Origin of the sequence: Bradyrhizobium sp. Rc3b (assembly GCF_900114915.1) — a bacterium.
Taxonomy (GTDB): Bacteria; Pseudomonadota; Alphaproteobacteria; order Rhizobiales; family Xanthobacteraceae; genus Bradyrhizobium.
Genome location: NZ_FOUS01000022.1, coordinates 1 through 57671 on the forward strand (window position 1 = coordinate 1; position 57671 = coordinate 57671).

42 protein-coding genes and 1 pseudogene (1 of these 43 running past the window's edge) are annotated in these 57671 nt (G+C 57.7%); 25 read left to right on the top strand and 18 right to left on the bottom strand.

Annotation, left to right across the window (positions count from 1 at the left end; all coding sequences use genetic code 11):
• Nucleotides 1-300: 300 nt before the first annotated feature.
• From BM190_RS35555 to BM190_RS35595, 9 genes are all read right to left on the bottom strand, one after another.
• The gene (locus BM190_RS35555) at nucleotides 301-816 is read right to left on the bottom strand and encodes a tetratricopeptide repeat protein (protein WP_092262176.1); all 516 of its coding nucleotides are present in this window, start codon (nucleotides 814-816) and stop codon (nucleotides 301-303) included.
• 106 nt (nucleotides 817-922) lie between these two features.
• On the bottom strand, nucleotides 923-3040 hold the full coding sequence (gene sctV, locus BM190_RS35560; RefSeq protein WP_092262177.1) for a type III secretion system export apparatus subunit SctV: 2118 nt from the start codon (nucleotides 3038-3040) through the stop codon (nucleotides 923-925).
• 8 nt (nucleotides 3041-3048) lie between these two features.
• Nucleotides 3049-3477, bottom strand: a complete 429-nt coding sequence (gene sctY / locus BM190_RS35565; protein ID WP_092262178.1) for a type III secretion apparatus assembly chaperone SctY — start codon at nucleotides 3475-3477, stop codon at nucleotides 3049-3051.
• 2 nt (nucleotides 3478-3479) lie between these two features.
• Nucleotides 3480-4019, bottom strand: a complete 540-nt coding sequence (locus BM190_RS35570; protein WP_092262179.1) for a hypothetical protein — start codon at nucleotides 4017-4019, stop codon at nucleotides 3480-3482.
• 33 nt (nucleotides 4020-4052) lie between these two features.
• Nucleotides 4053-4943 (bottom strand): SctD/MshK family protein, encoded by an 891-nt coding sequence (locus tag BM190_RS35575; RefSeq protein WP_092262180.1) that lies wholly within the window; start codon nucleotides 4941-4943, stop codon nucleotides 4053-4055.
• Nucleotides 4944-5057: 114 nt separating this feature from the next.
• Nucleotides 5058-5291, bottom strand: a complete 234-nt coding sequence (locus tag BM190_RS35580) for a nodulation protein NopA (protein WP_092262181.1) — start codon at nucleotides 5289-5291, stop codon at nucleotides 5058-5060.
• Nucleotides 5292-5514: 223 nt separating this feature from the next.
• Entirely contained in the window at nucleotides 5515-5784 is a 270-nt protein-coding gene (locus BM190_RS35585) for a hypothetical protein (RefSeq protein ID WP_092262182.1), read from the bottom strand.
• Between the two features lie 767 nt (nucleotides 5785-6551).
• Nucleotides 6552-8351: an HrpF/NolX family T3SS translocon protein gene (locus BM190_RS35590; protein ID WP_502687018.1), complete on the bottom strand. Its 1800-nt coding sequence runs from the start codon at nucleotides 8349-8351 to the stop codon at nucleotides 6552-6554.
• A gap of 652 nt (nucleotides 8352-9003) precedes the next feature.
• Complete coding sequence (locus BM190_RS35595; RefSeq protein ID WP_092262184.1) at nucleotides 9004-9705, bottom strand: secretin N-terminal domain-containing protein; 702 nt, start codon at nucleotides 9703-9705, stop codon at nucleotides 9004-9006.
• A gap of 190 nt (nucleotides 9706-9895) precedes the next feature.
• Between BM190_RS35595 and BM190_RS35600 the strand changes: the two genes are divergently transcribed.
• The 11 genes from BM190_RS35600 to BM190_RS35650 all read left to right on the top strand — a co-directional run bounded on the left by BM190_RS35600 (nucleotide 9896) and on the right by BM190_RS35650 (nucleotide 18969).
• Complete coding sequence (locus BM190_RS35600) at nucleotides 9896-10417, top strand: nodulation protein NolB (protein ID WP_092262185.1); 522 nt, start codon at nucleotides 9896-9898, stop codon at nucleotides 10415-10417.
• 32 nt (nucleotides 10418-10449) lie between these two features.
• Nucleotides 10450-11289 carry a type III secretion system inner membrane ring lipoprotein SctJ gene (gene sctJ / locus BM190_RS35605; protein ID WP_092262273.1) on the top strand — a complete coding sequence of 280 codons (840 nt, stop codon included), beginning with the start codon at nucleotides 10450-10452 and terminating at the stop codon, nucleotides 11287-11289.
• A gap of 18 nt (nucleotides 11290-11307) precedes the next feature.
• Nucleotides 11308-11928 (top strand): nodulation protein NolU, encoded by a 621-nt coding sequence (locus BM190_RS35610; RefSeq protein WP_092262186.1) that lies wholly within the window; start codon nucleotides 11308-11310, stop codon nucleotides 11926-11928.
• Complete coding sequence (sctL, locus tag BM190_RS35615) at nucleotides 11925-12569, top strand: type III secretion system stator protein SctL (RefSeq protein WP_092262187.1); 645 nt, start codon at nucleotides 11925-11927, stop codon at nucleotides 12567-12569. The genes BM190_RS35610 and sctL overlap by 4 nt, the downstream gene beginning before the upstream one ends.
• A gap of 34 nt (nucleotides 12570-12603) precedes the next feature.
• Nucleotides 12604-13899 carry a type III secretion system ATPase SctN gene (gene sctN / locus BM190_RS35620; protein ID WP_092262188.1) on the top strand — a complete coding sequence of 432 codons (1296 nt, stop codon included), beginning with the start codon at nucleotides 12604-12606 and terminating at the stop codon, nucleotides 13897-13899.
• On the top strand, nucleotides 13875-14411 hold the full coding sequence (locus BM190_RS35625) for a hypothetical protein (protein WP_092262189.1): 537 nt from the start codon (nucleotides 13875-13877) through the stop codon (nucleotides 14409-14411). Before sctN ends, BM190_RS35625 begins: the two co-directional genes overlap by 25 nt.
• Nucleotides 14412-14515: 104 nt before the next feature.
• Entirely contained in the window at nucleotides 14516-15523 is a 1008-nt protein-coding gene (gene sctQ, locus BM190_RS35630; protein ID WP_177237495.1) for a type III secretion system cytoplasmic ring protein SctQ, read from the top strand.
• Nucleotides 15516-16181, top strand: coding sequence for a type III secretion system export apparatus subunit SctR (sctR, locus tag BM190_RS35635; RefSeq protein ID WP_092262191.1), 666 nt, complete (start codon nucleotides 15516-15518; stop codon nucleotides 16179-16181). The genes sctQ and sctR overlap by 8 nt, the downstream gene beginning before the upstream one ends.
• A gap of 1 nt (nucleotide 16182) precedes the next feature.
• Entirely contained in the window at nucleotides 16183-16458 is a 276-nt protein-coding gene (locus tag BM190_RS35640) for an EscS/YscS/HrcS family type III secretion system export apparatus protein (RefSeq protein WP_092262192.1), read from the top strand.
• A gap of 661 nt (nucleotides 16459-17119) precedes the next feature.
• Complete coding sequence (sctT, locus tag BM190_RS35645; protein ID WP_092262193.1) at nucleotides 17120-17935, top strand: type III secretion system export apparatus subunit SctT; 816 nt, start codon at nucleotides 17120-17122, stop codon at nucleotides 17933-17935.
• Nucleotides 17932-18969, top strand: coding sequence for an EscU/YscU/HrcU family type III secretion system export apparatus switch protein (locus BM190_RS35650; protein ID WP_092262194.1), 1038 nt, complete (start codon nucleotides 17932-17934; stop codon nucleotides 18967-18969). Before sctT ends, BM190_RS35650 begins: the two co-directional genes overlap by 4 nt.
• A gap of 198 nt (nucleotides 18970-19167) precedes the next feature.
• Here BM190_RS35650 and BM190_RS35655 read toward each other — a convergent pair whose 3' ends face one another.
• The 3 genes from BM190_RS35655 to BM190_RS35665 are packed head-to-tail and all read right to left on the bottom strand — an operon-like array spanning nucleotide 19168 to nucleotide 21976.
• Nucleotides 19168-19800 carry a CpaD family pilus assembly lipoprotein gene (locus tag BM190_RS35655; RefSeq protein WP_092262195.1) on the bottom strand — a complete coding sequence of 211 codons (633 nt, stop codon included), beginning with the start codon at nucleotides 19798-19800 and terminating at the stop codon, nucleotides 19168-19170.
• Between the two features lie 10 nt (nucleotides 19801-19810).
• Nucleotides 19811-21259 carry a type II and III secretion system protein family protein gene (locus tag BM190_RS35660; RefSeq protein ID WP_092262196.1) on the bottom strand — a complete coding sequence of 483 codons (1449 nt, stop codon included), beginning with the start codon at nucleotides 21257-21259 and terminating at the stop codon, nucleotides 19811-19813.
• Nucleotides 21260-21286: 27 nt separating this feature from the next.
• Entirely contained in the window at nucleotides 21287-21976 is a 690-nt protein-coding gene (locus BM190_RS35665; protein WP_092262197.1) for a response regulator, read from the bottom strand.
• A gap of 3400 nt (nucleotides 21977-25376) precedes the next feature.
• On the opposite strand from BM190_RS35665, the gene BM190_RS35680 reads away from it, so the two are divergent.
• Entirely contained in the window at nucleotides 25377-25817 is a 441-nt protein-coding gene (locus tag BM190_RS35680; RefSeq protein WP_092262198.1) for a VirK family protein, read from the top strand.
• Nucleotides 25818-26452: 635 nt separating this feature from the next.
• Here BM190_RS35680 and BM190_RS35685 read toward each other — a convergent pair.
• Both BM190_RS35685 and BM190_RS41390 read right to left on the bottom strand, forming a co-directional pair.
• Nucleotides 26453-28894 (bottom strand): hypothetical protein, encoded by a 2442-nt coding sequence (locus BM190_RS35685; protein WP_244550842.1) that lies wholly within the window; start codon nucleotides 28892-28894, stop codon nucleotides 26453-26455.
• A 349-nt stretch (nucleotides 28895-29243) separates the two neighbouring features.
• On the bottom strand, nucleotides 29244-29438 hold the full coding sequence (locus BM190_RS41390; RefSeq protein ID WP_244550843.1) for a hypothetical protein: 195 nt from the start codon (nucleotides 29436-29438) through the stop codon (nucleotides 29244-29246).
• A 2637-nt stretch (nucleotides 29439-32075) separates the two neighbouring features.
• Here BM190_RS41390 and BM190_RS35700 point away from each other — a divergent pair.
• The 11 genes and pseudogenes from BM190_RS35700 (at nucleotide 32076) to BM190_RS35765 (ending at nucleotide 51937) form a co-directional block, all read left to right on the top strand.
• Nucleotides 32076-33416, top strand: coding sequence for an NtaA/DmoA family FMN-dependent monooxygenase (locus BM190_RS35700; protein WP_092262201.1), 1341 nt, complete (start codon nucleotides 32076-32078; stop codon nucleotides 33414-33416).
• Between the two features lie 35 nt (nucleotides 33417-33451).
• Nucleotides 33452-35140 (top strand): ABC transporter substrate-binding protein, encoded by a 1689-nt coding sequence (locus BM190_RS35705; protein WP_244550844.1) that lies wholly within the window; start codon nucleotides 33452-33454, stop codon nucleotides 35138-35140.
• Nucleotides 35141-35144: 4 nt separating this feature from the next.
• Nucleotides 35145-36101 (top strand): ABC transporter permease, encoded by a 957-nt coding sequence (locus tag BM190_RS35710; protein ID WP_244550845.1) that lies wholly within the window; start codon nucleotides 35145-35147, stop codon nucleotides 36099-36101.
• Entirely contained in the window at nucleotides 36098-36961 is an 864-nt protein-coding gene (locus BM190_RS35715) for an ABC transporter permease (RefSeq protein ID WP_092262203.1), read from the top strand. Before BM190_RS35710 ends, BM190_RS35715 begins: the two co-directional genes overlap by 4 nt.
• Nucleotides 36962-38686, top strand: a complete 1725-nt coding sequence (locus BM190_RS35720) for a dipeptide ABC transporter ATP-binding protein (RefSeq protein ID WP_092262204.1) — start codon at nucleotides 36962-36964, stop codon at nucleotides 38684-38686.
• Between the two features lie 897 nt (nucleotides 38687-39583).
• Nucleotides 39584-41065, top strand: a complete 1482-nt coding sequence (locus tag BM190_RS35725; protein WP_092262205.1) for a pentapeptide repeat-containing protein — start codon at nucleotides 39584-39586, stop codon at nucleotides 41063-41065.
• Nucleotides 41066-41270: 205 nt separating this feature from the next.
• Nucleotides 41271-42152: a pantoate--beta-alanine ligase gene (locus tag BM190_RS35730; RefSeq protein ID WP_092262206.1), complete on the top strand. Its 882-nt coding sequence runs from the start codon at nucleotides 41271-41273 to the stop codon at nucleotides 42150-42152.
• 323 nt (nucleotides 42153-42475) lie between these two features.
• Nucleotides 42476-43717, top strand: coding sequence for a cytochrome P450 (locus tag BM190_RS35735; protein WP_092262275.1), 1242 nt, complete (start codon nucleotides 42476-42478; stop codon nucleotides 43715-43717).
• Nucleotides 43718-44000: 283 nt separating this feature from the next.
• Entirely contained in the window at nucleotides 44001-44354 is a 354-nt protein-coding gene (locus tag BM190_RS35740; RefSeq protein WP_092262207.1) for a hypothetical protein, read from the top strand.
• A gap of 559 nt (nucleotides 44355-44913) precedes the next feature.
• Entirely contained in the window at nucleotides 44914-47154 is a 2241-nt protein-coding gene (locus BM190_RS35745) for a T3SS effector XopP-like protein (RefSeq protein ID WP_092262276.1), read from the top strand.
• 4517 nt (nucleotides 47155-51671) lie between these two features.
• Nucleotides 51672-51937: pseudogene (locus BM190_RS35765) on the top strand (DUF3551 domain-containing protein).
• 602 nt (nucleotides 51938-52539) lie between these two features.
• Here the strand turns inward: BM190_RS35765 and BM190_RS35770 are convergent.
• The 3 genes from BM190_RS35770 to BM190_RS35780 all read right to left on the bottom strand — a co-directional run bounded on the left by BM190_RS35770 (nucleotide 52540) and on the right by BM190_RS35780 (nucleotide 55127).
• The gene (locus BM190_RS35770; protein WP_092262210.1) at nucleotides 52540-53031 is read right to left on the bottom strand and encodes a hypothetical protein; all 492 of its coding nucleotides are present in this window, start codon (nucleotides 53029-53031) and stop codon (nucleotides 52540-52542) included.
• A 694-nt stretch (nucleotides 53032-53725) separates the two neighbouring features.
• Complete coding sequence (locus BM190_RS35775) at nucleotides 53726-54277, bottom strand: MarR family transcriptional regulator (protein ID WP_244550846.1); 552 nt, start codon at nucleotides 54275-54277, stop codon at nucleotides 53726-53728.
• Nucleotides 54278-54683: 406 nt separating this feature from the next.
• Nucleotides 54684-55127 (bottom strand): SET domain-containing protein, encoded by a 444-nt coding sequence (locus BM190_RS35780; protein ID WP_092262212.1) that lies wholly within the window; start codon nucleotides 55125-55127, stop codon nucleotides 54684-54686.
• Nucleotides 55128-55364: 237 nt separating this feature from the next.
• Here BM190_RS35780 and BM190_RS40005 point away from each other — a divergent pair, with 237 nt between their 5' ends.
• A complete protein-coding gene (locus BM190_RS40005; protein ID WP_143109150.1) occupies nucleotides 55365-55637 on the top strand; it encodes a hypothetical protein in 273 nt (90 codons plus the stop codon).
• A gap of 193 nt (nucleotides 55638-55830) precedes the next feature.
• Here the strand turns inward: BM190_RS40005 and BM190_RS35785 are convergent, their stop codons facing one another.
• Nucleotides 55831-56943: a hypothetical protein gene (locus BM190_RS35785; protein ID WP_092262213.1), complete on the bottom strand. Its 1113-nt coding sequence runs from the start codon at nucleotides 56941-56943 to the stop codon at nucleotides 55831-55833.
• Between the two features lie 384 nt (nucleotides 56944-57327).
• On the opposite strand from BM190_RS35785, the gene BM190_RS40010 reads away from it, so the two are divergent.
• Nucleotides 57328-57671, top strand: partial view of a hypothetical protein gene (locus tag BM190_RS40010; RefSeq protein ID WP_143109151.1) — the 5' portion only. It continues 103 nt past the right edge of the window; the window shows 344 of its 447 coding nt (coding positions 1-344); the start codon lies at nucleotides 57328-57330; its stop codon lies off the right edge, out of view.

The following is a 57671-nucleotide window of genomic DNA, read 5'->3' on the forward strand; positions in this document are numbered from 1 at the left end:
AGGTGCAGACATAGAAGCTCACATCGGCTCACAGACTCCGCAGCCGATAGCCGATCGCTCACCACTCCGCCAGATGGGATCTCTTTGCCGCTTACAAACGTTTGACTGTCAGAGCCATTGTTCGTGGGTCGGCCGCGGATGCGTGCGGTTGGGTTGCCGATCTGGCTTGTACATGTGATCGTACGAACTGTCGCTTCGCCGGGAATTTGACTCTTGAGCCTCCACGGCGGCTGATAATCGGCTAGCTCTCAGTAAGCTGACAGAGAGGCACCGAGCGGCTGCGATCCGCTCTTGTTCGGCCTACCTCTGACGGTACGGTGCGTGCCGGCCGTCCGCTTGCAGTGGTGGGCCTGGATTGCCGTTCTGCGTCGTCCCTTCAAGGACGAGCGACAGCCTGAGATTGTTCCTCAACATCGGATTTTCTGGGTCAATTGCCAGAGCTTGGCGGTATAGCGTTTGCGCCTCGTGATGGCGGCCCTCGTGATCGAGCACAACACCTTTGGCATTCAACGCGCGCAGGTCGCCCGGTGCTGCAAGCAAGATGTTGTCGAGCACCTCAAGCGCCTCATCAGGGCTTTCACGCATCAGCAGGGCTCGTGCAAGAGGAATCGCCGCATCGACATTGTCCGGTCGTTGCTTCAGCGCGTCGCGCAAAGCCTTCTCGTCAGCATCGCGACTGAGGGCGTGAGAGATGCGCTCGCGCATCGCTGGATCGACCTCCTTGGCCCCAACCAGCTCTGCCGTAGACGTCGGCTGCTCTGAAAGACCGGACTTGTGCGAGTTAGCGCAACCCGCGAGCAGCATGATGGCCAGCATGGGGAGAAAGCCCGAGCACGAATGACGACGAAAGTTACGGCAGCGCCGCAGATCATTAAGCTTACATGAATTCATACGCGGCCTCACGACCCCACACCTTTGCTCGTCAGCCGACCGCAGGGAGGAGGTCACGATGCCCGCCTGTAGGTGTCTTGTCCTTGCCAGGCGCAAGTTTGACCGAGCCAATCGGCTGGACGGTGAAATCCGAGGCGAGATCCTGATACGAGAGAACAGGTAGGTCTATTCCATTGCGGGTGAGAAAGCCGCGGACGAAGCGCCGAATATCCATCGAGCCCAGGATAACTGGCTGGTTCTGACTGCGCGCGATGCTCGAATGGATCTTGCGAAACTGTGCAAGCAGCATCTCGCTTTGCCGATCCTCCAAAACGAGGTAGGGTCCGACAGCGGTCTCGCGCACCGCACTGCGCACGATATCCTCGGTCTCACGCTCGACGATAAAGGCCGCCACAACACGATGGGCGTTGGCATAGCGATGACAGATTTGCCGCTTCAGAGCGGAGCGCACATATTCGGTGAGCAGTACGGCATTTTGCTCCCGTTCGCTCCATTCCGCAAGCGCCTCCAAAACCAGACGGGTGTTCCGGATCGGGATGCCCTCGTCGAGCAAACGACGTAGGACATCCGCGATGCGAGGGATCGGTGTCGTGCGCAGCACCTCTTTCACCAGATCGGCATATTCCTGTTCCATCCGGCCGAGCAACTGACGCGTTTCCTGAATGCCCACCAAGCGCTGTGCATAGCGTGTCAACGTCGACTGGACGCGCAAGGCGATGATTTCGCTTGGACGGTGGTGCCCTATTCCGGCAGCTTTGAGAGCAGGCGCATGGCCTTGTTCGATCCAGGTCCGATTCGTGTCTGGGTCTTGCCAAAAGGGGATCCCGCTCAAATCAATGTTCGCTACGTCGTCGTTAAGTAAGAGTTGTGTCGGGTCAATTGCGCCCTCTTCCACGGGCACTCCTTCGACATCCACCCTGAATTGCGATTGGGCCAGGTGCTTTGCGCTTTGGGCGGGAATGCGTGGGATTGTGATGCCAAGATCAGCTGAAACCAGTGCCGAAGCCCGAGCGACGCACTGCTCGAGTTCCCGTACGTCGATTGCCTGCATCAGGCTCGGCGCAAGCAACAGCGTAATCGGAAGTGCCTCCGCGGGCACTGCTTGCTTCTGACCCTGCGCGGAAGCGGGAGCCGAACCGGTGGGACCGACGCCGGCGTTGGGAGCGGTCTTGCCCTCTTGCACGCCAACCTTGAGAAAGCTGGCGGCGGAGAAGAGCGCGGCCAGTATGACAAAAGGGGGCAAAGGGAAACCAGGAATGAGCCCCATCACAAGCAAGACACAGGAGGCCAGGCGTAGCGCTTGTGCGCTGGCCGTAAGTTGGTTGACGATATCGGCGCCAAGATTGAGTTTGGAAGGACCGTTGACACGAGTGACAATGGTTGCGGCGGTAATTGACAGCAGCAGGGCCGGAATCTGCGAAATGAGCGCATCACCGATCGTCAGGATGGTGTATTGATGCATCGCCTCCTCGAGGGACATGCCCTTGGAGAGTGATCCGATCGTGATGCCACCCAGCATGTTGATGCAGATGACTATGAGTCCGGCTATGGCATCGCCCTTAACGAATTTCATAGCGCCGTCCATCGCGCCGTGCAGTTGGCTTTCTCGCTCCAGCGCGCCGCGCCGGCTGCGGGCTTCGTGCTGATCGATATGGCCGTTGCGCAGCTCCGCGTCGATGGCCATCTGCTTGCCCGGTAGCGCATCGAGCGTGAAGCGCGCCGACACCTCCGCCACCCGTTCGGCGCCCTTGGCGAGAACCATGAACTGCACCATGGTCACGATCAGGAATATGACAATGCCTACGGCGATGTTGCCGGATATGACGAAATCGCCGAAGGTATGGATGATGCTGCCGGCATCGCCCTCGGCTAGGATCAGTCGCGTCGTTGCGACGGTAAGAGCGAGACGAAAGACGGTGGAAATCAGGATGACGCCCGGCAGGGACGAAAAGTCGAGCGGCGTGTTGAGATACAGGGCTACCATCAACAGCAATATGGCAAACCCCAGATTGAAGCCGATCAGCATATCGATCACGACGATCGGGATCGGCAGGATCATCATTCCGATCGCCAGAAGAAGCATCAACGCGACCATCAAGTCCGAGTGAGCCGGCGCGCGCGTGATGAGATTTCGTAGAAGGTTGGCCATGAGAAGCCTTATTGTTGTTCGATTGCAGCTGTGCTGCCCCGCAACAAAACATAACGTTTGAAGACGGCTCGCGCTTCGGTCATGCGGCCAGTGTGACGCAGGGCGTGGCTGCGCATCAGCATTAACGGCAGACACGAAGACGGCTCGTCATCCAGTTTGTCAAGCTTGTCCAATACCGACAGTGCTTCGTTACCGCGACGCTCCGAGATGAGAGCGTAGGCTAGGATGCGGAGCAGGCCGATGTCTTGAGACTGCTCGTGAGCAACCAGCCGCAACAGAGTCAGGCTCTTGGCGCTCTGTCCGCACGCAAGGTAAATATAAGAAAGCACGCAGAGCAAATCTCGCTCCGGCCCGGAGATCAGCTCGACAACGCCGGTTTCGGAAACGATTGGAGGCTGTGTGGATGTGAAGTGTTGCACTTTGTCTGGCCCGGCCATTGCTAGCCTTTGATCAGGCCGTTGTGACTCTGTCGGAGTAGGATCAATCGCTGCAGCTCCAGTTGCAGCAGCGCTGCCCCTTCACGTGACACCAAATCCTCTGGCGCGGCTGATAGGGTATCAGCCAAACGCTCCAAAAGGAGGCCGTGTTGCTCTGGACGCAGAACATGCGAATGACGTAAGCGCGGCGTCACGAAGGAGAGCAGACTGTGCGCGAGATTGGGCTCATTAAGCCAAGCAAGTTCCGAGCCCGGCTCGATTTGATCTGGCCGGGCGGGCGCCTCGTCGAGATTGATGCGTGAAACTGCATCAATCGAACTGAGCTCCAGCGCGCTCTCGATCGTGGTGTCCACCAACCGATCCGGCATGTCGCTGTGACGAGAAATTGAGGTGTGGCTCTTGTTATCAATACCACGTGTCCGATCAATCTCGATGGACTTGGCTCGAGAATTAGCCGGCGTGTTGACAGATGCATGATGATCAACGTTTGGCTCCTGAAAAGAGGTGCCAGGCTCGACGGGATTCGGGGGCAGCCCAGTCATGGCAGTTTGCTTCCTTACCTGCGACCTAAAACGCTAATAGGGTAGAGTGGCAAGCCGGCCATCACGGCTCAGCAGAACACGCCCGTCCTCAATCCCGCAGACGGTCCATCCATTGCTCAAGAGCGCGCCGACGAAGTACTTTTGACCAGCAATGACAATATAGGGGTGGCTCCCCCGCCAAACAGCCTGGACCCCAATTGTGGGGGGCGTCTTCTCATCTTTGATGGCGACCGCATTGATGAGCGTATAAGCGCCATTGCTAGTATGATCAAACCGCTGCTGAACGTCTCGCCATGTGGCGAGCAAGGCGGGCGTAACGGTGCCGTTGGCGGTGACAACGCCCGCCCCAGAGCCGACCTTGATGCCGACAAGGCCCGCTCCGTCAACTTCCTCTTGCAGTCGCTCGGCAGCTGCCTCGGTGGCGAGAGCATCAGGAGCGCTGAGCGCCAGCTTGGGTTCAATGTCGGTAGCTGGAGACGACGGACTCGACGCTATGGTGGTGTCGGTCTGCACAAAACCGGCTGAGACTGCGCCAACAACGGCAGAGCTGATCAGGATCAAAGCGAGAACGGCGAGCGATATACGCCGGCGGTCGATAGAGCCAGCTTGTTTGTAGTCTTCGATCGTCCAGCGAATGGACATCGCCCCGGCACGCAAAACGACAGGAAGGGGGACAACAATGGGCTCATTCGGTAGAACAGTCTCGTGTCCCTCGATCCTGACATCCCTTGCAAGGGCCTCGATCTCGATTGAATTGGAATGCGGGATGACACGAAGATGGTGCGGTTCGAGGCCTTGTTCGACGAAGATTAGGTCTGCATCGAGACTGCTGCCAATCAGACACGATCCGCCTCTCACTTTGCTTGTCAGCCCGGAATAACTCCCCGACAGCACTTCGAACTGCGGGCAATTCGGTTCATTCACGGTCGGTTTCCTGAACAGCGAACGGGACCGTACGGCAGAACCGTACGGCCCGTTGCGACTTCACAGTCTAAGCAGCCGGGGAAAGTGGGGCGGCGACGTCGCCCCACTCATCCCTTACTGCACCCGCTCATCGGCCGCTTTTTTGACAGTCGAAAGCTCGGTCGAGACGACGCGAAGCTCCACATCCCTCTCAGCAGCCTTTGTGCTGGTCAAAGTCAGAGCGGCGATTTGCCGTTGGAATGCCGCCTCTCCAGCAGCTTCAGCAGCCGTGGAAGCGGCTGCAGCAGTAGCGGTGCCGGCTGCCCCACCTGCAGTCGAGGTATGAGACGCACCAACATTGTTAGCCATACTATTCTCCTGTGTGCTCGAATTTAGCCGCCACGTGCGGCTCCTATTTCCTAAAGTCGCAACATGCGACGTCAGGAATCCTCCTCTGTCTCGGCCATGACATCGTCGAAATGGCTCATTGCACTATTCGCAAGTTGGAGAGCAGCGGCTCCTAGAGCGACGTTGAACGCTTGCTGCATAGCGGCTTCATGCGAGTTACCGCCCGGAGTGGACGCGCCGCCGTTTACGGGAATGTTTGCATCAGGCGATCGGTCAGAATCACCGCGCTCGCCAGGCTTGTGAGATCCCTTTTTGCCGCCGCTTTTGCCGCCAGCGGCATGGAGGTCAGCATCAACATGCCCAGCGGCGCTAGAGCTCGTAACGCGCATCGGGTTCTCCTCTGGTTTAATTCGATGTGCCAATGGAGGCAGTTTCCACCGTCCACTATGCAAGGCTTAGCTTTCGACAAGCTGACGAGCCTGGAAAATGCAATGAGCCGATCGTCGATCGTCATTAAACGTCGTCACCAGCAGATTATTTGAAAGGTTGCCGGCGAAAGCTGGAGATCAGATAATTAAGACAAACGATCGTTTGTGGAGCTTGATCGGGTGAGCACGTTGCTCTTCGCTTCGAAAGCTTTCAATAGGCGAAATATCAAAGCCACTACTAATAAAGGCGTTGGGGACTGACGTGCTGCAACCTCGGGCTCACGTTCCTTGCGACGCCTCCGAGCGTTTTCGGCAATTTGCATGCGGTGTGGCGAAGCGGCACGGAGCTTGACCTGGTCGGGAGCGAGGCGGAAGTCAAGCGTGACGCCTCAGTCAGGGCCAGAGCGGTCCACCGGCCGCTGGCGGGTTCATGGCAGATCCGTCAATCGCGCCCCACTTTCACGGAGACCGAGCAGGAGCCCGCCACTCGACAAAGCGCCCCTCGGTTCTTACCGCTCGGAATCGATGTGCTCTCGATCGTGCGCAATCGGCAGGCTCCGCGGGTGCGGTCGGTCTGTCGCGTAGTGTTAATGCATCGCGCTGTCGACAGGCGGCGTATGCAATCTATGGAACCTCACAGCGGCAGACTGGGCTTCAGGTCGGATTCCGCCGATCGAGTGCGGCCAAGTAGTTTGTGCGCAGTGAAGGGCCGAAAAGTTCGTCGGATTCCGGGGCGGTCTCAAGGATGCTGGTAGAGCTTGCGCGACCTATCGCTCGGCAGAGAGGCCCGATCGCGCGGAGGCCGCGCAGGCTCCGTTTCCAGCGTGATCCTGAGAGGGTAGCGTCGCTCCGCCTAGGCGTAAGCGCCTGCAGCTTGCAAGCGCTCGGACTCGATGCGAGCCTTCAGGTTACTCAGGTAATCCTCCGCGTAGGACTGGGCCACTGAAACCGGCAGGTTGATGCCGGCGGTCGCGGCTTCTTGAATTGCCTGCTTCACCAAGCCTTCTCGCATTGCTAATTTGACCTCAGGTCCGGCGATGCAGCCCACCGCCTGTGCCGCAAGGTTCAGCCCGGCTTCTTCCAGCGCTTGCTTTATGTTGCCACCACTGATCGCAGTGTGAAGAAGATTTGCTGCTTGCGCCTCGGCTTCGAGCACCATTGACGCCAGATCGGCCAATTCACCCAAGCCTGGAATGAAGCCAAGTACACCGACTGCTGTCGCGGCCCAGTCGAGTACCTTAGAGCCAGCTTTGAGCACGTCATTAAGTGCGTGCATGAAGGCGCCACCGTTCTTTTTGGTGGATTTGATATCGGGCTGGTCTGTCACGCCCATCGCCATGTCCCCGACTGCGTCTTGCTCAGCAGGCGTTCGGGCGGCATGCGTCTTCACCTGGTGAACGGTGCGGTTCGCACCCGACATGTTGTTGAAGAATTGTTTGAAGTCGCTGTTGCTGATGTTGCCGGAATCGACCGTATGCCCGCCGCCGAAGTCGAAGAACTTGTGGTGGGTTTTGTAGCCCGTAATCGCGTTGTTCATCAACCCGAACAACACAGGATCGGAGAGCAGCTGGGAGGCCGCCTTTCGCACCTCGGGCGCGAGGCTATTATCATCGACCATGCTCGCCAGCTTTTCCCGGGTCAGGTCACCCTTCCCGAAGAAAGCGTTTTGGTTCTTGCCGATCGCATTGAGCGTATCGAGCTCGGTTTGCGTAAGATTCATCGATGATGAAGCAACCTGCAGGAAGTCCTCTTTGTGAACCTTGTCTATCGAGCCACCGTACAATTGCTTCCATTCATCCGAGTGGTCGAGGAAGTATTGAGCGGCCGCGAGGAGCTGTGGCGGACATTTGCCGGTTTTAGCTTCGCCGTCGACGATCCGCTTGAAATCCGCAAGGCTCAGGTTCTTAGGCAGGTTGTCGGAATAGCGATAGAGCTCGTGCAATGCATCGGTCTGGGTCATAACCGATGGCTCGCCGTTCCGGGTGCCGTCGGATGGGATGTAGTTTTGCGTGTAGCTCTTTGCGCGCTGCTCCTGGAAAGCAGCAACCTGAGGGTGGTGATCGGAGAAGCCGGAGAGATCACCCGCTTTGATCTTCCCGCCGCAGCGGCCGTCACCTTGCGAGCCTATCGCATAGAAGAGCTCTGGGTCCTGTTGCAGGGCCTCGATCGCCGCCTTTAGATCCGGCGGGGTGGCGGGATCGTTGGCCAAATCTCCGAGAGATTTCCAATCCAGAGGGCATTTGTCTTTGTGTCGGTTCAGCACCGACACAGTCTGCAGCTCGGCATCAGTCAGCGTGCCCCTGTTCCACGTGATCCTGGAGCTTTGTACGGGTGCCTCTGCAATCTTCGGGGTGCTCGCAGCGGAGGAGGACTCGGTGGAGGATGGCTCTGGGGCCTGCTGACATGCGTCCAGCGCGGCCTTGATCTCCGGCGGCAGGATGTTCCGCACCTCCTGCGTGAGCTCCTCCGTCAGCTGCTTGGTTGAGTCTGCAGCCGCCGGATCCTGTGGTGTGGAACGGTCATCGGCATTGTCTTTCAACGAGAAACTAGCCAGCATCGCCTCGAAGCTTGAAAGATCCCGCGCCGATGAGGGCCCGGGGGCCAGTCCGGACAAAGTCGAGCTGGCAGTTAGCGATAGGTTGTTGACTGACATCATATGTCCTCTGATTTGAGATCGCACCACAAGCCGGTCGTGTGGCGCAGCCCGAGAATCGCGACGAACAACGAGCAAGAAATGACGATAGGCTTAGATGGCTCCCACCACTTGCTTCCGATTGCTCAGTGCGCCCCCAAGCGCTCAGTTCCGCTACAATCTATAGGCACATCGCCCGTCTAGATATTCACGCCGTATGGTAGGTTCGATTAGCTTTCCAAAAGCTGACGGCGCTCAGACGTTTTCACAACGCGACGCGAAATGACAGTGTGAAAAGGCGCTGATGGGTTCTCGAGAGCGCAATCGGCTTGCTTGTTATGCCCGATCGCTCCCCTCGGTGTCCGAGCGCATCCAAGCGCAGCTGCGCTTGGCGTTTCATCATGTCATCAAGCTTAGCCGCTCGGCGAGTGTTCGCTCGAACCTAATGGCCAAAGGGCAGGGTCTAGAAATGGTTTGAGACGAATAAAACCTTCTTCTCGCCATTGCGCTGCGTGAGGCATACCCAGGATGGTGAACGTGGTTGTCCGGGCAGCCCAGGTCGGTATGAGATCGCGGCTTCTTTGCATTTCGATCTGAGCAGGCGTAGGGCATAAACACACAGGGCATAAACACACGCATTGCATCTCTTCCTAGGCCATCTGTCGTCATCAGGTCATTTCTCACCTGCATCGGGTGTATGGACCACGCGGTCTTGATGTGGAATCTTCGACGACGGAGCGTCATTCGGTCGTCCGTCGCGAATGACCACGCTGGAGGATCCCCGAAATAGCATCAAAACCGACTCGTGCGGCGGCTTTTCGGCACCGCTCGGACTTCGCCGTGCCTGTGCCTCCGCCGCAAGTCCTTTGAGTGTTTGCTCCACAAGCGCGACAAAACGGGGTGGACCAGAGGCGAAGACGAGGCCATCTCCCGGTACGGCTCTCACGATGTAACGCTCGTCGAAGATGTTGAGCGCATCGAGTGCCGCCTTGAACGCATCAAAGCTGATTGGACTCAAGACCAAAAGGCGGCTTTGCGCCTCGTGCGCGTCGGATACATAGAGCACGAGCCCATCGTAGTACCATTGAAGATTGTAGAGATTGATCAAGCGTTCGAGGAACTCTCGCGGTGGGAGATCCGGCATTCGCCCGCGAATCCGCCCCTTCACCCCGGTGCTGACATTGACTCTGATGTTTAGGTTGTTGCCGAATTCCTGCAGTGCGGCCGCGAGGTCCTGATCCAGAACTGTGTAACTATAAGGCGTCGATGGCAGCGCCAGGGGAGCGCCGAGCGCCTCGACGACGCCCGAGCAAATGAAAACACCAGCATAGAGAACTTTCTTCAAGTTGTGCAGCCTTGTGGATGGAGTGAGCATTTCAGCTATTTTACACTTCTGAACAAGCACCGGAATTCGTCCAAAAATTTGAAAGCCGATGCTTCGTCCCAAATTGGAATCTGGCCGTAATCATTAGATGACAGATGCTCGTCAGTTTTTGGTCAGCTTGCTTCTCTAAAGTGCCGGCCCGTTCGTGTGAACGGATGGCTCATCTCACTACGTGACAGAAATGATTTCCTCCATGTTGTTTGGCATTACGTCGATGTCTGCCAGCTCCGTCGAATGTGCCTCCAGCGGATGTTCGCCGGCACGCGCCCAGTTTGACGAGAGTCTTGCGCAGGCGGCCTCGAACAAAGGTGCTGCCTCTTCTGTGACGGAGCGCGCGCTAGATCCATCGCGGCCGGAAGTGCAGCGCGCAGTTACGCCGGCGAGCCCGCTCGGCGATCGCGTCCTTCAGAGCATTTCTGCTATCCACAACGGCAAACCATTTCCGACGGGTGCAGTTTCGCCGTCGATCGTCGACGAGCCTGATCCTACGAAGAGTCTCCAGCTTGGGCCGGCAGCGCAACCAGTCTTGCGTGTACAGCAACTCGAGGTACATCCAGCGGGCAAACCGGAGGGCGCTGATCATTTCGACTCGGCGCTGGCGAATCTGCGGGATGTCTACAACGGCGTCATCCAGGTTTCGCTCCTCTCCAAGGGAACAGGTGCTGTCAGTTCATCTCTGAACAAGCTTCTATCGGCGGGCTGAGCGGGCCGTTGGCTGTCTTGACGAAAGACAAGATCGGTAACGGCTGTCCCGCGAGGAAGCGGCTTTATACTCTCGTCCTGCTGCCGCTTTTGCTGACCCTCGCCGGCTGCAAAGCTGATCTGTATACCAAAGTTCAGGAGCGCGAAGCCAACGAGATGCTCGGGCTGCTCCTGAGCAAGGGCGTCGATGCCATCCGTGTCGTTGGTAAGGATGGGACGAGCACAATTCAGGTGGAAGAAAAGCAGCTCGTCTACTCGATCGAGCTGCTGAATGACCAGGGCTTGCCGCGCCAACCCTTCAAGAGCCTTGGTGAGGTGTTCAAGGGGGCGGGCCTCGTGGCCTCTCCGGTTGAGGAGCGAGCCCGCTACGTCTATGCTCTCAGTGAAGAACTGTCGCGCACCATCAGCGATATCGATGGGGTTCTCTCCGCCCGTGTTCATGTCGTTCTGCCGAAGAATGATCTTTTGCGACAGGATGCAACCCCCTCCTCGGCGTCGGTGTTCATTCGACACGCCTCGAACGCGAAGCTCTCAGCCTTGCTGCCGCAGATCAAAATGCTCGTCGCCAACAGCATCGAAGGTTTATCATACGACAAGGTGGCGGTCGTGTTCGTGCCGGTTGAGCGGGCTCAGCATCAGGTCTCCGTTTTGCCCGCGGCAGCTTCCGCCGAACCAACCAAGTTCATCGCAACCCACATTGCGATCGGTGCAGGAGGTGCGCTCGCCGCGTTGGCCATTCTATGTTACGTGCTGCTGAGCACACGTGGGCGACAGCTTCGTCAATCCTGGCGCAAGGTGACAAGTCTCGGCAGAGATGCCGGCAAGCCAGCGGTCCAGTCCGCCGGCAAAAAGCTCTCCTCCGATCCGAAATAGTGCAGCAGGTCCGTATCGATGGCGTCCACTGACCCAAATTATTCACTCAACCCGCATTCCGATCGCCTGCGCGAGCTTGCCGCTTTGATCCATCCCAGCCGATTTGCCGGCCATCTTGATGGGCTCGTGTCGGCCGCCACAGTGCTGCAGTTGCAGAAGGCTCCGAGACTTCAGCAAAGACTGGTCGAATTTCTGCTAGGCAGTGAGCTGGTCTCGAACGGAATCGACTGGGATAGGGACGTTCTGCTCGGGCATGATCCGCGTCGGGCAGCGCTGCTCGCTGGCAGTATCTGGCATGCCCGTTCCGTGCTGAAGCTTGTGTCAAGGGATGATGTGGCGATTCTGATTGAAAATATTGGTGCGGAAGCACATGCTTTCGCAATCCGACACTCATCCAGCGCCGTCGCAACCACATCGATTGACGCTCCGCAGAAGCTGGCGAGCCAGATTGAACATGACGGATGTGCCTGCCTTGGCGCTTGGCTCAAGGACGCGTCAGAGCTTGACCGTGTGCGCGTTCTTTTCCGCCTACCTCTGGGGACCTCCGCCGAATCCCCAGCAGCCGAACATTACAACTCAGCGGGTCCGTTACTGTCTTTGGTAGTGGCCCACTTGGCCACGGAGGAGCCTGCGGCATGACGGACAATGAAACAGCCTTGCCAGATAGCCCGCGGGTACGGCCGCTTGGTCCGCTCATACCAGCCGCGGAACTTGGTATCTGGTACGATGCGGTGCAGACGCGCGCGCTAGCCGAGCGATACCTGCGGCAGGTTCGCAGTTGGGCAAGGAAAGCCTATCATCAGGAGCGGGAGCGCGGGCACTGCGAGGGTCTTAGGTCAGGCTCGGACGAAATGGCACAGCTGATCGCCCAAGTTGCTTCCGATGTGGCCCGGCGAAAAGCCGTTCTGCAACAGGAGTTGCCACAGCTCGTCATTGAGATATTGAGCGATTTATTGGGCTCCTTTGATCCGGGTGAGATGTTGGTAAGGACCGTTCGTCACGCCGTCGAGCAAAGATATGGCAGCGCAGAAGTATGCCTTCACGTGTCTCCAGTGAACGCTGATGCATTAAGACAAGAATTTCTGGCGTTCGATGGAACGGATGGTCGGCCGAAAGTCAGAATTGATCCGGACCCGGCCGTAGCGCCGGACCAGTGCGTTCTGTGGAGCGAGTTCGGCAGTGTCGATTTAGGGCTTGCCGCGCAGCTTCGCACATTGCGTCTCGGCCTTAATCCATCTTCTCAGGAAACCTATCGTGACGACGCAACGATCGGGCAATGATCAAACGGCCGGAGAAGGAGACGTGCATGCGGCGATGGCATCTTTAAGAATCGCAGCAAAGGACGTCGATACACGTGCCGTGCGGGGACGCATCACGCGTGCGATCGGCACCTTGCTCCAAGCCGTGTTGCCAGGGGCTCGTGTCGGAGAACTTTGCCTTTTGCAGGATCACGCTTCCGGATGGTCACTTGAGGCGGAAGTCATCGGTTTGCTGCCGGACGGGGTGTTGCTGACGCCCATTGGCGATACGGTAGGCTTGTCCCACCGCGCGGAAGTGATCCCGACCGGACGCATGCAGGAAGTGTCAGTCGGGCCCGACCTGCTCGGCCGCGTGATCGATAGCTTCGGCCGTCCGCTCGATGGCAAGGGGCCGATAAGGACGGTCCACACTTATCCGCTCCGCGGCAAGGCGCCCAACCCGATGAGGCGGCGTGGCATCGAGCAGCCGTTTCCGCTCGGCGTTCGCGTGCTGGATGGACTTTTGACCTGTGGCGAAGGTCAGCGGATCGGTATCTATGGAGATGCCGGTTGCGGTAAGTCGACGCTGATGTCGCAAATTGTAAAAGGCGCGGCCGCCGATGTCACCGTCGTTGCGCTCATAGGAGAGCGCGGACGCGAGGTGCGTGAATTCATCGAACGTCATATTGGAGATGCCCTCGCTCGCACCATCGTTGTCGTTGAAACATCCGATCGATCGGCAATGGAGCGGGCGCAATGCGCTCATATGGCGACCGCACTCGCCGAGTATTTTCGTGATCAAGGGCTGCAGGTCGTTCTAATGATGGATTCGCTAACGCGCTTTAGCCGTGCGATGCGCGAAATCGGCCTTGCCGCAGGAGAACCTCCCACCCGGCGCGGCTTTCCTCCTTCCGTCTTTGCGCTGCTGCCTGGTCTGTTGGAGCGAGCCGGTATGGCCGAGCGGGGCTCGATCACGGCATTCTATACCGTGCTTGTCGAAGGTGACGGCACGGGCGATCCGATCGCCGAAGAGTCGCGCGGCATTCTCGATGGTCATATCATTCTTTCGCGCGCGCTGGCCTCGCGAGAGCATTTTCCAGCCATCGACGTGCTGTCGAGCCGAAGTCGTGTCATGGATGCAGTCACCTCTGGTCCACATCGCAAGGCGGCATCCGTCTTTCGCGATCTGCTCTCGCGCTACAATGAGGCTGAGTTCTTGATCAAGGTCGGTGAATACAAGCCGGGCAGCGATCCACTGACTGATCGGGCAATCGATTCAATCGAGGAACTGCGCGCGTTCTTGCGCCAGGGACAGGACGAGCCGTCTAGCTTTGAGGAGACCATTTCATGGATGTCGCGTCTGACGGCCTGAATCTCGAGCAAGCGGCGAAATTGCGACTGGTGAAAGACATCAGAGAGCGAAGCGCGCTTCGCGAATTGTCGAACATGGAAGCCAGGCGCCAAATTGCGGTCGATGCGCTGCAGCGAGCGTCTGAGAATCTTAAGGGCGCGGAGAATCGTCGCGCCAAGGTCGAAGCTGAACTTTATCAGGAGCTGGCGTCTCGAGAGACGATGTCCGCGAGCGAGCTCGATCGTCGCTGTCAACTCGTCCTCGGGCGGCTGGCAGCAGAGATCGAATCGGCACGCGATGCGGGTGAGCAGGCGCGCATCGCGCATGAGCAGGCCCGGCAGGCAGTGAATGAGGCGCGGACCATATGGGCCAAGCGTTCGGCGGCAAGCCAGAAATGGCAGGAGATTGAGGGCGATGTCCAGCGCACTACCGCTGTCCGTTCAGAGTTTGCAGCCGAAATCGATGCCGATGATGGGGCTTTGCTCCGATATCAGGGTGGATCGCGCAACCAGGCGGTCGGTGGCTGGAACTAATGGCTGGTTCTCTTATCACATCGCGAGCGGCGCCCGCGGAAACTGTCGGTAAATGCCGTGGTAAACCCCCACTATTTCAGCCAGCGACAAAGCTGTCGCATGAAGTGGTCTTGTGGCTCAACGAGATCGCCGCACCGCGCACGGTTCTGCAGAGCCGCATTGGCGATAAGCCGCTATCGATCCGTATGAGCCGGCTTGTTTGGCACGCCGAGCCACATGCCATGTCGATGCTCGACTGCGTATTTTGCGCCGAAGGTGAGACCGCTGTCTTGTCCTTGCCCCGCCCTCTCGTCGAGGCACTGATTTCAACGCTTCAGTATGGCCTTACTTTACCTTCCGACCCAACCCGCTCGCTTCTTCTCGAACTTGCCCTGGAACCTTGGCTCGCTCCCTTAGAGATCGTGCTCGCGCGGAATTTGCAACTGATCCGCGTCGAAGACGCAACGGCCAAAGACCCCTATTTGGAGCTCGACGTTACTGTCGGGCCGCTGGCGGCCAAGGCTCGCCTGTTCTTGTTCGCGCCTCTTGACGGTCTGGTTCCGTCTGCGTTTCGTGTCTTAGGCGAGTTGATCGGCCAATTACCGCGAGATTTAGGCAAGGTTTCTTCGGAATTGCCGGTCGTAATTGCGAGAGAGATCGGCTCGCTGCGCGCGCCGATCAAGCTTCTTCGTCAAGCACAGCCCGGCGACGCACTGCTGCCCGACGTCATTCCCTTTGCCCATGGCCAGCTCATTCTCGCTGCGGACAAGTTGTGGGCGCCGGCGCAGGTCGCGGGCGACAGACTTATCCTTCGGGGACCATTCCGACTGCAATCCCATCCTCTAAGGTATGCAAATATGACGATACAGCCTCATACGGAGCAAGCAATCCCGCCCTCGGAAGCCGACATCGACAGTGTTGAGATCACGCTTGTGTTCGAATGCGGCCGCTGGCCCATCCCGCTGGGTAGGTTGAGAAGCATCAACGAGGGGCACGTGTTCGAGCTTGGCCGGCAGCTGGACGGTCCGGTCGACATTGTCGCCAACGGTCAATTGATCGGCCGTGGCGACATCGTACGTGTCGGTGAAGCGTTGGGCATCCGGTTACGCAGCAGGTTGGCGGTCAATGGTTGACATTCAACCGAGCATCCTTGCGCTTGTTGCGGCGACCGTCGGTCTTGGCCTGTTGACGTTCGCAGTCGTCACGACGACGGCGTTCATCAAGGTTTCCGTGGTTCTCTTCCTGATCCGCAACGCGCTCGGCACTCAGTCCATACCCCCGAATATCGTTCTGTATGGCGCTGCATTGATCCTTACCGTGTTCATAGACGCCCCGGTATTTGAGCAAACATACAACCGCGTGACCAATGTGCAACTTCGTTACCAAACCGCCGACGACTGGTTGACCGCCGCCAAGGAGGGCAGCGAGCCGCTGCGGGCCCATCTCAAAAAGTTCACCACTGAGGAGCAGCGCACGTTCTTCCTGTCGTCGACGGAACATATCTGGTCACAGGAGATGCGCGGCAACGCAACAGCTGATGATTTTGCGATCCTCGTGCCGTCCTTTTTGATTTCGGAGCTTAAGCGTGCGTTTGAAATCGGTTTCCTTCTCTATCTTCCGTTCATCACCATTGACCTGATTGTGACGACAATTCTGATGGCCATGGGCATGTCAATGGTGTCACCAACAATGATATCCGTTCCTTTCAAGCTTTTTCTGTTCGTCACAATCGACGGCTGGTCGCGGCTCATGCACGGATTGGTCTTAAGCTACGCGTCTCCGGGGAATTGAGATGGACGAGGCCAGCATCCTCACCCACCTGACCCGATCACTGGTCCTGTTCATGATCTGGGTTCTACCGCCGCTCCTGGCAGCCCTCGTGGCCGGATTGGGTATCGGCATCGTGCAGGCAGCAACCCAGCTTCAGGATCAAACCTTGCCGCTTACGGTGAAGCTCCTCGTCGTCGTCGCCGTTCTCGTTCTGTTTGGTCCGGTACTGAGCGCGCCGCTGATCGAGCAGGCCCAGCATATCTTCACTGAGTTCCCCGCGCTCACAGCGAGGTATTAGGGCGCGAAACGCAAGGCTGTCTAGGTTTTAGCTATAGCGCTCGTTTGTCGGCCTTCATTGTGAACGACAAAAGGCGAGTTCGTCAGCTTGTCGAAAGCTCGCCTCACTAGCATGAGACGGATAGATATTCGAACTGTCCTGTTCGGCTCCGTGAGCCTGCCGGAGGAAGAATGACCCATTTCTATCCATTCGATTTGGGTTTGCTCACGTGATGGAATTACCTGCTGAGACCTGGTCCTCGATGCATTTCCTGGCGAGTTGTCGACGCAGGGACGAGCGAATCGCCTTGATTGCAAGCGGCCCCTCGATTCTGTCGTTCTGGTGAATGTGCCTGCGAATGAAGGTGCCGCTCGAGACCGATCTCCATAGACTGCGATACTGTTGGAAGCTTCGAGGTCGTCAGATCTCCAAACCGCGCTGCGGCCGGTGAGAGCGGAAGAAGCTTGGCTTGTAGGCCGCGCAGCGGCGCGGTTTCGCCGGCGCTCTCATCGAATGCGCCGGATGTAGTCATATGGATGGTTGAAGCCGAAGGCATCTGCTCTGGGCGGCCTGTCGCTCTGCAACCGCTGGGACACGAGATCTGCAGAGTTCTTGACGTCTCACATCATGGCGACGCGAGTGCGACGGTGCATTGGCTGAAGGAACGACGAGCTGAGCTCAAATGGATGCCTTGTCACCTACCGAGACGCAAACTCTGATTCAGACTGCTGTCGAGTTCGTCGTGGCCGCCGGACTTGGCGCGGCCCGGGCGCTCGGCATTATGCTGGTTCTTCCGGTATTCACGCGACCGCATATTAGCGGGATGATCCGCGCGAGCGCGACGGTTGTGATTGGAGCGCCTTGCTTGATGCAGATCAGGAACGGCTTGCAGACACTAGATCCGGGCACCCGTATGATTGCCGTCTCGCTCCTCGGTTTGAAGGAGATATTTATCGGCCTGCTGTTCGGTTTTCTGCTTAGTATACCACTTTGGAGCATTCAGGCCGTTGGTGACATCATTGATACCCAGCGCGGCATCTCCAGCCAGGTGGACGATCCTGCCACACGCAGTCAAACCGCTCCGATGGGGCTCTTTCTCGGGACTACCGCGGTTACGATCTTCGTTGTATCAGGAGGTCTGCAGACCATGGTCAGATGCCTCTATGGAAGTTATCTGATCTGGCCCGTGTATCAGCCGCTACCGCCCCTGACCCACCAAGGGGCAATGGAGTTTATCGGACTTCTCGACCATATCATGCATACGACCCTCGTGGTCGCGGGGCCGGTGCTGGCTCTGCTGCTTCTGATCGACGTATCCCTCATGCTGCTCGGGCGCTTTGCGCCGCAAATGAAGCTGAACGATCTCTCTCCGACCATCAAGAATGCCGCCTTTGGCATCATTATGGTCAGCTACGCCGTCTTCCTGATCGAATATATGGGAGCAGAGATCATTCAGTTCAACGGTGCGCTGGACTGGCTCGAGAAGTTCTTGAAATGAACGACACGAGCGAAGAGAAAAACCTTCCACCAAGTCACAAGAAGCTGAGAGACGCGCGTAAGAAAGGGCAGAGCCCGCGCAGCGCCGACTTTGTGACTGCGGCAAGCCTCTGCGCTGGTTTCGGCTGCCTGTGCTTCAGGGCGGGTCCGATCGAAGACGGATGGCGCGAAGCCGTGTGGCTCATCGACAAGCTGCAGGAACAGCCCTTCAACAGTGCGGCCCGACAGGCGTTGGTCGGATTGATGGACCTTTCTATAAGGTCCGCAGCTCCCATCCTAGGTGCGGCGGTGGTTGCCGCGATTCTGGCCGGTGTCTTGGCCGGCGGCGGGCTGACGATTTCGGTTGAGCCACTCAAACCCAGCCTTGAGAAATTGGACCCCGTCAAAGGTCTGAAGCGGATTGTCTCCCACCGGTCCGCCGTGGAGCTTGGAAAGTCTATGGTCAAGGTTGTGGTTCTTGGCGCTACGTTCGTTTTCACTGTGCTCGCAAGTTGGAGGGCACTGGTGTACTTGCCCGTTTGCGATTTGAGCTGCTTTGGTCTTGTCTTTAAAGAGCTCAAAGTGCTGATCGCGATTGCTGCCGGCGCTCTTCTGATTGCCGGCTTGGCCGATCTGCTCATTCAGCGTTGGTTGTTCTTGCGCGACATGCGCATGACGCAGAGCGAAGCCAAGCGCGAGTCCAAGGAACAGGATGGTAATCCGCAGATCAAGGGTGAACACCGCAGGCTCCGTCGGGAGTCGGCGAACGAGTCTCCGCTCGGCATCCATCGGGCGACAGTGATACTGACGGGGCGAGCGACATTGATTGGGCTGCGCTACGTTCGGGGCGAGACCGGCGTCCCGGTACTGGTGTGCCGCGGTGAGGGCGAAACGGCTTCACAGTTACTGGCACTGGCGCGCGCCCAAGGTCTAAGCATTGTCGAGGATCATGTCTTGGCGCGCCAGCTGATCCGAAAAGGTGCGATGGGCAAGGCCGTTCCGATGGAGTGTTTCGAGAGAGCCGCAAAGGCAGTCTTTGCCGCCGGCCTGGTTTAGTCATCGCGCAAAACCGCGATCCGCTCAAATCTCTGGTCAACGACCCAACTCTCTCAGGACCTGATCTGCAAGCTGCACGATCCCAAGAAAAGAGCCGAGCAACGATTGGAGTCCACGAGGCTCGTCGGCCGATTTCAAGGCGACAGATATGCGTAAGAATGCCAACCGGCGTCATGCTGCTCGCGTCTTACGAGCCGCTTATTGGGTTTCTGGCGCAACCCGGTTATGCGCTTCATCCTCCAAATTGCTCCTGCTCCCCGCCGACGTGGCCCCACGTGCGCTGAGGGGACGCACTGCACGATCACCACTGGTCGGCATGACAGCGCCATTTCCCAACAAGTCGCCAGGTTCATTGACCATGACCGCAAGGTTATTGCGGACTGAGCAGCCAAGGGTGGGATTGAAGGAATTGTCGTTCACTGTAGGACCGACGATGGAGAGGGAGGGGCAGACCGGAGGATGGGCTTCGAAAGTGATTGCTTCAATCCTCACCCCGGAACGAGCCCGCAAATCCACACGAGAAGCAGACAGACGGATGTTGTAGGTGGCAACACCCATGGCACGAGCCTCGTGGGCCACCTGTGCAATGAGTCTGGGTGGGCCGATGACACGCATATGGAGGGCATCCCGCCGGCCGCGACTGGTCGCTGCAATAAAGCTTCGCAGCCGACGCCGTTCGGGACCACGAAGGCTCTGCAGGAGCAGTACGCTACTCTTCTGCTCGACCTGGATCTCTTGGTCAGCCGGCGCGGGCTGGATCGAGGCAGTATTTGCGCAGCCCCCCAATGTTGCTCCAATTACGATCGGGTAGCACAAATCTCGCAAAGTCATTTGGCGATCCTCATTCGATAATAAAGCCGGCGCTGCCGGTCATTCCTGGTACGCTGGCGCGAGGCGCATCGCGCTCTCGCGGCGGCCGGGCCACCGTGTTCGTCAAAATCCGCCCTGCGTCTGAGGGCGGTGAGATGCGGTCGCTCGGCGCGCTCAGCCGGTTCGGATTCGGTCCCGGCCGCACGATGTAGGGCGTGACAATAATGACCAGCTCGGTTTCACGTTTTTGAAACGATGACGAGCGAAAAAGCGCGCCCAGGATCGGCACATCGCCGAGCCAGGGAAACTCGCCGATATCAGTGTTGAAGTTGCGCCTGATGAGGCCGCCGATTGCAAAGCTCTGACCGCTGGCGAGCTCGACCACGGTGCTCGCCCGCCGAGTCGAAAGGGCAGGGACCGCCATGCCATTGATTTTGACTTCGCCTTCGCTCGACAATTCGCTGACTTCGGGCTTCACACGGACATTGATCTGATTATTGTTGAGAACCGTCGGAACGAACTCGAGGCTCACGCCGAACTGGCGAAATTGGACGGAAACCTGCCGGTTGTCCTGCATCACCGGAATGGGGAATTCGCCGCCGGCGAGGAAGCTTGCGGATTCGCCGGACATGGCCGTTAGATTCGGCTCAGCCAGGATTGAGGCGAGGTGCTCGCTCGCGAGAGCGTCGAGAACAGCGCTCAGGTTGGTATTGCCGGCGTTAAACCCAATCCCGATCGTGCCGCCGCCGCCGGCCGCGCCGGACCCGCCACCTTTGCCGGTCACAAGGAAAGCGCCGTTTGGGCTCGAGGCCGTGAAGTTGATGTTGAGCTCCTTGACGGCGCTGCGGGAGACTTCTGCCACCCGTACGCTGAGATTCACCTGCAATGAGCCGGCCACCTGGATCTTGTTGACAACCAGCGCTCCCGCGCCAAGAAACTGCTCGGTGACCTTCCTGGCGGTCTCGACGACATCGGCATTAGGCGCAGTACCGCTAAGGATCGCGCCGCGCGGGGTATAGCTGACCTGAATTGGATAGTCCCCGACCTCGGCCTTAAGCGCGGCCCGCAGATCCTCGATCGGTTGAGTGACGATAACACGCAGCTCGGCGAGAGCCTCTCCGTTGTCGTTCAGGGCAAACAGGCTCGTCCGTCCGGCCTTTTTGCCAAACACGAAAATCGTGGTATTCGATGGCGCCTGATAATCCGCAATCGCCGGGTCGGCTATAAAAATGCTCGCAGCCGGTCCGGTCAGATGGACTGTCTTGCCCTGTGAGGAGGTAAGGTTGATCGTGCCCGTGGTGCTGCCAGGCGCCGCACGTGGCGGTTCCCCTCTGCCATCCCGCTTTGTCTGAGCTGTGACAGCAAGCGGAAATAGCAGAGCGAGTGCGCACAGGACATAGCAGGGGCGGGGAAAAGCGGCATAGTGCGAGCCGCTGGCGACCATCGGCGGCTCGCCGGCGTCATTGTTAACCACTTTCAAGGGAGTGCTGCTTTCAAGTTCGATCGGCTAGGCAGCCGATGCTACGGCGATGAGTTCCAGGGTGTAACCGACACCGCGCGCCGTCTTGATCCTCAGCGTTGCACCCGCTTGGCTCAAGTGCGAGCGTAAGCGATAAATCCCGACTTCCAGCGCATTGGTCGAGACCTCATCGTCAAACGCATACAAGCTATCTTCGAGGGATGCGCGCGGCACGGTACGGCCCGCGCGGTTGAGCAGATGTTCAAGAATGCACACTTCCCGGCGCGCAATTCTCAGGATTCGACCACCGATCGAGACCTGTCTCGCGATCGGATCGAAATGCAGATTCCCGAATGTCACAACGGGCGCCATCATTTGCGTTGACCGTCGCAAAATAGCTCGCATGCGGGCAATCAGTTCGTCGATAGACACGGGCTTGGGCAAAAAATCATCCGCGCCCGCATTGAAGATCGCAATCCGCCGGCTAAGATCATTGAGACTGCTCATCATCATAGCCGGCATTGATCGTCCCTCGCGCCGCAACTGCTTCAGCCAGTCCAATCCATCTCCATCGGGCAAAGCCGATTCGAGCAGGACCATGTGGTAGTTCGCGCAATCGAGCGCGACCGCCGCCTCATCCAGCGTGCGTGTCACGTCGAGGGCGAAGCCACATTTTAAGAGCGCTTCCTTCACGTTGCGGGCAAAGTCCGCATGATGATCAACCAGGAGAATTCGCATTCATTGCCTCTCGTCCATCCTCGGCAGGACTTGAGCGTGCCACGCAGACCATGAGATTCGGCGCGACCCAGAGGCTGCCGCTTTGGCGTGAATTCGAAAAGCTGTAAACGACACGCAAGACTTTGTTGGCAGGCGACCCATGTCTGCGCGTCCATCGTCATCGGATAGGTGGCGGCCTGCGGCGGATCGCCTGCGCGGGGGGACGCGGCTCAAAATCTCCCTTACGCCGGCAAGAGCTCTGCAACCTCTCACGAAGCTGAGAGTCCTGGCCGCGCGCTGATGCATCTGTAGGCCGAGCATAGCCGTGCCTGCATGCGCTACACGAGCGCCTGCAGTAGCGATCGTGCCAAACCGCCCGAACGAAACGAAAGCGCAGGCGAGAGCGGCTGTACTTGCCGCCGAACAGACTTCCGAAACCGACATTGGAAACTCCCCAAGTTTGCCTTGACCGCGGTCAGTCCTGCAAGGCTATTGAGCCGTACTGTCGCCAAGTCACGACAACTCAAGTTTTCCGCGTTTGAAGACACTTCACGCGCTATGCATCGACCAATGGCTGGAAGAAGCCGAGATGCGCGACGAAACACGCCCATCGGCGGGATAGACATCTTCTCGATAGCCGGTGATAGCCGAGCAAAACGTCAACTGTCCGGAAGTTCGGTCGCTCCGGAGACGTTCCCCGCCGCAGTCGAGCGAATGCTGCCAACGAACGATAAATAGAGTCCGGCGTTGCTGTCGCGCATTGTCTAAGGTGGTTACGCCGCCTCCCTTTCGTCCGACAGGGTGAACGGCGCAAGAATGATCTAATCTCCAGCTTGGACTCGGCCTGTGGCCGGCACAGGCGAAATAGCGATTGTCCGCGTTGTTCTCGTGCGCTGGATCCTGGTCTGGCTACGAGTACGGCGCTGCGTCCTGCGCTTACAGAGCAGATAAACGACGCAAACTCTGAAGGGGAGCAGTCGAGTAGTGCGACGAGGATCGGTCGAGCATTGAGGTTTTGAGACGTTCGCAATTGTTGCTACCTGTCAGGAAGTGTTCACGCGAGCGGATTCTGTCGCGAGCCTGTCGGAAATCCTACAATCTGACGCTGGGTGCGATTCAAGTGCCTTTAAAGGCTCCCTGACCGCCACGCGCAGGTCGACGGCGTGGCCGAACTGTGTCGCCGTTGCCTCACCAACGATGCCGAGTTTGAGGGCACTGCTACAATCTCGCTCTGTGCAACGTCGTGAGCATTTGTCCGTCCAATTGAACGTGGCGGCAGAAACCCTTTGCAATAGTTCTTACCAAGCTTTGGGTAAGCCGTGACTCCACGATCGAGCGATTCGATCCGCCTCATACGGGGCGATTTGGCGGGAAGACCGTGGCAAGGCGCGGGATGCGTCCAAGTCTCGATAGGAGCTAAGGTCCGAGATGCAGACGGCCGATCGCGCGAGCCAAGTTGTTCAGCAAGGGAGCGAGGAGAAAATCGACTGGCAGACGTCATCTTGAATGCGGCCTCCATACATTGCGTTCGACTATGGGGCTTTTAGGCGTGCTCGGCAAAATCGATTGTTTTGATGGAACGCATCCAGGTGGCGGATCGGCCGTACTGCAACAAGGCCGCTTGCTGCGGATGAGTGAATACCTGATACGATTGCTGCCAAAAGACCCGTTGGTTGACCGCGCGGTTAATGTCAGGCCGAGCTAGCTAAGGCGGGGAGCGTTCAGCGGCTTACCTTACCAAAGCCGCCGGCAACCGTGGGGGCGGCTAACAAATTGACGCCCGGCGATGTCACAACGCATCCGAGATGCTAGAGTGCTTTAACGAGCGGGCAGGGGAGAGAGAGGATGGTCCGGCGTCCTCCTCACCGTCGGGGGATGCATCTTCCGTCGTAGCCCTCAACCGCTGTAACGCTCGATCGGCGAATTGATCGGGCCATCGAAGCGGCTAATATGCTCAAGCTGTTATGCGTCAGGCGGAGCTGGTGCGCCGTTTTCCAATTCTTCCTTGGGGGGTGTTTTGGTGCTTGAACGCCACGAACCTGTCAAATGGCGCGGTCGACAGACCATCTAGTCATTACTCTCGCGCTTGTAGGGAGTTGCTTCGGTAGGGGTCCGGTAGCTTTCCAAATTGCCGCCCAGGAACAGGCGCTCGGTTTCTCGGGTTGGCGTTCTGCCCAGTGAGCACATCGAATCGACGTCCCCATCGATTTTGTCCTGATCTTCGGCATTCATTCCAAGCCCAAGGCTACTCAGCACGTTGTCGGGGTCCAGACAGTTGGCTTCGGTAGGGGTGTGCAGCGCGTCCGCATTGTTGGCGATCGCTCTCGCCCAAGGCGCGAGAAACGGCGAGTTTTGCCGGATCCTCGACCAACGATACGAAGGGTGATGCTGTTGTCTTGCCGCGCATATGCCAGCCAGCTTGGCGCATTCGGTTCATAGGATATTGCTCCAGAGGATCTCCAAGGAAAGAATGATCCCGAGCCGTGTTGTGGACATGCGATATCGCGCTCGTATTTTCTTCCATGCGCGGCTTGCAATCGTTGTCCTGATTCTGAAAAAGCCGCAGTGTGACATATGACGACCCCACCACCTTGTCGAATAGGCGGTCCCGATCGACGGGAGCTGCGGTCGCCGATGACCAATGTGCTGCTTGCTGTTCGGCAAGGTCGATCTCGTTCCGAAGCGCTTCAAGAGCGGCGCCTGTCAGTGTTGCGGCAAGCTGAGCGCACGCGCTGACAAATGATGAGGCTGGATGCGACTGGTTTCCGGGGCCACCTCGTTTGGCGCAGACGAGGACGTGGCAGTTGCGGAATTTGCCGCTAACGAGACTGAAGCCGAGATCGGGTAGACCGAATCTAAGTCGTCTAGATCCAAGTCATTCAGCTGCTGCTCAAAGGTTTCTTACTGGTGTGCCGGTCTGGGCGCTAAGCTCGTCCGGTTGCCAGTCGACGCTGTGCGCGCGCTGCAGCGCGCCGTCAGGTTCGCTCCACCACCTCATTGCGGACAGGTCGTCTAGCGCAGACAGTCCTTGCACAGCTATCAAGATGGACGAGCTGGCCCATGCGGCTGTCCGAAGTGTTCCTTCGTAGATCGTCTACTTTATGCAGATGTGAGAATTGCATGCTTTCTGTCGTTGGGCCTGCAATGGAGGAGCGCGACCGGTTGCCGCTTTGTGTTTTCCAAGCGGCCGGCGCTCGATCAGATCGTTCTAGTCGACGTCGCGCGAGGCTAAACCACGTCCGCAAACCTGACATACGAGGGTGTGATGTCGGAATAGCCGTCACACCTACTTGCGCTTGGTTGCGACAGGATGTTTTTGTTGCAGGCGCGACGCGATTGATGCGTGGAATCAGCCAAACGGTTTGCGAGCACGACGTCTTGAAAAACGAGATCTGTGGTACTTATCGAGGGAGAAGAGCATATGAAGTTTACTGGCATAGGACTGACGATCCTGTTGTCCTTGCTTTCGGCCGCGAGCGGGAGCCCGCTGGCGAGAGCCGATGAGCCCTCGCCGAAATACACCGAGGTGCTCAATGCCCTGCAGGCCGGGAAGAATGTGAAGCTCATACTGGACATGAGCCGCTGTACCACCGCGGAGGCTGGCAAGCCTGCGTCGGCGACGCAGGCCGGTCTGGTCATCAATGCCTTCAGGGTGACCGTCCAGAACGGCATCAGCTTCGCCAATGCGCACCAAACGGTCGACGGCTCCGGACATGCCGTGACCGAGTACATCCGCCATAGCCTCAGCCGCGAAGGCAAGCTGACGGTGCGAGCCTCGAAGCTTGTCGTCGGGACCACCGAACTCGTGAACCAGGGCGAATTCATCTGCGAACTGCCGGATGGTGCAAAGTTCATCTGGTAACGAAGAGGACAGGGCAGCGGGATGCGCTTCGAGGACTTCATCCTTTAACCGTGTGGACATCTTCGCAAGCCATGACGCGGATCGTTTCGATCGTAGGGACGGCCAGGGTATTTCTGGCCGTCTTTTCGTCGGGCAGGCATCGAGTTGCACGAACTTGCTGCAGTTCGATCAAGATAACTTATGAGGGCCGTCGATCTCGATTCGATCTCAGTGATTGGAAGATCGGCGGTTCAGGCTTTGGTGTATGGGTTGGAGCCAAGGCCTCTCAGTTGAGCGTTGCAGATTGGCTCGCCAAGGTACGTCCGCACGGTGTCCGCGGTCCTTGTGAGGGCATTGTTTCCAACCCGATCAAGCGGCGCCCGCGATGATGACGCGCGACCCTTCCATCCCACGATGCGCTCGTATCTTGCATCCCGCGTCTTTTGGGGTCCTTTCACCGGAACTTCCGTGCTGCCGAATGCGGCCACAACGTGATTGAACCATCCCGCTTTAGATCATGCTGGGCCTCGCCGCTGTGGGGTTTGCTCGCCGCTTAAAGTGTCTTTCGGACGCAATTCTAATTTCTCTGAAAGCAAACGATCCGACGTGGTTTCGGGAGCTTGAGCAGCTGCCCGAGGTGGCGACGAGCACCTCGTTCAGCTAAATTGCGGCCGATGGAAGAGAAGAACGCGGCCACCGGGTAGGCTTTCGGCCGTGTAGGGCTGACTGTGGATCAGAAAACGGGTCATTGGGACCTCCTGACTCGGCAGAAGACCCAGGTTTTGGAGCATGTCGATCACGACAGGCGAAGCCTCTTGGGGGCCGTGCCTCCAGTCGTCGCCGAGCAACTCTCCGAGTTCAGGCACTTGCGGGAACGGCTGATGGCCCGATCGCGGTGCGGCAGACGGCAGTGGAATGTTTGGCGCCACCGCCAAAGGAGGGTCCTTTCGCAATTCGAACGAGGAGAGCGGATTAAACCCAGGTGCAAGGTGGGCATGCGGGGGAGCCGTCGACGTTACAAGCGCGGCTTCACCCGGCAAAGCGAGCCTTGGGTGATGAATGAGTTGAACGTCGTTGGATCCTCTCGGTCCCAACACGGCCGTGTAGCGATCGCCGGCAATCTCATAGTTCATGACCGGATGTTCTCCATTAGGCAGGAAGTCCCACTTGCCCAACGTGGAAATCAATATTTCAGGGGCCGACTGGGTGCCATGCGAAAAATCCTTGGACACGGCAAACGAAACATCAAACGTATCGCCGATCGCAGGAGACCGCAGATGGATGAGCTGAACATCATCGCGCCCACGCGGTCCTAGCACGGCTGTATAGCGTTCACCGCGAATGTCGTAGGTCTTTACCCGCTGTGCTGCATCCGGCAACAGACCCCAGCGGCTGAGCCTGGAGCGCATCATATCCGGCGCGGCCTGGGTGCCATGGGAGAAATCCTCGGGAACGGCCAAAGAGGCATCAAAGCTCTCGCCGGCCGCGGCGGGCACCATATCATGTGTTGCCGGGGGCGCACCATCTTGATGCATCATCCTTCCAAAGTCTTCTTGAGAGGCGGGATTCTGCGACCGTGAGCTGGGCTGCCAGATCACGACATCGAAAGGATCCGCTCGGCGGACGCTTTGGGGGGGCGACCCCATTGCCGTCCATAACTTGGATGCATCCAGATCGACAGTAGGCGCAGACCCATCTCCATTCGCGGCATCGAAAAGCTCTTCCTGGGCGACACTTTGCAGGGGCGAGTGGGTCACTGAACTCGTGGTTGGCCAAAGCACCGGTGCATCGAAGGATGTCGCTGGCACGCGCTCGCGATGCGCGGCATCGAAAACCCCTTCATGGACGACACTTTGCACAGGCGGGTGGGCGACCGAACTGATTGTTGGCCAAAGCACCGGTGCATTGAAGGGCGCGGCTGGCAGCAGGCGCTCGCGATGCGCCGCATCGAAAAGCTCTTCCTGGGCGACACTTTGCACGGGCGAGTGGGTGACTGAACTCGTGGTTGGCCATAGCACCGGTGCATCGAGGGATGTCGCTGGCAGCAGGCTCTCGCGATCCGCGGCATCGAAAAGCGCTTCCTGAGCAAAACTCTGCACGGGCGAGGGGGCGGCGGCACGCATTCCCCGCCAAAGTACCGGCGCATCGAAGCTGGCACGTGGAGGCACTTCGCTTCGGCGCACAGCGTCGAAAAGCACATCTTGGGCGACACGTTGCGCGGGAGAATGAAGCGTTAAACCCGTTCCCTCCCAAACCTGCGTAGCTTTGAAAGGGTCGGCCGGCAATGAGCCGCCTTTGTCCGCTGCGTTCCCCAAAGGCTGCTCATGATAGAAAAGCTGCACGGGCAAATCGGCGGTCGGCTGTATTGGCGGGCGCGAGTTGCCTCCGTCAGCCGCCGAATTGTCCTGCCCAGCGATCCGGCGGTAGTCACTCAGCCTGTTCAACGCATAGGTGAGTTTCTTGTCCTTCGGAAACAAAGCGTGGGCATGGCCGAGCAGCGCTTTGTGAGTGAGCTTAGCAATGGACAAAGGTCGCAGTGCTGCCGCTAGCTTCCGAAGACTGCTAGCATAATTTCCGGCGGTTTTTGCATCGAGTGCTCGACCAAAGCCCGCCTCGCTGGCCTTTCTGATGAGGCTCGCGTCTTCCTTGGAGGGACGATAATGTGTTGTGGGGGCCGGAGCGGTGTCGCTGGGCTCGCGGTACCTACTAACCATTGACAAGGCAGGGGCGATGACCTTGTCTTTTGGCAGTAGCTTCTTGGAGCGGTCGAGCAACGTATCGTCATCGAGCTCAGCAATCGACTGACCAGACTGCTTCAGCGCCTCAGCCAATTTGCGAAGCCGACGGTCGTAAATCTCGATGGTGGTCGCATTCGGCGGTGGCCCTCGGTCAAGGGCAGCACCAGACGCTGCTTGGATGAGGCGATCGTCTTCTTCAGTGATGTCATAAAGATCGCTATGGGAATATATCGGGCCGAGCTGTCGCACCTCTCCCAAGTGTTGCTCAAACACCGCCTGCGGTTGTTGCGGCTGCTCCACCGTGGTATCTGACGCAGCGGAATCTTTATCTGCTGGGTTGATCGTGTTGTATCGGTCCATGGTGCAGTCCACTGGCATCGCTTCCTCGTTCTTTCGCTACTCACGTTAGCTTTCCATAACCTGACGTGGCCGGGCGGAAAGATAGAATGAATGATGGCGGGCAAGTCCTTTGCCAACCTGATGACAAGCGCGGCGAATTTAAAGAGGGTACAGCTTTCGTCTGAAACTCTGATTGTCCAAGTGCAGTACGCGGCCAGCCCCCGCTGGCAAGTCGGACCGGAGTGTTACAGATGGGGCGAACGCTGCGTTCGATTCGTCCGAGCATCGGAAAAGAAAAATGCGGAGCCTCTACCCTCAGCCTTTTGTCCCTGACTTTCTGTATGGATTTGATGCGCTAGCGGTCCGATAGTCAGCTAGATTCCCGCCCAGAAACAAGTACCTCGCGCTCCTCAGTTGGGGTGTCGTTCACCCATGCCAGATTGGGTTCATCATTCTCAGTCCCGTCCTCAAGAATACTGGCGATCTCTTTGGCCGTCCAAGTGGTGACCCTCGGCACCGTGTAGCTGTGCAGCTCATTCGCGTTTTCCGCGATTGCTTTGGCCATACTCGTTGTCGTCGTCCGGCGAAAGGAGCAATTGTGAGGCTCCCTCGGACAGTGATACAAAAGGCGAAGAACTGGTATCGCCCCTCATGTGCTCTGCCGCTGCGCGACCCAGATCAAGTCGTTGGCCTCTCCGGATATTCCAGGGGGCGGCGTCGTAACGCGAAGCCGCCATGGAACGCAAATGAGCCAACGCGCTTTGACGGTCCAACCCATGTGGCTTGCAATGGCTGGCGTGGTTTTGAAAGCGCTGCAGCTACGCATATGAAGATGCCACCACGTCGTCGCAGAGGCGGCCACTATCGAGGCCGTCGGCTGACGGCCGAGGCGCGCTGACCATTGTGCTGATCTTTGCGCAGCGAGTTCGAGTTCTCTTCTGAGTTCCGCAATTTCGCGCAAGCTGAGCACGCGTTCTCACAAAGGATGCAGCTGCGCACCGTTCGTTCTCCTGGATAGCCTGCGCTCTCTTATTGCCATCTGTTGCAGTCCGGAGCGATCCAGCCCGGGTGAAGCTGATGTTTGGAGGATTGGCTGTGGTTCTCTAAGCCGCTGCTCAAAGTCTGCTTGCGCTGTCTCTGCCTGTTGCGGCTCGACGTAATTCATCCGTGCCGCGCATGGGTTAACGTTGTCAATTGGGTCCATTCCCTTCTCCTTGGTAGCTTCTCTGTCGATATCATTCGGACAAAGTTGATCGGATAAGGATCAGCAACTGAGGCGCGCGCAAATGTCTATAAACTGGATCGGATCTGGCTCTCGAACGGGTCGGTATGTTGAGGGCATACGGGGGACTGACCCGGATCCAGCTCCTTCTTCTCTTCCAGATTTTGAGCCATCAAGTTGGCCGCCCGTCCGGATAGAGATGTTGTTATGTTAGAGGGCTTAGCTGTCGAACAGCTCACCAGACGCATTGTTTGAAGAAAATTCGGTGCCCTTGCGACTGTGCTGGCGAGCCTATTGTTCATCGCAGAGCTGAGTCGGCGAGATGGGGCCATCGTCCCTGTGCAGCTCCACGGCAGCGCGGTGTGAAAGGTCCGGGAGGAGCAGCCCGGCGGAAGCGCAGGCATCTGTGAGCTTGAGCTGCGTGAGGAAGTCTGCCGAGGCCAGCTTGCATCGGCTGACGCTAGCTCTGGTCCGAACAGCCGATCTGGTCGCGGCCATCGGGACTCGTGACCGCGCCGGCGTGGCGTGGAGCTCATTGTGCTCTGTTGGGATTGCTGAAGGGCGCGATTCGTGTGGACCCGCCGGACGCTGGCTGCCAACAACACCCGCGCGATGCTACTTCGATCCAGGCATCCGCAACACGCGCGGAATAGCCTAAACTCACAATATCAAGGGGGCTGCGGCCTCGAAACGTTGGATTGCTGACCAGGCTTGAAGGAACGAACGATTCGGCTTGCATGAAAGCCGCGGGGACGACGAACCGGCGCACGGGCGCCTCAGCTCGGAAAGACAGAACGGGGAATTGAAGCTCGCAGCCAATGCGCCACACTTGCACCACAAGGTTGGCGCGCCTAACAAACATATCACGGCGAAAGGCCCAGTGGTGTGGCCTGCCGGCGCAGCCGAACAAAAGGAGCTAGAGCGATCTGCGCAGTCGGTCGTATCGGCCCCGCCTTCCCATCCTCCGGGCCCGACGCGTTTCCAGTCAAAGTAGGGATAGATGCCAGAACAGTGATGGACGGGCTCCGCAACGCGTGCAGCTAAAGGCATGAGCTATTCAAAGCGGCGGAGGCCTGCTCCTGAACCACTGAATAAGTGGTGCCGCACCCGATGCATGAAAATTTGAGTATCATCAGTCTTCTTGGGTCGATCCAAAACGGCCAATTGGCCGCTGCGATGCCCGAAGGAAGCGGCTTTTGGCGCTCTCGGGTTGAACGAGGCATCGAGAATCTGGAATGTTTCATCGCATTATTAGAGTGTTGGCTTGGCGCGGCCTTATTGATCTTGTCGCTTTGCAACGGGGCAGCAAGCGGTTGATCAACAATGTCGCGCCAAATCTGTCGTGTGTTCTCGAACGCATCAATTCATGTCGTTCACTTCGAGCCGGCGCTGCCAATTCAAGCCGCTGCAATCAGGCAGCGCGTGTTCGGTGAGCCTGATCAGAGACCATTTGGGTTAAGCGATGGAAGGATGGGCATCGCAATAGAAGAGGATGCCATGGGACGATAGTAGATTGAAATACTCAACTATTGCGTTTGCATGGTCTCGACCTCTACAGATCGTTCTAGCTTGATCATCGCTCGGCCGGCCGGGAGTCCAAATGTTTCGATCGCGAATGCCATTCAAAACATCTTCCTGAAAAGGAGCTGGCTTTTGATGAATTCTGGAGAGCCGATGTGAGTGTACTCGTGTGGAAGCAACCAACCGCTGGAAACAAGCTGTTACGTCGGCGTCAATCGGCGACCTGCGTGGTCGAAGCTCTTCTCGGGCGCGCCCGCTCGGAGAAGATCGCAAGACCTAGCAAACGCTTCTTTGGTGACATTCTTCTCACATCAGCCGACTGTTTGTTGTCTATCCCTCAAATTGGCTGCCCGGAGCACATGCAGGGTGAGCTTGCGCGAAAGCGCAGGCTGGCCGCCGAGATGAACTTGTCCACACGGCCTGCCAAGCAGCTCAGAGGCCGCCGCAAGAGGGGCTGTGATGTCTTCGGGTAACTCCATGCTTCATCTTGGCTTGAATCTTCATGGTGCCGGTGGTCATTCCGCCGCGTGGCGCTGGCCGGGCACAAATCCAAGCGCATTTTTCGACATCGAGCACTACGTCCGCGCTGCAAAGATTGCGGAGCATGGTCGGCTGGATGCTGTGTTCCTCGCCGATACCCCCGCGATAAGTTCCGACATTACGCACCAGCCGCCGCTTAATGGGCTCGAACCGACGCTAGTTCTCGCCGTCATTGCACGCGAGACGCAGCGGATTGGCTTGATCGCGACAGCATCGACAACCTATAACGAACCTTACAATCTCGCCCGGCGTTTCCAGTCGCTAGATGTCATCAGCGGTGGCCGCGTTGCGTGGAACGCGGTCACGACGTCGAGCCCGGCGACGGTAGCAAACTTTGGGGGCCGAGAAGTCGGGCGAGCGGATCGCTACAGACGCGCCGAGGACTTCGTTGAAACGGTCCGAGCTCTCTGGCTGAGCTGGAGCGGCGAGATGGTCATCGCCGATCAGGCTGCGGGTGTTTACGCAGATCAGAGCCAGTTCCGCCTGCTCGATCCCGCTACCAATAGTTTCGGCATCCGAGGCCCACTTACGCATCCCGCCTCGCCCCAAGGGCACCCAGTTATCGTTCAGGCGGGTGGTTCGGATCCCGGACTACGGCTTGGCGCCCGCAGTGCAGATGTCGTGTTTGCGGCAGCCGGGGACTTGTCAACGGTTCTGCAGGAGGCAGAGCGCCTGCGCGAACTCTCTCGGCAATTCGGCCGCCCTGCGGCCCCGCTCATCCTGCCAGGCCTTGTCACCTGCATAGGGGGCACCGAGGAAGAAGCGGCTCGTCGCAAGGAAAACCTTGACGGACTGCTCGATCTGGAGCGCACCATCGCCGCTCTTGCACGGAGCATGGGCGTGGCGGCCGAGAAGCTCAGCCTCGAAAGGCCAATCCCGGAGGAGATTTTGCCTACTGCAGATGATGTTCCGTTTTCTGTCGGTCACCATCGCACGATTGAGACTCTGGCGCGTCAAGGTCGGACGGTTCGCGAGATCATCAGCAGCGTTCAAGCGTTTGGCCACCGATTGCTCGTGGGTGCACCCGAGCAGATCGCGGACTCGATTGAGGCATGGTTCCGCGCTGGCGCGGTTGATGGTTTCAACATCATTCCGGACGTGCTGACAGATGGCACTCCAGCGTTTGTCGACAATGTGGTGCCCATCCTGCAGAAGCGCGGGCTGTTTCGCAAAGAATATCGGGGACAGACACTGCGAGAGCATTTCGGGCTTCCCAATCCTTTCGAGCCGGCACGAGCCGCAGCTAGCTCACCGCTATGACGCTTCCTCAAAATCAAATGATTTGGAGCCTGGATATGCATTTGTCGAATGCCCGGTCAACGAGGCGCTTCACTGGAAAGTCGAACTATCCAGCAAGAACCGTGGAGGCGGCCTTTCTCTTGCTCTTGGGCCTGTCGCAACTATCGTCAAGCATTCATGCTCAAGAAGGGTTAGCCGGCAGCGTAAAGCGAGGAGGCGTTATTCGTTACGGGCATTTTCAAGAGCCTGCTTGCCTGTTCGGGGGCTGGGTGCAGCAATGGTATCTGCAACGTCAGTACAGCGATAATCTGGTTGCGCGCAGCGAGGGCGGCAACATTGTGCCATGGCTCGCCGAGTCTTGGACGATCTCCGACGACAAAAAGGTATACACATTCGAGATAAAACCGAATGTAAAGTTCACCGACGGGACTGCGCTCGATGCTCAGGCCATCGCTGATAATATCAATGGGTGGCTCAGCAATGACCCCGATCTCCGTAATCCGACTGCCGCTCCTTACCTTAGCGATAGCTTCGAATCGGCAAGTGCAATCGCTCCTCTGAGGTTGCGGATAAAATTGAAGGTGCCGTTCCAGCCCTTGCTGACCGTGTTCGCCCAATCCTCACAAGGCATTCTCTCGCCATCAGCACTCAAACGTGGACTTGCGGTCAATTGCGAGAACCCTGTCGGTTCCGGCCCATTCATTGTCGACAAGTGGCGCCATGGGCGAGAAGTCAACTTCCGCCGCAACCCCGACTACAATTCGGCCCCGGCCACCGCAAAACATCAAGGGCCGGCTTACGTTGACGGGATCACCTGGAAGTTTCTGCCAGATCAGACTGTCCGATACGGCTCGCTGATCACCGGGGAGACCGATGCCATATACGATATCCCGGCTGTCGCATGGAAGGACGCCAACTCCCGCTTTTCAGTATTGCGACACCTTACCGGCGGCACCCCCCTGCGCTTGGCCTTGTATACGGCCCGGCCCCCATTTGACGACGTGCTTGTCCGCAAGGCCTTCGCCTATTCTACTGACCGAAGGGCCGCGGTCGACACATCCTTCCTTGGCTCTTTGCCGTTTGAGGGCAACGGGGCGCTAAGCCAGAGCTCGCCGGAATACCTGCGTGAGCTCGGCCATTCCTATGGACACGATGTTCGGAAGGCCAATCAGCTGCTTGATCAGGCGGGTTGGACTGAGCGTAATCGTAGCGGCGTTCGTGTCAAGAACGGCAGTCCGCTCATCGTCCGCATTTCCTATTCGAACGCTTTTCTGAAGCCGGATGGCGAGCAAGCCTTGCAAGTTATCCAGCAGCAGGCAAGGGAGGCCGGCTTTGACGTACGTCTTCAACCCACCAATCCGGCTGATTTCTTCGCCGGAAAAAACCTCGGACCCGATGATTATGAGGTCGTTCTCCTCTATTGGGTTGCCCCCGGCGCTGAGATATTCCGGATCTCGTGGAAACCCGACCAGAATGGCGAGCCTAATCGCTTCAATCCATCGCGCTTACAGGATCCGATGCTTTGGGAGGTGATTCAAAACGCGGAGCAAAATTTCAATGGGGCCGAACGTACGGACCTCTACCAGCAGGCCGAACGGAAGATCGTGGATGAGGCTCCGGTGATTGGCCTCACGTTGCTGGACGTAACTTTGGCGACCAAGCCGAACCTGAAAGACGTTTGGCTGGACCGCGGGTCAGTTGGCGAACCTGTCTTCTATGATGCTTTTTTTGACGACAAGAAATGACGCTATGAAGATGGAAGCCCATCATCCCATTGTTTGGTTCGCGCGCCGGATAGTGTCCGGCGTGGTCGTGGTGTGGGCTGCCGCAACGTTTACGTTCCTAATTCAGTGTGTGCTGCCCGGCGATCGCGCCCAGATCATCATCAATGTGACGAGTGGCAACGTCGGGCCGGCGTCCTCAGCAGAACTTGCGGCGATTAATGCGAAATACGGCTTTGATCAACCAATCGCGGTTCAATACGGAAAATACATATTGGGAATCGTGCATGGAGACCTTGGCGAGTCCTACCAGCAGCATCGGCCTGTCGCAGGGATCATCGCAGAACAGATCGGTCCTACCATTGTTCTGTCGGTCACCGCGCTGCTGTTCGCATGGATTATCGCAATCCTGACGACCTTGTTCATCGCTGGCAGAGACAACATATGGGCGAAGTTGCTCAATGACACGCAGGTCTTCTTTGCAACTGCGCCGCCTTATTGGCTGGCTACAATTCTGCTGGTTGTTTTTGCGCTAAAGCTTCGCATTCTTCCGGTCATCGGTGGAAGTTCTCCGATCGGGCTCATTCTGCCGACACTTGCGTTGGCTCTTGAACTATCGGGCTTTTTCGGACAAGTCGTTCAGAACGAGTTCACGCGCGTGCTCGAGCAGCCGTTCGTTACGTCCGCGCGCGCCCGAGGGATGAGTGATTTCGGCGTCAGGCTTCGCCATGTCCTACGCCACGCCGCATTGCCGGGCATTACTTTATCAGGTTGGGCGCTCGGCAAACTTCTTTCGGGCGCGATTTTGATCGAGGTGGTTTTCGCCCGTCAAGGTCTAGGTGGAGTCCTTGTTGCTGCAACGTCCTCGCGAGACGTTCCGATTGTCTCGGGAGCTGTTTTGATCTCTGCGGGCCTGTTCGTACTTGTCAGTTTGATTGTCGATCTGACTTACCGGGTGGTCGATCCGAGGATCAAGTTGACATGAGCATGTTCGCCGAAGCCACCGTGTCGCGGCCGCTCAAAGAAGTCCTGGCAATCGTCCGCCGTGTTCCCTTCCGAGTTGCCGTCTGTCTCATCATCATTGGCCTCTTTGCCCTCGCGGCTATGGCGCCAAAGGTGCTGCAAACGCACGATCCGCTCGCTATTGATTTGAGATCGTCATTGCAGTCTCCGTCGATAGGCCATTGGTTCGGAACTGATCAATTGGGCCGGGATCTTTACTCTCGAGTAGTCGAGGGGACAGGCCAATCCCTGGCCATCGGACTTGGCGCGACGGCGCTGAGCATGTCCATTGCGGTCGTTTTCGGCGTCGCGGCCGCACTTTCTGGTGGCGTATGCGATAGCATCCTGAGCCGGATTGTCGACGTGCTCTTCGCAATTCCCACGCTCCTGCTCGCCCTTGTGTTCGTGACCGTTTTTGGGCCGTCGGTATTGACTGAGGTCATAGCTATCGGAATCGGCACAGCGCCAGGCTATGCGCGCATGATCAGAGGCCAGATGCTTGCCATCAAGGGGACAGGGTATGTGGAGGCCGCTAAGGTGCTGGGCCATCCATTTCCCCGTATTGTCTGGAGGCATATTCTTCCCAACGCCATGAACCCGCTGACGGCAATGATGACGATCGGCGTAGGTCAGGCGATTATATGGGCCTCCGGTCTTGCTTTTCTAGGCCTTGGCGTCGCTCCCCCGGCGCCCGAATGGGGCGCGCTGCTCAATGCCGGGCGCAATTATGTAATCTACGCCTGGTGGCTGGAGATCATACCCGGTTTGGCAGTTACGGCGTTTGCCCTCAGCCTCACCATTGTCGGGCGCCATCTACAGGACCGTCTGGAAGGAAAAACGTGAATGTCGCAGGGGCGCCAACAGCCTGTCCCGCAGCAGCGAGACCTTCTCACGGTCGATTCGCTGCGTGTTTCCTTCGGTCGCGCCATCGACGAGAAAACGGTCGTGCGCAGTATATCCTTCTCCCTCCGACCGGGACAGTGTCTTGCGATCGTCGGTGAATCCGGATCGGGCAAGAGCGTGACTGCGCGGGCTCTCATGGGCCTCGCTGGCCGCTATGCCAATGTTCATGCACGCCAGCTAAGCCTGGACGGGACGGACCTGATGGGTCTTAGCGATCGTGCCTGGCGGCGCATCCGCGGCAACGAGATTGGCTTTGTATTACAGGATGCACTCGTCTCGCTTGACCCGCTTCGCCGGATCGGCAAAGAGATTGGTGAAGGCTTGCTCCTCCACCGCGCGGTATCATCACGGGAGGAGCTCGCGCAACGCGTCATTGCTCTCCTTGAGCTTGTCGGCGTCCCTGACCCCGAGACCAAGGCTGAGCAGCTGCCGCATCAATTATCCGGCGGCCAGCGTCAGCGGGCTCTTATCGCTTCGGCACTTGCGCTCGGTCCGCGCATCCTGATCGCCGACGAGCCAACGACCGCTCTCGATCTGACGGCGCAAGCTCATGTGCTGTCACTCCTTGAGAAGACCAAAACGAGGGGCAAGGGTCTGATCCTGATCAGTCACGATCTTGCAGTGGTCTCCCGCGTAGCGGATGAGATCCTCGTAATGCGAGGAGGCGAGGTCGTCGAACGCGGTAGCGCCGTCCAAATATTCAGAGATCCGGGGCACCCCTATACTAAGCAGCTGCTGGACGCCGTGCCATCAGGCCGGCCGCGGGGCTCACGCCTCTCACCATCGACTATTATGCGTTCGCCTGCCCGACAAACGCAGCCAGCGGTGCAATCGCCGCCGAAATCTCGTCCCATCCTGCTCGAAGCGACAAGTCTGGTGAAGCGCTTCAAGGGCCCCGATGGCACTTTACGGGCAGCTGTGGACGGCGTGTCCTTCGAACTGCGATCCGGCGAGACTTTAGGCATCGTGGGTGAGTCCGGATCAGGAAAGTCAACGATGGCGCGCATGGTCCTGGCGCTTGAGGAGCCTGACGAGGGAGCGGTTCAGTTTGCAGGCCGGCCTTGGACCACGCTTGCCGAACGCGAACGGCGGGCTCGGCGGCGGTCGCTATCGATCATTTACCAGGATCCTCTTAGCTCATTTGATCCACGCTGGACGGTCGAACGCATCATATCCGACAGCCTTTCGAGCGACGTTGAGCCACCGCAAAAGCGGCAGGAGCGCGTTATCGAGCTGCTCGACATGGTCGGACTATCCCAGGCCTTGCTGGACCGACGACCGCTCGAGCTCTCGGGCGGTCAGCGTCAGCGCGTTGCGATCGCCCGCGCGATCGCACCAAATCCTGCCGTAATCGTCTGCGATGAACCGGTTTCGGCGCTCGACGTCTCGATCCAGGCCCAGGTCTTGGACCTGCTCTGCTATCTGAAGGACCACCTCGGCGTAAGTTATCTCTTCATCTCGCATGATCTCAGTGTTGTTCGTCACATCAGTGATCGCGTCATAGTTATGCGCCGGGGGAGAATCGTCGACGCTGGCGCCACTGACGAGATATTTCGCAATCCACAGTCTGAATATACCAAGAGCCTTATCGCCGCCATGCCGCGTCTTGTGCGCGACCCACAGGTAGGTCATTCAGCTACGATCCTCGAAGAAGGCATCGCATGAAGGCCGCCTTCGAATCCGATACTTTATCATAAAATTGTGTATCTCTGATCGCGGGTCATTCGCCTTTGCCCACCGAATTGGTCATGATTGCACGCTCGTTCATCGCTCGACCAGGACAGTCTGTGGCACGGGTTCCCACTAGATGGACCGGTCGGCGCGCGGAGCAGGCCTAGCCGAGTTCGAACACTCGCTAACAGTGAGGTAGGCGACCCGCAAAGGTCGGATTGCAAGTCATCGATTGCGTACCCGCCAGGACGGGCGCTCTGGTGCTGCTGCGAACGAGCGCGCAATCTTCGTTTTCACCATGGCTTCGCGATCATGGTGCCGTCCCTGACAACGAGAGCGTGTTTGTCAGGTTCAAAACATTCGGCGTCAATATCGATTTCATGACGCCTATTCAGCCCTTAATTGCGACTGATGCGTCTGGCACAGTCATTGCTATCGGAAATGAGGTAACGCCGAGTAGTGGCTGACTTCGGCCCTCTGAACGATCACGTTTTCGCCCGGAAGCCGTCGGTCCATTCTGAAAAGAAGCAAGACCTTGAAGTTTTCGCATTCGGTTTGATGGAGAGCGATTTGGATTTGCCTATACGAGCCGACGAGACAAACCGCAACTTCTGGGCATATCGGCAATGTCAAAGGACCGTTGCGTTGTCAGCGTTGCCGGGCTCGGTGAACAATCTCGGCGAGCGGCAGTGGGGGCGCATGACTACAATTCGGCTGACGTGCTCAAGGGTGCCGGCTGCGGAAGTCGCCGACACAATAGGCGACTCATCGAGCCATCGTGTCGCCCTTTCGCCGACGAGTTCGCCACAGGTCGCATAGTGTACCTCCAAGGCGGAGCAAAAAGCGGTCAATAACAGGCCCCCCTTATCCGGGCAATACGGAATCGTCGTCATGTCGCAACCGATCGGCGCTGATAGCGAGTGCAGCGCGAATGAAGGGGCAGAGCATTGCTCAGATCCGAAACACAATCTTTCATCAGATGGCGACTTTGTTCGGTACTGGAGCCGAGCTGCCGATCGGCTGCGCGCGGTGGCCGCTGTCGGGAGGCGAACCGAAGAGGCGATCAGAAGGACCGGGATCGGGTTGCAACTATCCACCGAGAACTTTAACGGTCACGACCTGTCAGATTTCCCGTTGCGACGCTGTACCCTCAATCGTGCGCAGCTCTACGGAGCAAAGTTGGATCGGGCAGATCTTTCTGGGGCGAATCTTATCTGTCCGGGGCTAGAAAGGGCAAGTTTCCTCGGGGCTAAGCTCGATTTTGCGTATATGCATGCGATTGCAGCGCAGGTCTGCAATTTCGATGATGCTAGTCTACGCAATGTCATTGATGCAACAGGCAGCCTGTTTCACGGTTGCAGCATGAAAAGGACACGCTTTGATAACGCCATGCTCAGCGGGCTTCTCGCTTACCAATGCGACGCGAGTGATGCTGTATTCGATGGCGCGGAGCTACAGGGTTCGACCATCAATGAATGTTTCCTTCCTTCCGCTTCCTTCCGCTTTGCCAAGCTGAGCCAACTCACGATCACCAAAGCACACCTGGCGTCTTGCTCGTTCTTCCAGTCAAAGGGGGACTGTTTATCGATTGTGCGTCCCACCTCGGTCGATGGTCTTGTCTTGGAAGGCGCTCATCTTCCGTATCTGAGACTCTCAAAGGTAAGCGGCCGCATTGCAGCGAGAGGCATGAGCGCACCATTTGCCGATATTCACTTGTCAAATCTTCCAAATGCGGACCTTGAGCAGGTAGACCTGACCGAGGCGCGGATTTTGTCCGTAAGCTTGTCCAACGCAAACCTCGTCGGTGCCGCGCTCAACGGTGCATCCATTCATTCCTGCCAGCTCGACGGAGCGGACCTGTCTCTGGCCTCAGGCGAATGCATTTCGATAACAGAGAGCACAATGCGAGCCGCCAAATTATCGGGCTTTCGTGGCCGCTGTGCCTTTGTGCGCGACTGCGATCTCGAACGCGCAGACCTATCCAATGCCTATCTCTACAGGTCGATGATCACCGGTGATCCCCCGCAATCAATGGCACTGGATGAGGCAAATCTCGAAGGATCGAATCTCGTTCAGGCATATCTCGCCGCAGGAATGACGAAAACTAATCTGGAGGCAACGCGGGCCGCGTACGTTCGCATGAAGCAATCGTCCTTGCGCGAGGCGAACCTGGGTGGGATGTCGCCGTTCCAGGGCAGCTTCGTAAAGGTGGACTTTTCGGGCGCCAAGATAACCACATTCGAGCCACCGTTCTTTGCAGACCGATGTCCGGGCCTACAGGCCGCTCTGAAGGAGGACCAGCCACGCGAGCCATCAAGCTATCTAACTGAATTCTCATCGTTGATCAGACGGGGTCGAGAAGGGTCCACCTGACGGCTTGGGAGACTGCAAAATAGAAGGGAGTGCCGTGTAGGTGAGCTTAGGACAGGTCCGGGTGGTCGTCCGAGCTGTGAGCGAGCGCTAAAGCGCTATGGGGCTCGTTGGCATTGCTGCCCGATACGAGAGGCAGGGCAGACCTTCTGCGCGATCCGATCGATCGGATCGCTCTTTTGGCATTCAAATAGACTGGAGTAGGAAAATGCATCTGGCATGTCTTTCCGCAGGTAAAGCGTTCATCCGGGAGGTGGCGAGAACAGGGCAGACTATCGGGACGGTACATACTCTCGGCGCCCTGCATCTTGGGCATGCAGAACTGATCAGAAGGCCGGCATCGGAGAATGACGTCGCGATCGTCACAGTCTACCCGAACAAGATCCAGCTTAGACCAGGTGGGAGCTACCATTTCAATTTGGACGAGGATATTGGACTTGCATTGCGTTCGGGAGCGACTGCCGTGATTTCCTCCAACGACAGCGAAATGTTCCCGCCTGGCTATCGAACCTTTGTATCACAAGGCGACTGTCATTTGCGCTTAGGGGGGCGTGATGCGTATTTGCAAGAAGCCGTTACCGGGGCAGTCCGGTGGATTTGCTATGCACGGCCAACTCGCAGCTACTTCGGCCTGAAAGATATCGGTCAGGCGATCCTGGTGAAGCGCGCCGTCGCGGACCTGCTTCTGGATTGCGAGATAAGGTTTGTGCCGACCGTGAGATACATGAACGGAGTGCCGATTTCGTCGCGTTTGAGGCGATTTAGCCGTTCCGAGCTTGATGAGCTGTCGTGCCTTTTCACGGCACTCAACCATTCGAGGAAAGAGATCGCCCAAGGGGCATCCAACGTCAAGGATCTGGTCGCGTCGGCTACATCTCAGATCAAGTTTCGACATTTTAAGCTCGATTTTGTTCGAATCGTTGGCGCTGACAACTTCGAAGACCTGGAGCAAGTCAGGCTCCCTTTCATAATTTTCGCAGCGGCAACGGCTCATGGTCTCAGGATCTTCGATAATATCTACGTTCCAGATCAGGAAACTCTCGTGAAGGGTCCTTCGGATATCTGGATCCATCTGCCTGAACAGTCTTAGCCAGACGATTATTGATCCATGACCTTGAGAAAGCTTATCCACTCCGGCGGTATCCCGCCAAAGGCGAGGCTCACCTTGTGAAGCTGTAGTCGGCTTGATGTTGCCTCCAGCGGTAGCCGTCTCTAACCAGCCATGAGAACTCACACTGATCCATTGGGGAGATCGACTGGGAAAGTCAATGCGATCCTTACTGCCCGACATGGTAGGGCGAGGCTAACGACACTGTGAGGTAGCCTGGTCGAGCGGCCCGTCGAAGCCAAGCGCTGCGGCAGCTCGAAGCGATAAATGCGAAACTCTCGAGAGCAGAATCTGCAGAGATGATCATGACACGGCGATCGGAAGATTATAGGGCTGGGGATTCGTGTGTTATCCCGCTGAGCAAGCTGGATGTAAGCGAGGGCAAGCGCTTTCAAGACGACAGCATATGGGCCTGCTTTGAGCGGTTGCGAAAGGAAGATCCCGTTCACTACTGTCAAGACAGCGCTCATGGTCCATATTGGTCCGTAACGAAATACCGCGACATCGTAGCCGTAGACACAAACCACAAAGCGTTCTCGTCAGAAGAAGGTGTCACTATCGTCGACGTGCCTGGCGAGCACTGGACCCCGAGCTTCATCAAGATGGGGCCTCCCAAGCACGCCGAGCAGCGCAATACCATGAGCCCGATCGTCGGACCGGAAAGCTTGACGAAGCTCGAAACCTTGATCCGCTCTCGAGTGAGGGGGATTCTCGCGGGCTTGCCGCGCAATGAGGCCTTCAACTGGGTGGACATGGTCTCCATAGAGTTGACGACGCAAATGCTCGCCACTCTGTTCGACTTTCCATTTGAGGATCGGCGACTGCTGACCTATTGGTCGGACATCGCGGTTACAGCTCCGAAAGCAGGCCATGCAATCGACAGCTGGGACAAGCGAAGCACCATCTTGTCCGAGTGCCTGGACTATTTCACCCGGCTTTGGAATGAGCGCATCAAAGCCGAGCCGCGCCTCGACCTGATTTCCCTGATGGCGCACTCACCTGCCACACGGCAGATGGAGCCGAGCGAGTTTCTCGGAAATCTGATTCTGCTGATCGTTGGGGGAAACGACACCACGCGCAACTCAATTACCGGCGGCATCCTGTTCATGAGTCAGTACCCCTCCGAGCTGAGAAAGCTAATTGACAATCCCAAGCTGATCTCAAGCGCCGTGTCCGAGATCATTCGGTACCAGACGCCAATCGCGCATATGCGCCGTACCGCCGCGATCGACAGCATCGTAGGCGGAAAACAGATCAGGAAAGGCGACAAGGTGGTCATGTGGTATATCTCCGGTAACAGGGACGAAGAGATCATTGAGAACGCCAACAATTTCGTGATCGATCGCAAGAATGTGAGGCAGCATCTCTCGTTTGGATTCGGCATCCATCGCTGTCTTGGTCGACATCTTGCGGAACTGCAGTTGAGAGTTCTCTGGGAAGAGATTTTATCTGCGGAATTGTGGTTCGAGGTTGTCGGCGAACCCGAGCGGATTGCGTCTAACTTCGTGCACGGCTATTCCACTCTCCCAGTGCGGATTTCAGCCTAGGCCCAAATTGCTCTGCTCACGCTAACGGCAGGGCGGCAGAGCGGGTTTGTCCTGAACCATCTTTGGTTTCTGCAAGCAGCGCAGCTGAGGTGATCGACGGGAAACAATGCTGCATGTCGGAAGCAATTACCGGCCGGGCAGACGCTTGGAAGGACCTGCGAGAAGCGATAGGTGGGGCGCGCGTCTCGACTCGCAAGCGCTTGGCATGCCGAAAGTAGAGCCTCAACGGCTGTTCCGATGCAGGTCTCCGGGCCACCTCGAATAGCCGAAACCAGAGAGGCCAATGACCTTGATGTTGAAAATTGTAGCTGTGGCAGCGCTTTTCCTTGGAGAAGTTCTTTCGATATTCGCCGAGTTAATTGCCTCAAGGCAATTCGGAAAGGCCGGTAGCGATCTGGCGATGCTTTGGCCGATGTTTCTCCTGGCATGCTTGGGTGGCATCCTCCTCGTTTTCGGATACGCGCTGGGCTACATGCATCTCAAGAATATTTGGATCATTGTCGCGATATCGGTGGGAGCTATCCTGGTCGTGGAGCCGATACTCACGGTTCTGCTCTTTAGAGACGTGCCGACCGCTGGTTCGCTCATTGGGCTGGTTCTCGGTACGCTTGGTGTGCTCGCTGCCATATTTCTATGAAGGTGATCTCACCGGCGCGGATGGCCGCCGCACTTTGCGATATGCAGCCTGAGGATCTGCGGAAGGTCGATTCAGCAGTTGGGAAGAGGAAAAATATCGATGCTGATCGTCCTTCAGCATCTCGTCACCGGTGTGCGCCGCTAGGTTGTTAAGCTCTTATGTCAAAGTCCCCTGTGGCGAGCGTAGGTCTGCCAATCTATAAGTCTGCTTGACCATAATTCGCCGATTAGGCCCCGACTGTTCTCCTGGCTACCCACTAATGTTTCGGGGACGACTTGAGTCGGTCGGTGTGGACGCAGCCACCGGCAGAGGGGCAAGACTCGTACCGGATGGCGTCGAGGCCAGGGCACCTCAGGCGCGGTGACGTCGCGGCTGCTTACACCGACGCAGTTACCCGCAGTCGCTCTCTTCAGCAACATTGGAGCTCCGATGGAACTGGAAACTTCAGGTGAAGTCGGCTTTCTTGTGCAGCCGCAAGAACGCTTTTGGTCAGCTAGTCGTCAGGCAGGCAGTCTATCCAGACGGGCTGCACATTCGCGACTTTTATCGGAGACGAAGCATGAGAGGCATTGGCCGCGCCGGCGCACCGGAAGTTGGAGCCGCAGGAGCCGGCAACACCGAAGACGTAAGCGGTTCGAGCGTGGAGCCCCGCCTCTTGCCGGGAGGACGCAGTCAATCGTTCGATGCCGTCATAGAGCGGATGCGCTCTGGGCCTCAAGACAGAACCGGGGCGCTTGGCAACTCAACTTCGGATGTGGCGGCGCCATCGCGGGGTGAGATCAAGGCAGCAACGCGAAAAATGGGCAGCCTGCTTGAGGAGCTTGAAGCTAGCCGTCGAGCTGCCACGCACGCCCAGAACTTGCAAGAGGCGCAAGAGCTGATCGATCAAGTCGTCAAAGCAGGCTCAACAGTTCTGGAGTACTACGCGGATCTGCCTGCCAATTTGGCGCGTCGCATTCTGCCGGACGATCGGGCTCGCCGGCTCCGCGATGACACGCTGGACGCGGCCGATGAATGTAACGCAGTGGCCACCCGGATTATTTACGAACTGGAGAAGAAAAGAAAGGAAGCAACAGGCTGGCTCCCGAGGATCAGAGGCACCGGTACGCCCTCCCAGGTGGCCGGCGCGTTTGCAAGCGTGTCGAATCACTATACAGCCTGCATGGAATGGTGGGGAAAGAAGGTGTTGCGCTCGGAGCGAATGCAGTCTGTCTGTGCGGCTACTGCCAACTTGCCAAGCAGCACGCCCGAGATGCGCAAGGCCGAAGAGGCCGCATTAAGACTGCACACCGGCTGGGCTCTCAATACGAAGTGCATGTATCTGCAATCGCGGATCGCTCTCGCGGAGCTCTTGATCGACTCGCGAGCGAGCACGCTCGACCCAGACGTGCGCGACGCCCTCATGGACGAGAGCGGGCGGGTGCGTCTGCTCGGGACCTTCATCGGAGATGTTTTTCCAGCATTCGTCTCGACCGCCGAGGCCGTTCTGAACAGCAACGGGGCACCGCTCGACGCGGAGCATCGCGCCGTTCTGGAAGGTGTCATGGAGCGGCTTTCGGAATTCGCTTCAGGGGTGAGTTCCATGGTTGCCACGCTGAGGGCGGTCGGAACGGGAGCTGACCTTCCGTTGCAGTTGTTGGACGAGATCGTGGAAGGTGCATGGGTTACCGCGAACGAAGTCATGCAGTTGGTGGCAGTGCAGCCAAAGCTAGCAGCCACGATTGAACCGCCGGCTTGGGCTGCGCTGCCGGAAAATACCGCCATGGTAGCCGAAAGCAGTGCAGCGCGCAGAAAGGGCAAAGGAAGGCGCGCAGCGGCCGCAGGCGAGGGGAGTTCGACGGCCCGACCGCCCGAGCCGCAAGTCGCCAGGCTCGATGCGGCCACGGCCCGAACCGGCAAGGTTATCGTGCTCTCGGACCTCGGTACCAAAAAACTCGCGACCGCGGAGGAGGCACGCGCGAGTGCGTCGACCTCTGCTACCCAGCACCTCGAGATGTGGCAGGCTCCGCCCTCCAGGAAAGCACTGGCGGGATTACTCGAGCGACTGGACGAGCTGCTGCAATTTGATCTGCCGGCTCAGCAAAGTGCCGTCTCGCAAGCGCGCCAGATGAAGCCCGAGGACGCCGACCATGTCTTGGATCTCGTCATTAGGCGCTTGCAGACGCAGGCCGCCGAGATTGAGGCCTGTGTAGCCGCGCTGGAGGAGCCTCGCCGACGTGGCCTGCTCACGCCCGCGCAAGTGCCCGAAGTACACGACAAAATACTCCGGCTCAAGGCGATGTGGTCTGAGGTGCAGGGACAGGCAAACTCATTGAAAGCGCGGAAGGCAGCAATCACGAGCGATTGCATGAAGACGTACCCGTTTCCATCGCAAAAGTATCTCGAACAGTTGCACGCGGCGGGGGAACTGGACTCAGTGGGTCCGGCGCAAGCGTTGAAGGGAGAGCCAGGTAAGCTATTCGAGATCAAGCTGCAGCCCAAGGCGCTACGCACCGGCGCGATGCCAAGGCCGATGTGGTTGCACATCCATACCGAGCAGCCGGTTTATGCCTCGCAATTGGCCACGCTGGGCGATCGCGAATTCGCCGCCTGCCACGTGAAGTCCAACGAACAGCGCGGATACAATCAGCATTGGCAGAACGCTCGAGCCGCCGAGGGTCACGAGAATGTCGTGATCCACCGCGGCAAGCTCACTCCTGGGTTCTGTAGGTCCTTGTTAAGCACCGCCGCTGGCCGGGCGTGGCAGCCGCTTCCCGATCCGGAGCACGTTTCAGCGCAGATGGCTCGACTGGGGATCTAGTGAGCTGGTTGCCGCGCGGCGGTGAGCCGTTCGGTGGCAGCGTTCGTTCCTCCAGACCGGCGCGGCGGATTGCTTGATCAGCGCCGAGCCCATCTTACAAAAGGATGAAGCCTGGGAGAGAACTCGCCTCGCGGCAGGGTATCAGTCGGCGGTCAGGAGGGATGTCGGTTGTCCCAGAATCAAGCCGCCATTCCGGGCTGTGGCGAACATCGGCACCCATCCGAGACGTTAGGCCGCTGAGTATTGCAGATGGAAAACATGTACCTGATGCCGGCGGCGATCCGCCGGGATGTAACAGTGCTTTCGCCTGTTTGCCCGCGGCAAACTGGCGCGCAAACCCTCGTCGGAGCTTCAACGGATCGCCGATGGTTCGGTGGCACGGGAGCTGAGCATCATGGCCGCTTCGACGAATCATGCAGGGCGGTGCACGACAACGTCGCCTGTTTGCTAATTTTGCATCAGGCTACGAATCCCAGCATCAAGCCTCCTTGGCCCCCAAAGATGCTGGGGCTCGTGGTTCTACCTTGAGCGTCTCTGCAGCCCAGGCGAACAAGACAATGGTAAGCGATCTTCGCAGTCTTCTCACTCGCTGATGCACATCGCGCGCCCAAGTGTGACTCAGGCGCGTTCGGGAAGCGCATGTGTGGGACTATGCAAACCGACTGTCGCCTTGCTCGGAGGATACAAGCCGCATTCAAGAAAGCGCTGTACTCGAGAGCTCCCAGACATGCATCGACCACTCCGAGGCTCCTCCAGCGTTTGATCATGAAGCAGATTGCAGGTTCCGAGCGGGCTAGCATTGAGCCGTGCGGCGATGTCCGGACTTATCCATTCCCTAGATCGATCTGATCGAGAAAATCAATTTTTACCACTTACAGTGTCGTCATATAGACCGTCGGGGACTGTTGGGGCTAGCCTAGGGAAGCGATTTCTCGAATGAAAAAGTCTGTGTTAGTGACGGCGAGCGCCCTCGCGCTTGCAACGATGGCGGTGCCTCCTTTCGCTGCAAAAGTTGCCGCGCAAGCAGTTGCCGGCAGGGTTGAGGTAGCCGATACATCATATCCTCAGTGCGCGGACGACCCGTTGGATGGTATCTGCGACCTGTTCTTTTGTTTGACCGATCCCTCGTGCGTGCGACACTGAGGACCGATAACAAGTCAAGCAGAGAACGAGGATCGAGCCTCGCGCGGCCGCTTGCTCCGACAGCGGCCGCGTCCTCATACCATTTACATTGGCATATGGTGCTAGCGGCGCCATTTTGTTCTCTCAAAGATGATGAAGCGATTGCTCACTTCCAGCCAGTCGGTGACTACCGCAAATCAGCAACCGCCTCAAAACTGGTCGAATTATCAGGATCTATTGCTTTTTCATGCCACGCCCATAGCGCCCTTTGATTCGATGGTTCGCATTGATTTCGGACGTCATGGATGTCCATTGTTCCCGCAATACCTAGGGTAGCCGTCGTGGTGTTACGAAGGTTCTCGTTTATGATTAGGTGTAAAACAGAGTGGGGCCGTCTCCGGCATCATGAGCATGGCAAAGAGCCCGGCCGGGCTAGCGAAAAGCATGTACCAGGCGGCACGAGCGCGCTCCCGGTGAGGTGGATCAGCTGGGTGACGATCGGCTGAGCTGTGCCTCCGAAAATCGCTATAGCAAAAGCGTAAATCGTCGTGAAGGCGCGACCACGAATGTTCCTGGGCAAACCTTAGGCCATGCTCACGTAGAAGGCGCTATACGGAATCGTTCGATCAGGGTGAGGGCGCCGAGACCTCCCAGAAGTGCGAAGGCACCGCGGCTCTCTGCAATCCAAACCGGATAGGTCATCAGCAATGCAGTATGATCGGCTCGGCAGCTTTGCGTCTGAGCGATTTCGTTCTTCATCTAATTAGGTGAAAAGTCCACTCCGCGGTTGCCGGAGTCTCAAGCAGGTCGCGCTCTCGTGTGTTCTCGCGCTGGCGCGGCTATGGCCTAGCGGCCCGAGCATAGGCTCAAGGTGTAAGCCAAAACGACTGGTCGCAAGCAGAGATCGAAATGAACAAAGTCGGTGCAAGACTGGGTCTGGCCGCGGTCCGCATCGGCCGGGACCTCCTAATCAGTGTTACCGCCAGGTGAATGGAATGCACGACGCAGACCTGCGCGCCGACTGCGAGATCAGGCGGAATGGGAACTGCCTCGGAGGTGATCGCATCAGGCGTGGCAGATGAGGCTGCCGGTTTGTCTCACTTGTTCGAGCTTTGTCAGCTTCTTGAAAGCCAGCCTCCTTAACATTCGAACTTGGCCTCTTGATGACGAAGACGCCCATGTCTGAATTCGTGACGAACTTCAGCTCACTCCCTGGCGGGAGGTCTTCAAGAGGACTTTGTTCTCATAAGAGAACGGAGAGCTTTATGGATCCGAATCCGATCGGTAATGCGCATTCACCAGAATCACCAAAGGCGTACGTCTGGACACAGGAAGATCATGATTTGTTTCGCGCAAATTGGGCAGCGAAACCGGTGACCGTGCGGGGCACTCGGAAGCGGCGTAGTCTTTGCGGGTGCGAGCCTACATGGTCTTGGCGGACGCGGAGGTACTCTTAAGGAGGTGGCAGCAAAGGTCGCGTAGCCGCAACCGACCGTCGCAAATGGCGCAGTCGCTTTGCGTAGCAGTGGGATTGCGCGAGCGAATTTATCGGATGCGAGTCCTGTCAACTGGCCCTACCAGATCTGGGCGTTTTGCAAGCAGTACCTCCACCTTATGGTCACGGTAGATCGCATGCACATAGACGTGCAACCAGCTTCGCAACACGGAAACGAGCGTCATGGCGAACATTAATATCAGCTTCCCATCTATTGCAGGTGCACGCGACGGATAGCGAGCCATCACCAAAAGTCCTTGGATGGAGAGCGCTGGTCCAGAGACGTCGAGGTTTCAGGATGATACGAGGAATGAAGCCGATTGCGCGGATGGTCGTAGCAATAAGGCGCGCGACAGCCATGTACGATCTCGACCGGTGCTGCGCAATCTGGTGGCTTTATCGTCTCCATTTCGGATTCAACGGTGACGCGATGTTGGGGCTCGCCGCCGTCACGGTTGCCCAGGAGAGATCCCGCTGCGGAATTTAGAATCATCGCATTGAGCGCACCCCGGCTGGGCCACCGAGCCTGCCGCAGGTTACGCGCTTGGAACGCGGACAAAGGCGTGGCCCAACGTCAATCGCCTCACGTCCCCCCCAGCGAACAAGGCCGCTGTGACATCTAGCACTGGCGACCTGCGCTGCGGTCGGCACTGATGGCACGCCGCGAAGATCGAACTTGTGCTCGCGCTTAACATCACAAGCTGAAACTAATCGGCGGATGATGTTGCCCATAGAGGCCCTCAACAGGTTCAGACAACCGGACCTAGCGGCGAGTGCCAAAATCGACATCTTGGCGTCGTTAGCAAAGTCTGACGATGGGGAGCAAGGACGCTGCGCTCGCATTCCGCCTGGTGATCTCTGATGAGAAAGAAATACCGCGCTCAGCCCGTAAGGCGAGGGAAAGGGAGTGTGCAACCGATGAAGCGAGTCTTGCCGAGTGCCTTGAGCTGGATTGATCCCCGCGCAGAATCTCTTCGCCCCGCTGCGTTCCGAGGGCGTCAATTACTCGGTGAGCAATTCGTCCCTGCAGACGGTCAGCCCCTCAACCGTCTGCCGCCGGTGAAATAAGCTGTCAATCTCCATCCAGAAGTGCATCTCGGTTGAAGAATGTTTAATGCGAGGACAAGTACGCGTACAAAAATGTAGAGGAGGCAGCTTCTTCTTCCATCATCGCGGCGCTCTGCTCTGGGTTGCCTCGATAGCGATCGCCTGGGTTGAGGATTACGCCTTGACTTCACTTGGGATTGGGCGAGGGCAGGCTAGGTCAAGGGAATTCTGCTCGATCGCTATGGAGTTGCTGCGCACCTACACTGCCTCGCCCGCCGGAACTGTAAGCTCCAAATGTTGAACGCCGCTACAACTGCGCTATTACGGTCGTCCTCGATGAGGTCTGCGCGAGCCTCCCAGTACGAGACGAGCGCTCGCGTTGATGTCACCCCGAAAAATCTGGAGGTGCCAGCACAGGTGAGACGAGGCCCGATCGGCTGAAACAAATCGGTCGCGAAGCGCTTTTCAATGCTCGATAGCGGCGCCCCCTTAGCATCAGGCAGGCTTCCAGAACGTCCATGACGCAGTCCAGCGCACGGTGTTCGTCACGGGGAGCTAAGCGAATGTAACGGTCGTTTCTGCCGGGGAAAGTAGCAGGAAAGCTGCGCCAAGGTTTGACCGACGTTCGAGGACCCCCGTGACCGGGGAGCCGTACCGTGGGGCCGACTGCTTGCGCCTTTGTGTATCCACGGTCCCGCTCAACTTCGGTCGCGCCCGCGGGCACCAGTCACGCTGAATCCTCTTTCCGGCGCTAGCCCGCGCAGTGACGCCGGTAATCTGCCATTGACTAAAATCAAGGGGTACAATTCAGATCCTGTATCTTCTGGTGAACTTCACGGAGGCAAGAGGTCTCATGCGCTACCTTCTCCTTATCGGAGTGCTCTCACTCCCCATCCTCGTCGGCTCAGGATCGCGTTCGACGGCTGGTTCGCGGGCTCATTCGTACACGCCACCGGTACGCCAGGACGTCTATTGTTTGCAGGGACGCAGTTGGGGATATCCGGGCATTTGCCAGTTCTCGACCTATGACCAGTGCATGGCTACTGCATCAATACATACGCCTATTGCGGCATCAATCCGATCTACGCTTTCGAACAGCAAGGAAGACAATCGCGCTAATGTGAATCAGAATTGCTGGTACGCCAAGCGGCGGATTTGAAACATTTGCCCCGGGCAGGCTCCCGTTGCCATTCGTTCACCTTACCTTTTCTGCGCTCGCCTTTTCTCGGATGCCGGCCAAGCCCCGCGGAGGCAGTGGCTGACCCGAGATTCATCAAGACAGCCCCCGAGAAGCCGAAAATTATCAGGCTGTATTTCTTAACATTAGTGGGCCGGCTGCGGTTGTCGATTTGGGCCGGCGGCCGTAGCAGATTGGAGACGGGTCGCCCGGTGCGCTGAGCCAGGGCGGCCCCCACCGCTTTGATTGGCTGCCCGAGTATGGAGCACTCGGCCGCTAGGCGCCAATTCCGAGCAGAAATACGGCGCCTAGGTTTCTGCAATCGCCGCTATCCTGCTTGTTGCGATGCTACATCGCCAAATATCCCTAAGGGAGACCGGCTATTGGTTAGATCACTGTATTTCGCTGTCGCGGCCGTGCTCTTTTGGGGCGCTCTCGGGTGGCTTTTCTACTCTCTTTGGAAGTTGCCGTTCTAATCGTCGGGTTGCCTGGCCTCACGCAATTTCATTCCGAATCGACGCTCTCGAATACTTCCGGGTATTTTTCAGTCTTGCGTCGGCCCGAAGTCGCTCGCCAGGATTTGCTCGTGGGTCCATTGCTTCAACGCATCATCGTTGAGTACCGAGTCGACCAAGGCATTCCAATTCTCACCTGCCTCTCTCCATTTCGTTTTTCGGTCCGGAAGGTTACGCAGCAACCGAAATGCCCTCGTTGCGAACTTGCTTGCCTCTTTCCCTTCGGCAGCCTCGCGGATCATGTCTTTGAACAATTGTTCGGGAAAGGTCCATCCAGTGGCTGTGAAGCGGTCGGCAAACATGTATTCGAACGAGGCGCGAAACACGACCGCGGCTAGCGCATCCTCATATTCCGTGCCAGCGCTGCGCAGGTCGAACCATTGCAGCAGTCTTCGAACTGCTGCCGCAGGCGAAAACTGGCAGTCTCCGAGCGTGAGAGATACGAACATATACGCGATATCTGATTGAAGTTCGTCGTCCAGGGACACGTACCAATGTTTGATTGATTCAATAGGAGTCATGTGACAATTGCTATGAAAACGCGAGAATACAGGATGCGCCTCCGCTCAGGCGCCCTTGATCATGTAGCGCCATGGCTCTCAACCAGCCGACTGCCCGCTGGTGCAATTGTCCAGGAAACCCTGCTTCTCTGCTGTAAGACATCGACGATGGTGCTAGGCGCAATTCGATGGCACGTCGTGGTTGGCTGAAAAATGATGCGTTCCTAACAGAAGAGAAGTATCAAGCAAAGTGTAGGGTGCTGCCTCGTGCAAAATGAACGCATCTCAATCAGTTGTCCTCACATTAGACGGTGAAATCATTCTTACGATTAGTCCAAACTGCGCAACCGAGAAGGACGCGACGAGCTGTCGAGGGATAGCCCATAGCGCCCTGGGGCGGCGCTCGTAGAATACCGCGCCTCGGAGCAAAGGATCGGCCAAGTGTCGCAGAGTTATCGCTTATCATCGTCTCGCGGAACAAGATTCAGAAACGATTGCTAGATTCGACGTAAATCGCTGCGTTGGAGCTTCTGTCGGCGCATCGCTCCTTTAGTATGCGCACAGCCATAGCTTGGAGCACAGAATTTGATGACTCGGCTCCGGCTCGAGCTGTGTTGCAGAGCGGCATAGTAAATCCAAGCTCCCGATCCAGGATTTGGGTTGTGCTCGTTGGGATCGCCGCGGCGAGTAGGTTCGTGGGCTCAAGTGTTGACCGCTAGGCGTCCCGTAGCTGCTGCTCTCTTGAAGGTTCTTGCATCTTTAACGCGGCGTGCAGGCGGGCCTTTTCCAGCCGTTGCCTGACTCCGCTAAGGCAACTAGCCAGCTTTGCAAAGTCGGTAATATCGAGATATCCAGAAACGAACTCCTCGAGTTCTTCCTGCTGTGCCGCAATGCTCGCAAGTTGTCTGCGAGCGCTGTCGGTTAGCGACAGGTTGACGATTCGTGCATCGTTCGCGCAGCGCTTACGCCGCACAAATCGCTTATCCTCAAGCTGTTTCGAATGCCTCGTAATGAAAGCCGACTCAACCTTCATCAACTTTGCAACCACGTTGACCGGAACTCCGTCGCCCTGTTCCAAGTCGATCAACGCCATCAAGATCATCATTTGTGGTGAAGCAAGGCCCAGCGCATGCGCCTGGAAAGAGCGAAGGTCGTCCAGACACACATTAATGGCTCTGATCTCCCACGTGAATCGTCTGAGCACATCCTGACTGGCGGCAGAGCTCTTCCCGAGCCGTCTTTTCATTCCTGGCAGCTTGGACGGCATCAGATTTCAGGGAGCCTCCATCATAAAACTATTCCGGGCGAGAGAGCGCAGTTGGCGGTGGACTAGATATGCGTCTACTTCGAAGCGTCGAATCTCGGGTCAATGAGCATTCCCACCAACTCGCTTCCCTGCCAACCTTCTTTGCAGGCACGTCCGGTGCCGAAGCTGCCTGAGTGCAAAGCACCTTCACACACTCGCCCCTGTGAAATCACTCAAAAATGAACTTTTATATGCAGAATTACGGCTTCATGAACTGCTTTTGCACGCGATTACAGCGTGTAACACTCTGAACGTCGCGAGTCCGCTACAAAAGCGACACTGCTCCGCCACGCGGTTGGACGGCGAAAATTTTCAGGTTGTCGAGAGCTGCTCACTGAATCACTAGAACAACGCGTACGGCGCAGGATCAACCTGTCGGAGCCGGCTCCAGGCTTAGAAAGCAGGAGCTAGAGGTCGGCAATATCTCCTTATTCCATGATAAGTCGCACTCGGGATCGAAAGACAAGTAATCGCAAGTCAGTTCTTCACCAGGTTGTACGTCACGGGCTGTGAAAATTCTGCAATGATCGTCTTGATATGTGTTTGGATGACTGCTGTGATTCATGAAGCGAGCGTTGTCAGCATTATACTCTACCACACCGTCACTAACCTTGTGGTCTCTCGGATAGGCATGCTTATCAAGCAAAGCTTGAAATGTTGGAGCTACAGTCTCGTATTGTTCGGGCGTCACCGCAATGTCTACGATCGGGTTGTGAATCCAAACTAACGCACCTTTAGGCAAACGAGTGGCGGAGAAAAGACCGATGCCGCCAAACTGGTCTGGCTTCAAAATAGTTTCAACGATCAACATTGAAGAAACTTCCCAAATCACTAACACCCAGCAAGCTAGCTGACGTCAGGTGCGAAATCTCCTGCACGAATTGGTAGGGGCGTTTATAGCGCCTCTATCACAATTTGGAGTTCCTCAGCGTTCGTTTCGGCAGCCTAGTGCGGATCGCCATCCGCGGCACCGCCATGGTGCTGGCGCTGGAGGGGCTGCAAATCAGTGGGACGAACAAAGATCCACGTTGATCGAGGCCGCGAGTTCATGCCGCGCGACCGTGACCTGTGGACCTTTTGGCGCGGCGGCACGCTGGAATTTCTCGCCGTCGGCGCCGCCGACAAGTCCTTCATCGAGGCTTTGAAAAGCCGCTTTCAGGCCGAAGGCGTCAATGCCCACTGGTTCCTGGGCCTCGGGGCGCCCAGCACAAAATTGGAGAGATGGGCAGGTATTGCAGCAAAGAGCGCTCGTTGGGAGGTCGGCGGTAGACCAGCGATCTTGCTGCACAATTGCCTCGGTGAAACTAGCTCGCCAACTTGATCACGCTCTGAACAAAAACAAAGGGAGAGAGCTGTTCCGCTCGACGAGGAGCCGCTAATTGCAGGTGCATCGGTGCCACACCGCTTATCTGCAATGCCCCGAACCTGGCTAAGCCTTGCAAGATCGCTGATTATAGTCCATCTGAGCTATCGGTGTTGACTCCTCACGTAGCGGCTGTCCCTGGCGTCTACATTCATGGATGATGGATGAGCCGAACGTCATTGGGTCCTCCCGACCCTAAGAGGGCGGTGTAACGCTCGCCGCGAATGTCGTATTGCTTCATCGGCTGCGCTGCGTCCGGCAAGAGGCCCCAGTGGCCGAGCTTTGAGATCATCGTGATTGGGGCGGGTTGGGTCCCGTGCGAAAAGCTCTCAGGAACGGCGAATGATGCGGCGTATATCTCGCGGGCCGCGGGCGGCCTCGTCTCAGCTCTGGCGGACGCCGGAGCGGCTCGCTCCATCGTCTGTGCAAGCAGTGCTGGCGAGGGCTGATTCGCCGGCTGTGCGCTCGGCTGCGAAACGCTTTCCGATGAAGATCCGAAATGAATGGGTGCGCCTGACAGATTGAGTGGAGAGCTGCTCCTCATCGCCGCCGCGGGCACGAACAGCGCCGTGAAGCGGTCGTTATGAACTATGAAAGGAGCGGGTGGGGTGTCCTGGCTCGGCAGGACGCTGCTACCCTCGAGCGGAGCTGACGTACGTTGGTCGCCGTGCCGCGAGTTGACGGAACGAACGGTGGCTCCTAAATCCACGGCCTGATCATGACGCTCGGGTGGGGCGAGAGAGGACGATGGATTGGCGTTTTCCATCATCGCCCACAGCAGATCTTCATCGTAGCCTTCCGCAGGAAGGACAAACTGGCCGCTCGGCTGAAACGGTGTGCCGGCATTTTCCGTCAGCTCGCGCGGGACCGAATTGCCGGTCTCGCTGAGCTGGCGCTCAAAAGCATCGCCTCCCGTCTGGCTCAATGTCCTCTGCCTCTTCGCAGGCCTCAACTGGCCGGTGCAGTCCTCACCCACCAGGGCAGCGGCGTCCTCGCGTCCGGTGACTGCGTGTTGGAAATGAGAATGGTCGGCCCTCTGGTGCTTACGTCCCAAGATCTCGGCGAGTCTAAGGCCTTCTTCCGACAGATGAGGATAGTAGGGATCAGCAGAAACCGGATGCTCTGCGACCGCAGAGGTACCAGCTTGCGGCACTTCATCCAAGTACGGCTCAAAATCCGCTTGCTGCTGTTGCGCTTGCGGCGCCGAGGCGTTGTAAGCAGCGAACTCTCGGTCGAATGGGTTGATGCTGTTAAATGGGTCCATGTCCGCCCCCGGTTCGAGTGTGTCGCTCTCGCTCTATTAGGACCAGCTGTCTACAAGCTGACGCACTCAGAGAATTCGGTGAGCCGTGGGCCTGCCCGATCGCCACACTTCGCTCGAAAAACGCGCAAGACTGCGCTTCAAGTGGCACACCTTGCGGCATTTCGCGGTGTCCTGCTGGATGGAGGCCGACCTGAACAGGCCTTTGCCGGCCGTAGCAGTCTTTAGGTCAAGGACCGCTACCGCCATCTGTTCAAATCGGACGACCACAACACTCGCTGGATAGGATCGCGAAAAGTCTCCTTTGATTCGAAGGCATAAAGGGTCTTCGGACCGCTCATCGACATGCCGCATTGGGCGGCGGCATTCAGCAGGCGTCGGATCCGCGTGAGTACCTATCTCAAGCGAACCGATCGTAATGATAAAATGCTCATTGAACATGGTGAGCGGCTCGGCCACGGCGTCCTCTTCAAGCGACTTGGCTTTCTTGCGGAGCGACGTTCGGACGGCGCATCACTTGCCGAACTGTGCCGCACGCGGCGCACGGCAGTCGAGAGACCAGATCGGCGGTGCGATGGACGATCGCGAAAGGTTGCGACAATGTATCGTTATTCTGCAGCGAGTTATCGTCTATCTTGGCAGCCACTCAAGAACAAGATCGCCGCGTCTGGGACGAGCGGCGGGATCAACAGAGCGTTTGAACCAGCTACTGATGCAAAAGCGCTAGCAGT

Coding starts and splice junctions, on each gene's coding strand:
- BM190_RS35665 (WP_092262197.1), bottom strand. CDS start 21,976: ATGCGAATTCTCCTGGTTGATCATCATGCGGACTTTGCCCGCAACGTG.
- BM190_RS35585 (WP_092262182.1), bottom strand. CDS start 5,784: ATGACGATCGACGATCGGCTCATTGCATTTTCCAGGCTCGTCAGCTTG.
- BM190_RS35610 (WP_092262186.1), top strand. CDS start 11,308: ATGGCGTCCACTGACCCAAATTATTCACTCAACCCGCATTCCGATCGC.
- BM190_RS35655 (WP_092262195.1), bottom strand. CDS start 19,800: ATGACTTTGCGAGATTTGTGCTACCCGATCGTAATTGGAGCAACATTG.
- sctL (WP_092262187.1), top strand. CDS start 11,925: ATGACGGACAATGAAACAGCCTTGCCAGATAGCCCGCGGGTACGGCCG.
- BM190_RS35595 (WP_092262184.1), bottom strand. CDS start 9,705: ATGCTCACTCCATCCACAAGGCTGCACAACTTGAAGAAAGTTCTCTAT.
- BM190_RS35735 (WP_092262275.1), top strand. CDS start 42,476: ATGACACGGCGATCGGAAGATTATAGGGCTGGGGATTCGTGTGTTATC.
- BM190_RS35705 (WP_244550844.1), top strand. CDS start 33,452: ATGCATTTGTCGAATGCCCGGTCAACGAGGCGCTTCACTGGAAAGTCG.
- BM190_RS35720 (WP_092262204.1), top strand. CDS start 36,962: ATGTCGCAGGGGCGCCAACAGCCTGTCCCGCAGCAGCGAGACCTTCTC.
- BM190_RS35785 (WP_092262213.1), bottom strand. CDS start 56,943: ATGGACCCATTTAACAGCATCAACCCATTCGACCGAGAGTTCGCTGCT.
- BM190_RS35745 (WP_092262276.1), top strand. CDS start 44,914: ATGAGAGGCATTGGCCGCGCCGGCGCACCGGAAGTTGGAGCCGCAGGA.
- sctN (WP_092262188.1), top strand. CDS start 12,604: ATGGCATCTTTAAGAATCGCAGCAAAGGACGTCGATACACGTGCCGTG.
- BM190_RS35780 (WP_092262212.1), bottom strand. CDS start 55,127: ATGTTGATCGTTGAAACTATTTTGAAGCCAGACCAGTTTGGCGGCATC.
- BM190_RS35775 (WP_244550846.1), bottom strand. CDS start 54,277: ATGCCGTCCAAGCTGCCAGGAATGAAAAGACGGCTCGGGAAGAGCTCT.
- BM190_RS35730 (WP_092262206.1), top strand. CDS start 41,271: ATGCATCTGGCATGTCTTTCCGCAGGTAAAGCGTTCATCCGGGAGGTG.
- BM190_RS35715 (WP_092262203.1), top strand. CDS start 36,098: ATGAGCATGTTCGCCGAAGCCACCGTGTCGCGGCCGCTCAAAGAAGTC.
- sctY (WP_092262178.1), bottom strand. CDS start 3,477: ATGGCCGGGCCAGACAAAGTGCAACACTTCACATCCACACAGCCTCCA.
- BM190_RS35680 (WP_092262198.1), top strand. CDS start 25,377: ATGAAGTTTACTGGCATAGGACTGACGATCCTGTTGTCCTTGCTTTCG.
- BM190_RS41390 (WP_244550843.1), bottom strand. CDS start 29,438: ATGGCCAAAGCAATCGCGGAAAACGCGAATGAGCTGCACAGCTACACG.
- BM190_RS35685 (WP_244550842.1), bottom strand. CDS start 28,894: ATGGACCGATACAACACGATCAACCCAGCAGATAAAGATTCCGCTGCG.
- BM190_RS35740 (WP_092262207.1), top strand. CDS start 44,001: ATGACCTTGATGTTGAAAATTGTAGCTGTGGCAGCGCTTTTCCTTGGA.
- BM190_RS35700 (WP_092262201.1), top strand. CDS start 32,076: ATGTCTTCGGGTAACTCCATGCTTCATCTTGGCTTGAATCTTCATGGT.
- BM190_RS35580 (WP_092262181.1), bottom strand. CDS start 5,291: ATGGCTAACAATGTTGGTGCGTCTCATACCTCGACTGCAGGTGGGGCA.
- BM190_RS35640 (WP_092262192.1), top strand. CDS start 16,183: ATGGACGAGGCCAGCATCCTCACCCACCTGACCCGATCACTGGTCCTG.
- BM190_RS35770 (WP_092262210.1), bottom strand. CDS start 53,031: ATGACTCCTATTGAATCAATCAAACATTGGTACGTGTCCCTGGACGAC.
- BM190_RS40005 (WP_143109150.1), top strand. CDS start 55,365: ATGCCGCGCGACCGTGACCTGTGGACCTTTTGGCGCGGCGGCACGCTG.
- BM190_RS35570 (WP_092262179.1), bottom strand. CDS start 4,019: ATGACTGGGCTGCCCCCGAATCCCGTCGAGCCTGGCACCTCTTTTCAG.
- BM190_RS35650 (WP_092262194.1), top strand. CDS start 17,932: ATGAACGACACGAGCGAAGAGAAAAACCTTCCACCAAGTCACAAGAAG.
- BM190_RS35725 (WP_092262205.1), top strand. CDS start 39,584: ATGTCGCAACCGATCGGCGCTGATAGCGAGTGCAGCGCGAATGAAGGG.
- BM190_RS35710 (WP_244550845.1), top strand. CDS start 35,145: ATGAAGATGGAAGCCCATCATCCCATTGTTTGGTTCGCGCGCCGGATA.
- BM190_RS35555 (WP_092262176.1), bottom strand. CDS start 816: ATGCTGGCCATCATGCTGCTCGCGGGTTGCGCTAACTCGCACAAGTCC.
- BM190_RS35600 (WP_092262185.1), top strand. CDS start 9,896: ATGATTTCCTCCATGTTGTTTGGCATTACGTCGATGTCTGCCAGCTCC.
- sctT (WP_092262193.1), top strand. CDS start 17,120: ATGGATGCCTTGTCACCTACCGAGACGCAAACTCTGATTCAGACTGCT.
- sctV (WP_092262177.1), bottom strand. CDS start 3,040: ATGGCCAACCTTCTACGAAATCTCATCACGCGCGCGCCGGCTCACTCG.
- BM190_RS35625 (WP_092262189.1), top strand. CDS start 13,875: ATGGATGTCGCGTCTGACGGCCTGAATCTCGAGCAAGCGGCGAAATTG.
- sctR (WP_092262191.1), top strand. CDS start 15,516: ATGGTTGACATTCAACCGAGCATCCTTGCGCTTGTTGCGGCGACCGTC.
- BM190_RS35590 (WP_502687018.1), bottom strand. CDS start 8,351: ATGTCAGTCAACAACCTATCGCTAACTGCCAGCTCGACTTTGTCCGGA.